Origin of the sequence: Acidocella sp., from assembly GCF_050253495.1 — a bacterium.
Classification (GTDB): Bacteria; Pseudomonadota; Alphaproteobacteria; order Acetobacterales; family Acetobacteraceae; genus Acidocella.
In genome coordinates, this window is the sequence record NZ_JBFWIX010000001.1 from 395,820 (window position 1) to 446,082 (window position 50,263).

Below are 50,263 nucleotides of genomic sequence, written 5' to 3' on the forward strand. Positions count from 1 at the left end.
CCGCCCACCACCGCCGCGGTGGCGGCCTGCCCCACCGCGCGCGGGCCGCCACTGGCGGTGAGCCCCGCCCGGCAGCCGATGAGCGCGACCGCGGCGGCGAACACCACCCCCTTGGCCAAGCCCTGCAAAAAATCCCCCGGCGCGGTCAGGATGGCGATATGCGATGTGATGGCCGACAATGGATAACCGAATGCCGCCAGGACCGACGCCATGCCCGCCAGCCCCGATGCATCCATCGCCACGGTCAGGGCCGGCATCACCAGCATCGCCGCGGCGATGCGCGGAAGTACCAGCATCACCGTGGGGTTGATGCCCATGGTGACCAGCGCGGAAATTTCATCATTCACCCGCATGGTGCCAAGCTCCGCCGCATAGGCGGAGCCGGTGCGCCCGGCCAGGATCACCGCCACCAAAAGCGGCCCCAGTTCCCGGCATAGCGCGATGGTCACAAGATCCGCGACATACAAATCCGCGCCGAACTGACGCATGGGCACGGCGGACTGAAAAGCCAGGATCATGCCGATCAGATAACCAAGCGCCAGAACGAGAAACAGCGCCCGCATCCCGGCACGGTCCGCGATCGCGGCAAAATCCGACCGGCGGAGCAAGCGCAGATTGGCGGGCAACGCGATGAATGACAGCAGGGTTTCACCGAAAAAGGCGATCCGGGTGCGCCAATTCTTTATAAAACCTGGGAGACCAGCCGTTTTCCCACGGGGGGAAACGGGAGAAGGTTCCGGAGGGCGTGCCACCGCGCGTAATTGCGCCAATAACGACCGTGCCGCATCGTCAGCGCCAGCAATGTCCACCTCGCCGCCATGGCGGCGTTCCATTTCCAGCAGCAACGCGGCACCGGAACTGTCCAACCGTTGGACCGCGGACAAATCGAGGATGAGCCGTGCTCCAGCCGCCGCGGCACTGGCCCGAACGGCCCGCTCCCAAAGCGGGCCGAGTTCGCGCGCCGTCAGCGCCCCCCGCATGACGATGCGCCCATCGAAGATATTCAGCTCAGCGGACATGTCGGGGTCAATTTGCCGTATATTCCGCCCCTTGGCCAGAACAAGGATGGTTGACCGCGATGAAGTTTTAATCCGTCAAGACAACCGGAATTTCATCGTAACGTTTCAGCCGGTAAACGGAAACCGAAAAGATCCAGGCCAAAACAAAAATACCGATAATGGCGTAGCCCAGCACGCCGAACACGGAATCGCCGCTGAGCAGGGCCACCTTGTCCCAAAACCAGCCCGAAAGATTATATTGGGCCTGGACCAACCCCAACGCCTCCAACCCACCGACGCAGACAGCCACCAGCACCGAAACAGAGGTGATGACGATATTATAGAATAGCTTGCGCATGGGTTTCATGAACGCCCACCCATAAGCGCCGAGCATGAGGATGGAGTCGGCCGTGTCGATCAACGCCATGCCCGCCGCAAACAATGCCGGAAACAGCATGATGGACCAGACAGGCAGCCCCTTGGTGGCGGCCGTGGCGGAAAGGCCGAGCAAACCGACCTCGGTTGCGGTGTCGAACCCAAGCCCGAACAGAAAACCCACGAAATACATCTGCCAGCTTCGATTGATCATGCCGAACAATCCCCGAAACAAACGGCCAAAAAAGCCACGCCGGGCGAGCAGGAGGTTGAGATCCTCATCCGAATAGGCGCCGCCCGCTTTCACACGCCGGAACGTGGCGATGACGGAACGCAGGATGAGCAAATTCATAACCGCGATGGCCAACAGAAAAAACGCCGAAATGGACGTGCCAATGAGACCGCCCCAGTTTTGCAGAATATTGAACCGCCCCTTGACGGCCCCAGCCACAGCCGCCACCGCTGCCGACAAGCCAAAAACAATGCTGGAATGCCCCAAGGAAAAGAACAACCCCACCCCAATGGGACGCTGCCCTTGCTGCATCAGCTTACGAGTGACATTGTCAATGGCGGCGATATGGTCGGCATCCACGGCATGGCGCAAGCCAAAGCCATAAGCCAAAAGGCAAGTCCCAAGCAGGAGCGGGTGATCACGAAACACCGCCAGCGCCAAGCCCCAGAGAAGGATGTTGAACAACAGAAGCGACGCGCAAAGAGCCATGCCCCTGCGCGCCATGCGACCTGAAAACCCCTGTCGCAGTGTTTTGAACATAAGCGGTTCCCGTCCAACCCCGTGACCTTGATGACGCAACCTAACAACAGGTCAGTATGATGTAAATGTTCATTCTTCATACCGACGCGTTGCCACTGGCCTGACCGGCTGGATCGATCGAACCACCTGTTCTGGGCCGGAGCTTATTTGAAGAGATCAGGGTATGCCAGAAGACGCATGGCGATGCGGCAGCATCGGTGGCCCAGACGATTTAAGTTCAAACCGATTCGCCATTTTCCCGGGCAAGCCTTTGTTCGATGATGCGCTTGGTTTTCCGCAAGGGTGCCAAACAGCGCGCGACTCCCTCCTGAGCGCTAATGGCCCGGGCCATCCAGATTGCATTGATACAACCCAGCAATTTCCCCCCCGCGAAAACAGGCAGCGCGACGGCTCCTGTATGCGGCCAGATCTCACCACCCTGGCGTAGCGCGTAGCCACGCTTGCACGTGGCGGAGATCAATTTCCTGGTCTGGGCCTCGTTTTTGGCCAAGGCATCCTGCGGGTTCTTGGAACGGGCCAGCATGGCCAACAATGTTTCACGTTCCTCCCGCGGCGCGAAAGCGAGATAGGCAAGACCGGACGCGCTGCCGAGCAAGGGTAATTCCTGCCCAATCATGTTGCGGTCGATGGATAATGGTGCCAGCCGATGGGTTGTGTCGTGAATGATCATTTTCAACCCTTCGAGGGTGGAAACATCGCATGGCCAGGAAATGCGTTGAGTCAGGGCCACCAGTTCCGGCCTGGCCACCGCGGCGATCCAATGCTCATCCTCGAAACCTTCCGATAGACCGCGCACCTTCAGGCGCAGATGAAAATGCTCGTCGGCGGTCCGGCGACCGACATACCCGTCATCCAGCAAGGTTTGCAACAGACGGTAGATGCTGGACCGCGGCATGCCGGTTTCACGCGCCAAGGTCAGCACACTGGCATTACCCAGACGATTCAAAGCCGCGAGAACAGCAAGGCCACGGCTGAAGGCACGAATTGATTTGGGTGACATATCGTATGTTCGTTCAGTGGACAGTTTCGAAAACGACTTTGCCTCCAGCCCCTTCAACCCACAAGTTTCACCGCCATGGGGTGCCAGGTGCATCTGGGGGGAAACAAGATGACCGACGATAGAAAGACCTGCCTCTCCTCACTGGAGGCCGATGTGGTGATTGTCGGCTGTGGACCGGTGGGAGCGTTGCTCGGCAATTTGCTGGGGCTGCAAGGAATACGGGTCGTGATTCTCGACCGGGAAGCGGCGGCGTATCATCTGCCGCGCGCCGTGCAGTTCGATGCCGAGGTGATGCGCCTGTTGCAAACAGCGGGGCTGGCCAAGGAAATGGAACCACTTTTGCGCGTCGTGCCAGGAATGCGCTTTATCGATGATGAGGGGCGCCTGCTGCTCGACTGGGCGCGCCCAATAGAGCGCGGCCCCCAGGGCTGGCATGAAAGTTACAGATTTCATCAGCCGGAACTAGAGGCCTTGCTGCGCGCGGGCTTGGCGCGTTTCGCCACGATCACTCAGCGTTATCACGCCGAGGTCTATGCCATTACACAGAGCGAGACAGACGCGACTGTACAATATGAGGATCTGAACAGCGGCAAACTCTTCACCTGCAAGGCTGCTTATGTGGTGGGATGTGACGGTGCCCGCTCACTGGCGCGGCGGCTGATTGGCAAACCGCTGGACGATCTGGGGTTCAATGAACGCTGGCTGGTGGTGGATGTGCTGCTGCTCCACCCATGCCCGGACCTTGGCGAGCATGCCGTACAATTCTGCAGCACCCAGCGGCCGGCAACCTATATTCGCGGTACGGGGGATAGGCGGCGTTGGGAGATCGCGGTGTTGCCAGGCGATGACGAAGCCCGCCTGATACAGCCAAGCACGGTGCTGGATTTGCTGAAGCGCTGGGTCAAGCCTGAAGATGTGCGCATTGAGCGTGCCGCGCTTTATACGTTCCGTTCCGCCGTGGCGGCGCGATGGCGGGATAGACGGTTGCTCATCGCCGGAGACGCCGCGCATCTCACACCGCCTTTTCTTGGCCAGGGCATGTGCGCGGGAATGCGTGACGCGGGCAATCTGGCTTGGAAATTGGGGCGGGTGCTGCATGGGCTGAACGATACGGCCTTGCTCGACAGCTATCAGAGCGAGCGAATACCGCATGTACGTGAATATATCGAGCTCGCGATAAAGCTTGGCGGGCTCATCAACACCACGGCAATGGCCGGAGCAGTCCCCGAAAGCGCCCTGGATGATCGCGAGGTGATGAAGATGCGCTCGATCAAGCCAAAATTGGGAGCGGGCGTGGCGGCGGAATGGCGGATGGGCCCCCTGCGCACCATCGCCCGTCAAACATGTCTGGACGATGGACATTGGCAGGACGATGCCGCGGGATACCGATATGCCGCGTTGCTGACACCGGGCCTGGCAGCACAATTGCCAGCGGCGTTACGCACGCGGCTTGAAGCTCGGGACGTTGCGTTGCTGGAAGGCGAAGATGCACAACCCCAGGCATGGCTGCGAGAGCTGGGAGCGGCGGGTGTGCTGGTACGCCCTGACCGGTACGTCCTCGGCACCGTGAATTCCGTTCAGGACCTGGACGCGCTGAGTACCCTCATCTGACTTGTTCTCATTTTAAAATCAGGAGTGAAACATGAAACTCATCACATTCATGCACGCCGACGGGCTAAGCTATGGTGCCGTCAAGGGACGTCTCGTCGTGGATCTGAAACGCAGGTTCGGCACGAAGTGGCCAACCTTGCGGGACATGCTGGCGGGGAACGGGCTGCACGAAGCCACCCGCGTGGCGCGGGACACTGAACCGGATATCGCACTGGATGAGCTGCAACTGGCCCCCGTGATTCCAAACCCGGACAAGATTATTTGTGTCGGTCTCAATTACCGCGACCATGTGGCCGAGACCGGTCGGAGCGTGACACCGAACCCGGCTCTGTTCGGACGTTTTGCGGGGAGCCAGATCGGCCATCTGCAACCGATGATCAAACCCATCGTTTCAGACAAGCTGGATTACGAGGGGGAACTGGCGGTGGTGATCGGCAAAGAGGGACGACATATTCCAGCGGAGAAGGCTCTGGAATATGTCGCTGGCTATTCATGTTATAATGAAGGAAGCATCCGCGACTGGCAGCTGCACACCAGCCAGTATTTAGCGGGCAAAACCTTCGCGGGGACCGGTGCGTTTGGCCCGTGGCTTGTCACGGCCGACGAAATCCCCGACCCCGCCACGCTGCATCTTACAACCAGGCTGAATGGTGAGACCGTACAGAGCAGTTCAACCGGATTGATGATCACGCCAGTGCCGCAGCTTATCGCCTATATCTCGACCATTTTACCGGTTTTGCCGGGGGATGTGATTGTTTCCGGGACACCAGGCGGGGTGGGGCTGAAACGGACTCCGCCGCTTTTCATGAAACCGGGCGATGTCGTGGAGGTGGAAATCAGTGGAATCGGCGTGCTGCGCAATCAGGTCATGGCCGAGCCGGCCTGAAATAAAAGGAAGCGCGAAATGGAACCGTTCACTGAATTAACCGCTCTGGGATATATCGGGGTCCGCTCATCTCGCCTCGATGAATGGGGGGACTATGCCACCCGGTTACTTGGCATGCAGGCCGTGGACCAAGCGTCAACGATACGCGCGTTTCGCATGGATGACCGAAAACAGCGCCTGATTGTACAACACGGCCCAGAGGAGGGGCTGGGATTCATTGGCTGGGAAACAACAAGCGCGGCCGCACTGGACCGGTTGGCCACGCGCTTGGAGGCGCATGGCATCGCAGTACGCCGCGCACCGCGCGCTCTGGCGGATGAGCGTCACGTCAAGGAACTGATTCAATTTCTAGACCCCGCGGGAAATCCTTTGGAGGTGTTTCATGGCGCGGCCATCGCCGATACGCCCTTCCGGCCAAGCCGCCCAATTTCGGGTTTTCGCACCGGGCCGTTCGGCATGGGGCATGCCGTGCTGAACGTGGAGGATGCCACCGCCTTGCTGCCCTTCTATCGGGATGTGCTGGGGTTTCATGTCAGCGATTACGGACTCACGCCCTATGCACTGTATTTTTTTCATCTCAATGGCCGGCATCATAGCTTTGCCATGGTCGGTTCCGGCAAGCGTGGGGTGCATCATTTCATGGTGGAGTTCTGCCAGCTCGACGATGTGGGCCAAGGTTACGACTTAGCCCTTTTGGAGACAAACCGGCTTGCCTACACGTTGGGGCGGCACACCAACGACCATATGACATCCTACTATACCCATACGCCATCTGGATTTTTCGTCGAGACCGGCTGGGGAGGGCGGACGATAGATCCTCCCACATGGCAACCCCATGAAACATTCGACGGGCCAAGCCTGTGGGGACATGACCGGCTATATATGGAGCCGGAACCGCGCGCCAAGCTGCAAACAATGAGGCTGGACGCGGCGGCACGCGGTATCCGCGCACCGGTCGTACTGCCGGACTGCCCCTGGGCACAAACCATCTTTGCCAGCGCGGAAAAAGGATGATTTCCCCTGGCGTAAAACTTTACGGGACAGTATATATGCAAATATTTAATTAAAATCGATTTTTATAAAGGCAGGAAACAAAATGGCAGGCTTCACCGGCCTTACTTTGCATTCGACCATAACCGAGGAGGGGCAATTGCTGCTTTCCGCCGAGGAAGTCACGGCTCCACCGCCGGGACCGGGGGAAATCATCGTGCGGGTCGAGGCGGCACCGCTCAATCCATCCGACATCGGGCTGTTGCTGGGGCCCGCGGATTTGTCCACATTGCGGAGCATACCCGGGGACAAATTGCCAGGTGCCGCCGCACTTGTGCCCCCCTCCAAGCTCACCAGCCTTGCTTCACGCTTGAACCGGGCCCTGCCTATCGGCAATGAAGGGGCGGGCAGCGTCATGCAGGCTGGCGAAGGCGCTGAACATCTGCTGGGGCGCAAAGTCGCCTTCCTCGCCAATGGCGGCGCTTATGCACAATATAGAACCGTCAAAGCGACGGAATGTCTCGTGCTTCCGGGGACCGTCTCCATCAAGGAGGCTGCCGGGGCCTTCGTCAATCCGCTAACCGCGCTTGGCATGGTCGAGACGATGCGCCGGGAAAATCACCACGCGATCGTGCATACAGCCGCCGCATCGAATCTCGGGCAAATGCTGAACCGGCTCTGCTTGGCCGATGACGTGCCGCTCGTAAACATCGTCCGCAATCCGACTCAAGCGGATTTGCTGCGCGGGCAAGGAGCACGCCATGTCGTGGACAGTTCCTCTGCCGATTTCCAGGCCAGCCTGGTCACGGCACTGGAAGAAACCGGCGCCACCCTTGCCTTCGATGCAATCGGCGGTGGCACCATGGCCTCGGTTATTCTGGCTTCAATGGAACAAGTTCTCAGCAGACGTTTAAGACAGTATAGCCGCTATGGTTCGCCTGTGCCCAAACAGGTTTATATCTACGGCTCGCTGGATACGGGACCCAAAATTTTCGAAGGCCAGTTCGGCATGGCATGGAATGTCGGGGGATGGTTGATGAGCTGGTTTTATGAACGCATCGGCGTCAGCGAGGCCGCGCGGTTGCGCTCACGTGCGATAGATCACCTGACCAATATTTTCGCCAGCCATTACAGCAAGGAAATCACGCTGGCGGAGGCGCTGTCTCCTCCGGTGATTCAAGCCTATGCCCGCCGTGCGACCGGAGAAAAATATCTGCTTTTACCAAATGAACAACTCGCCTGTTAGAACCCAGTGTACAGAATAGGCTATACCAAGAATTTATGGCGATTTTACACTTTATATGAGGCAAGCATATCTCTCCCGTGGCAGATTTTCTCTGAAGAATTTTCATGAGGCTGGTATTGCCCAGGAAGCGGGAGAAAACGGAAATTGCCAATCGTTGTAACTGAAATCGAACGCGCCACCGCTGATGTGGCGGTCGCGTTGGGGCCATTTGGCGTGGCGACGATACATGAAGCGCAAGGGAAAACTGGTTTAATGGCGCCTTATCTGCGCCCAATCTACCGCCCCGCGCAGATTTCCGGCCCAGCCGTGACATGCGAGGTAACACCAGGAGACAATTGGATGATCCACGTCGCTGTGGAACAATGCCAACCAGGCGATATTCTCGTGGTTACCCCGACCAGCCCATGCGAAGACGGTTATTTTGGCGATCTGCTGGCGACCTCGTTAAGGGCCCGCGGTGTGAAAGGACTGGTCATCGACGCAGGTGTACGCGACATCGCGACACTCACGGAAATGGGATTCCCAGTCTGGTCCAAAGCCATTTACGCACAGGGCACGGTGAAGGAAACCATTGCGAATGTAAACATACCCGTGATCTGTGCGGGCACGCTGGTGCATCCTGGTGATGTTATCGTGGCAGATGACGACGGCGTTGTGGTGGTAAAAGCACGGACGGCAAAAGAGGTTCTGGAAAAGGCCCGAGCCCGGGAGGAGAGCGAGGCGGCCAAGCGGGAAAAGTTAGCCAGCGGCATATTGGGCCTGGACCTTTATAAAATGCGTGAGAGCCTGGCAAAGAAAGGGCTGCGCTATGTCAAAAGCGCCCGGGAGGGCTGAACTGTGCAACGCGCGATTCCGGCTATGTTAATGCGGGGGGGAACCTCGAAGGGGCTATATTTCGCGGCATCCGACTTGCCGGCGGACAAGATGATGCGTGATCTGGTTTTGCTCTCGGCAATGGGATCTCCGGATGTACGGCAAATCGACGGGCTGGGTGGCGCACATCCATTGACCAGCAAAGCCGCGCTTCTCTCTCCGCCTACACACCCAGCGGCTGACATCGATTATCTGTTTCTACAAGTTTCGGTCGACACGGCGGAAGTCCGTGACGATCAGAATTGTGGTAATATCCTCGCAGGTGTTGGCCCCTGGGCCGTGGAAAACGGGTTTATACAAGCCCAACCTGACATCACGCCCGTGAGGATCCATATGGTGAATACAGGAACCTTGGCGGTGGCGTATGTCCCCACACCAGGCGGAACCGTTGAATATGACGGTCTCACACGAATTGATGGCGTACCGGGAACAGCAGCCGCCATTCCGATTGATTTTCTGGATATTGCCGGTTCCAGTTGCGGCGCCTTGCTGCCTACGGGCAATGTAACAGATGAGATTGGGGGGGTTGAAGTTACCTGCGTCGATAACGGGATGCCGGTGGTGCTGATCCGCGCAACCGACCTTGGCAAGACAGGACATGAATCCCCCGCTGAACTGGAAGCCGACGACGTATTAAAGCACCGGATCGAACTTATTCGGCTTGCCGCTGGACCGCTCATGAATCTCGGTGACGTGACAAAAAAAACAGTACCTAAAATGACACTACTGGCTCCCGCCAAAAATGGCGGATTCATCTCCACACGCAGTTTTATTCCACATCGCGTGCATGAGGCGATCGGTGTTCTAGGAGCCGTTTCCGTGGCCACGGGCTGTGTGATGCCAGCCTCCATCGCCTCTGGTTTGACGTCGACAAAGCAAATAGAAGAGAGTTCAACCTTGGATATCGAGCATCCGACGGGGGCTTTTTCCGTCTCCATGAAAGTAAACGGAGAGGGGAAAATGCTGAAGGTTGAACGCGCCGCCTTGCTGCGCACCGCACGTAAGTTAATGAAAGGTGAGGTCTATATCAAAGGCGCCATCCGATCAGCCGATATGGTGGAAAACTGGGAACATGTCTAATTCAGAAAAAAAAAGACTGGTTATCGATTGCCATGGTCATTACACCACCGCTCCAGCTCCTCATCAGGAATTCCGCAAACGTCAACTTGACTGGGTAGCGTCGGCCACAGGACCAGCGCCGAAGCCAGGATCAATTAGCGAGGCTGAAATTCGTGAGAGTATCGAACAAAACCAGCTCAGGTTACAGCGAGAACGTCGTGTTGACATAACAATTTTCTCCCCACGCGCCTCGGCCATGGCACCGCACGAAGGCAATGAACGGACTTCACAGGATTGGGCTCGGGCAAACAACGATCTCATCAAACGCGTCATCGATCTCTACCCTCAACACTTCGTTGGCGTTTGCCAACTGCCACAATTTCCTAACGCATCCATGGATGCTTCCATTGCAGAGTTAAAGCGCTGCGTGAATGAGTTGGGGTTTATTGGTTGCAATTTGAATCCAGACCCATCAGGCGGTGCATTCAATGCCCCTCCCTTGACCGATAAAAGCTGGTATCCATTCTATGAAACTTTGGTTGAATTAGATGTGCCGGCGATGATTCATGTATCCGGATCATGCAATGCCTGCATGCATGCAACCGGGGCTTATTACATAGCTGCGGACACCATCGCTTTCATGCAGCTTATTCAAGGAAATTTATTCAAGGATTTTCCATCTCTGCGCTTTATCATTCCTCATGGCGGTGGTGCCGTGCCGTATCATTGGGGACGTTACCGAGGATTGGCTGATATGCTGAAGCGGCCAAACCTACGCGAACATGTGATGAGAAATGTGTTCTTCGACACCTGTGTTTATCACCAACCTGGCGTGGATCTTCTAGCCAGAGTCATCGATATCGAAAATATTCTATTTGGGTCTGAGGTAATCGGTGCCGTACGCGGCATTGACCCTGAGACCGGGCATTACTTTGACGACACCAAACGTTACATAGATGCATTAGCCCTGGACAATACTGACAAAAACAAAATTTTTCAATCGAATGCTCGGCGTGTGTTTCCAAGGCTCGATGCCCTGTTGAAAACACAAGGACGATAGATCTGTATTAAGGTGGGCAACACGCCGAATCACGCGTAAGGTTTAGAAAGTCTGTCTGTAACGAGGTCGGACGCCAGTTTTGACGGATGGTGAGGCCAATGGGCCTGGCAGAACCTGGAACTGGTGGCCCGATGCGGGTCAAAACACCATGTTTTTCTTCCAGCTCAAACTGATACGGGGACATTAGGGTCAACCAGTCGCCATTACACATCAGATTTCTTGCCAACAAGACCGAACCCGTTTCAATACTCTGTACCGGCAATGCCAGACCCTCTGCTTGAAAAAACGCCTCCCAAACATGCCGTGAGGGCGAATTGGCGCTAGCCACAACCCAAGGATACCGAGCCAATATGCTGGGTGACGGACATATATTGGCCGCGGGATGATTAGAACGACCAACAACAAAAAGCTCATCCGTAAACAGTTTTGTTTGCTCGATATTAGGATCAAGACCACCCGTCCGGAGAGCACCAAATATAAAATCAATATCTCCGCGCCTCAATTGGCTAAGTAATTCAGTATATAATCCTTCCGCCACAGTGATTGCTGCTTTTGGAAACCTATCGCTGAATCGTGCAAGCAGTCCTGGCAGTAAAGCCGAATGAGCCAAGGGGAGAGAGCCGATGGCGATACGCCCAATACCAGGATCTTGTAAGGTAGAAAGTTCATCTAACCCCGACAGGATACATGCCAAGGCAAGCTGAATTTGTTCAGCGAACTGCCAAACAAATGAACCTACCAGCAAACCATCACGGTTCGACAAAAAAAGCGGTATTTCAAGAAACTGGCCAAGATCTCTGACAGACCGATATATGGAAGGTTGCGACAAACCCAGCTTACGCGCAGCACCACTATAGCTTCCAGCTTCCAAAACGGCCAGAAAAGCATGTAACTGAGAATAGCTGACATAGCGCTCCGGAAACAGGAAAGGTTTCAGCTTGTTGTTTTGCCGCAGAGTTTGGATGGCGGTTGCAATCCGATTTAATCCATCCTGAACATAGGGAAAGAATAATTCACCCGCAGCTGTTGGTTTCATACCCTGATTATAGCGTTCGTAAAATTTATGACCCAACTGCTTTTCCAATTTACGAAGCGCATGGGTAATAGCAGGCTGGGAAAGATGAAGCACCTTAGAACAAGCGCTAATACTACCAACATCGCAAATGGTAACTGCAGCCAACAGATGACGGAGGTTCAACTCATCTAAACTCTGCATAACAGTGCCAATAGAAATAATTTATGGGGCGATCAAGTTTTGATTAGCCATTCGTGATCATTTGGCTTTTAAAGTGTTGCGCTTCTGGCACCATCGATCAGACGCTCACACCGCAGGAAAATAGAGGGGAACATGGCTAGAATAATTGGTGCAATCGCAACGTCTCATACTCCCACGATAGGTTATGCGTTAGATACAAACAAGCAGAATGAGGTTGACTGGTCACCTATTTTCACGGCCTATGAACCGTTGAAGACATGGTTGGCCGATAAACAACCGGATGCGGCGATCATCATTTATAATGATCATATCACTTCTTTCTTTTTTGATCATTATTCACCCTTCGCATTAGGAATAGACGAACTTTATCATGTTGCGGATGAAGGAGGTGGCAAACGGAATCTGCCACCAATCACAGGACATGCTGAATTGTCACGGCACATCGCGTACTCTCTTTCAGCAGACGATTTCGATATATCATTATTTAGAGACAAACCCCTCGATCATGGATGTTTTTCACCTATTTCCGTATTAATGCCTCACGCTGTACATGGCTGGCCCTTGAAAATCGTGCCCTTACAGGTTGGTGTTCTACAATTTCCATTACCTAGTGCTCGGCGCTGCTATAAATTGGGGCAAGCATTGCGTCGTGCCGTGGAAAGTTACCCTGAAAATTTGAAGGTCGTGATCTTTGCAACGGGAGGTTTGTCGCATCAGGTTCATGGTGAACGCTGTGGATTCAACAACACTGAATGGGATTCTCGTTTCATGGATCTTATCGAGAATGATCCAGAAATATTAGCCGACATGACACTGGCGGAGTATGCAACGCTAGGCGGCATGGAGGGTGCAGAGGTGATTATGTGGCTAATCATGCGGGGAGCGCTATCAGCCAAAATCAACTGTACAAGCCGTAATTACTATCTTCCTTCCATGACGGGTATTGCCACTGCGATCTATGAAAATCACGCGGATATCCAAAATGACGTATCCATTGCACGCCATTATGCGAAAATGACAGAGCAACTCGCCGGTATCGAAGTGCTACCAGGCACTTACCCCTACGATCTGGAACGCAGCGCAAAAGGCTACCGCGTAAATAAATTTCTACATAGCCTAACGAATGAAGATGTCCGAAGAGATTTTTTGGATAACGAGGCCGATATATTGGCAAAAGCAGATTTAACCGATGAAGAGCGCCGCTTAGTCGCGACACGAGACTGGCGTGGCTTAATCCATCATGGTGCCATCTTTTTTGTTCTTGAAAAACTCGGTGCTGTTTCAGGTATTAGCAACCTACATATCTATGCCGCCATGAAAAATTTAGCTCTAGAGGAGTTTCTAAAAACCCGCAATGCACCCGTGCTATACTCCGTAAGCGGAAAGTAGGGTTGGACCCAAGCCAATTCAAATTTCTTACCCTGCCCAGCTCGGCAATCTGAAACAATTTTATATTATGACAAAATCGTCAACTTGACTTTTTTGTTTATATGTACTGTTCTAATTTCAAGAGAACAGAAGCTTAAACCTTTGTCAGAGACTGAGGGAGAGAAAATGGGAATTACGATTCAGGATATCGTATATGTACGATACCAGGCACCGGACTTAGATATAATGCAGTCCTTTTTGGAAGATTTTGGCCTGAAGTTAAGCGCAAGAACAGAGCGTGCGCTTTATATGCGGGGCACAAGCTCAACACCACATATCCATATCACCGAATTGGGAACCAAACCAACGGCTCTTGGATTAGGTTTACTGGCTCCTTCATATGCGGCACTTGAGGATTTAGCTTCTGAAACCGGTGCAAAAATAGAAGAAACCGGTGAGCCGGGAGGGGGCGTATGCATCCGCTTGACTGATCCTGCCGGCATGCGAGTTGAAGTGCTTTTCGGGCAAGATAAATTGCAGGAACTGACGCATCGCGCCGCACTGACCATGAACCCCGCCATGCCCCGGGCACGATTTGGTGATGTTCAACGTCCAATGGCTGGTCCATCGCATGTTGTACGGTTGGGACATACAGTCATTCACACACCGCATTTTCGCGAGACAATGGATTATTATCAGAAAATGTTTGGCATGCGTCCTTCCGATACATATTATGCCGGGCAGAAGGAAAACATGATAGGAGCATTCCTGCATTGCGGGTTGGACAAAACGTATACGGACCATCATACTATTGCCATCCTGGCTGGTGAACCAACAGGATTTGATCATTGTGCCTTTGAGGTCGTAGATTTTGATGATTTGATGCTAGGCAACCAATATCTGTTGGAAAAGAACCATTCCCATTCATGGGGAGTCGGCCGACATGTGGCAGGCAGTCAAATATTCGACTACTGGCGCGATCCATTCGACAATAAAATTGAGCACTGGACGGATGGAGATCTAGTCAATGATGATTATGAGCCGGTTCATACCGAGGTTGGTCCTAGCACTCTGGCACAATGGGGGCCGCCGCTTGAATTTGAGAGTTTTGCAAAGCTTTCACGCTTCTCCTACGAAGACTAACATTCCATTTCATGGTTCCTTAGTGATTTAATCTAAGAACCATGATTTTTGTTCGCTGTTTTAGGACAATTTTCTTTATTTAACCGCCTTGCGTTGCCGGAAAATCTCCAGCGCCTGTTCTACCTTTGTTGAAGATGCCCCTAAGGCACGCATGGCGGTCCGCACGACCTCATCTAGATGCCAACCACATGTTTTTTTTACAGCCATTCTCGCAAAACTGCGCATCATCAAGCCATTGACGACGTCATAAGCTATAGAAGAAGAAAGCTTTGCAAACAGACCATCTTTTTGCCCCTGGCGCAAATCAAGAGTAAAGCGACGCTCTGCGGCGGAGCCGGCACCATGTTCCAACCGGGCCATAAAGCCACTCCAGGCCATATCCTGACGGCCTGTTTCCAAATAAAAACGCAATGCACAGGCAAAACGTTCCACGGGATCACTCAAGCCAACAAGCTTAGCTTCCACTTGTTGGTTTAATATATTTAATTGCCATTGCTCCGCGGCTTCATGAAGCTCTTCCACTGTCCGAAAATAATTATAAAAAGTGCCACGTGAAACGTTAGCCACCCGAACGAAATCCTCGATCACCAAAACCTCTCCGCCTTGCGCGAAGAGTGGAATAGCAGCCTCGATGATTCGCTTTCTTGTATCCGCACGGCGGCGTTGGCCTGTTAAAGTCCTGTGGTCGGACATTTCTGCTCGCTCCCGCAAAAATAACCCCATTGCTGGGGTTATTTTTTAAGCTGTGAGAGCAGTCCCATGCAAGGCGTACCTGAGATCAGACCTCCGGTTCAAAACAATTTTCAATATGACCAAGACGACTTACTTCCACACGAACCACATCTCCCGGTTTCATGAAAGTGCCTGTCTGGATACCTACATTCGCGGGAGTGCCTGTAATCAGAAGGTCTCCCGGCTCCAATGTCATGACTTGGCTTAAATACGCAATTTGCTCGTAAATGTCATAGATCATATCCCCGGTGGAGGTTTTCTGTCTTGGTTCACCATTCAACGACAAGGTTAGCTCTAATGCATGCGGATCTGGAATTTCATCGGCCGTGGTAATCCAGGGTCCAATCGGACCATGTGTATCAAACGATTTGCCTAAAGTGAAAGTCGGAGACCTGAATTGCCAGTCTCGCGCGGTGACATCATTGGCAACGAAATAACCCGCGATGACACCAAGCGCTTCTTCCCGCTTCACATGGCGGCAACGTTGGCCAATGACGACCCCCATCTCCGCCTCATAATCAACCTTATATGGTGCCGCCCTGGGAATCTGTACGTGGCCATAGGGGCCAGTTATGCAACTAACCTGTTTGTTAAACCAAAGCTGTGAGGTCGGTACCGGTACACCCGCCGCAGCGGCTTCCTCGGCATGGGCTTTGTAGTTCATACCAATAGCAAGGAATTTTTGAGGATCCGCGATCGGCGCTTCCAGCACTACGTCAGACAAGGCATAGGAAGGCGCCGTGACATTTTCCAGAATGGCCCGCTGGTGCGGGAATACCGTCAACAACGCACGCATGGAATGGCCACAAGCAGGCATGGCGGCGGTAAGATCAATGATCCGTCCGTTCTCGATCTTACCGAGACAGGTTATGCCATCTTTTGAAAATCTGGCTAATTTCATGAATTTTCCTTGTAGAATAAGAAGTGGATGGTCAAATGGCACATGAGAGATTGATGGGCTTGAATAAAGACCGTTCTATGCCTCTTCTCTCAGGCCGTTACTGTTTGGCCGACGGATACTGTCTTTTTTTCACGAATGAAAATAGCGGCAACGACGACAAGTAAGATTGCCACAGCCCCCATCTGCAATGGAAAAGCCAGACCAAATTTCGGAATCAATGCACCCGCCACGATGGGAGATAATGTTGAACCAAAAATCTCGCCCACCATATTGCAAAGCCCGACAGCAGTGCCCGCTAAACGCGGCGGTACGGAACTGCTGGGAATCAGCACCACCGCCAAACTAGTGATTGGCTGCCCACCTTGGGTCAAGAATAGGATCGCCGCCAAAAGCCACGGCATATTGTAAAGTGCCGGTGTAAGTAATGCCACGGGCAGAAAGAAGGACAGCGCACCGAACAAGCCCAAAGTACCACGCCGGCTAAAGCGACGAAGCAGGGCCGGCACCAAGGCGACAATGCAAAAACTGCCCAACCCGGCCGCTCCGAGCAGAAACCCTTCTTCGGTTCCTGGCTTACCCATGACCTGCGTGATGTAGAGGGGCGCAAAGGCGTTTTGTAGCATCAACCAAGTGATCATGCCCGTTGAAGCCAAGCAGCAGAGGAGCACGTTCCGGTTTCGCAGCACATCCAATAGATTGCCGCTATGGATATCCTCATCGGGGACATCGCCTTCCACCACGGCGGGCGGCTCCTTCACAAAAGCCCAGGCGATAAATCCTAAAACAAACCCAGGAACGCCAGCAATACAAAACGCAATACGCCAACCATAATGCGCGGCGACCTGTGTGGTCAGAACCGGAGCCAGAGCCAACCCAGCCAATGCGGCGGCACTAACAACGATACTGGTGTTACGGTCGCGCGTCGCCGCACTGGAAGAACGAACGACAATCACACTCAGTACGGACCAACACGGTCCTTCAGCAATGCCCATGATGGCGCGGGTTAGCAAAAGCTGGTGAAAATTTTGCGCTAAGCCGGAAAGACATGACATCGCGGAGAAAATGAAAATCATTGGGATCAACACTTTGCGCCGACCGACTTTATCAGAAACCATACCGAATATGGCTGACGAAATAGCCCACGTAACAGAAATGACAGCTGCTAGCACGCCTATATCTTGATTGGAAAGATGAAGATCGGGCGCAATATAGGGTGCTAAATAAAGCAGGCTCATGCGATCCAGGAACAAGGTTCCCCAAACACAAAACATAAGGGCGACAAGCGCCCACTCATAGCGCTTCTGGTCGGCGGTCAGCATGAAGGCATTTCCCCTTTAATTTCTTGGCTGTTTGATTCAGGCTGCTTGCAAGGCGCTCATAAAGAAGGATCTCAGAGCCAAAACCAGTTGGTCAGCCGCATCCGGCCCACTGGCGGCGCCAAAGACATAGAAATCCGGCCGGACTAACACGGTGTCCACATCAATCTCGTTGAGCCAGGCTGTGTAAGCACCGCCAACGTCACGAATATTGCCACCAGGGCCAAACCCCGCGCCGAGACCGCCAATCCCATCCCAGAACGCGCGTAATTCCGGGTTAAGTGTGAGGCTGGGATTTTTGCCCCGAGAAAGCAAGACAAAGCCCCGCCCAACGGCGCGATCCAGCAGGCCTACGCAACCGTTACTTTCCACGATTCCACCAGCGGAAAGTAACCCACCACCTGACACCACCATACCAGGACCAAGCCTGGCAGGCGGCGGGGGCGGTGGGGCCAAGGACGGGTTTTGCCGTATGGCACATAACGCCTGGTCTCGTATGGCAGCGGCTTGCGGATCTAGCACACAGATCACCTTGCCAAGCTCAATGGCCGTTTTGACCCATATTTCCGCATGCACACGGCGCTCACTGCCATAACTATCGAGAAGCGTTTCAGCGGATTGGCCATGCAATGCAAGATCAAGCCTCCAGGCCAGGGAAGCGGCATCGCGTACACCTGCGCATAACCCCTGCCCGGCAAAAGGCGGCGTGAGATGCGCGGCATCCCCGGCAATGAAAACACGCCCCTGTCGCCATCTATCCGCCACTGCACCGCGGAAACGATACACGGCGTGGCGTTCCAGAACGGCGTTTTCAGGCGTGACCTTCCACGGTGTGAGCAACGCCCAGGCACGCTCCGCGCAATTCAATTCCTCCAGCGTTTCACCGGCCAGGGCCATGAATTCCCAACGCCGCCGCCCCGGCCCACCGGAAACCACCGTTGTAGGACGCGCGGGATCGCAGATTTGCAGCATCACATCATCATCGACGGGCAGCTTTACGCCAGGGCAAGGCCGCACATCCACCACCAGCCAATCGGCGGAGAAACCAAGATCGACAAGATGGCCGCCAATACCAGCGCGAATAAGGCTGTTGGCACCATCCGCTCCCACTAGATAGCGCGCCTGTATATCCAATCCTGACACGGTCCGCAGTGCGATGCCATCTTCATTCTGCGTAAAGCTCGACACTTCCTGCCCACGCAGGATGGTGATCAGCGGATGCTTCAATGCCTCTTCATTGAGAACAGCCTCTAATTCCGGCTGGCTGAATACATAGGAATTTGGAAAACCGCTAAGACCAGGCCCATTCCAAGCTAGTTCAAACAGCAATTCATGGGCGGCATTCCGCCATTGATAAGTTCCCGGCAACCCGACCTTGGAGGACATGGCGCCACTCACACCGACGGCATCGAGTATACGCGCGACTTCATGGTCATAAGCGATAGCCCGCGGCAAAGGATACGGGGCTGTATGACGCTCCAGAATCACAACCCGGTGCCCTTTGCCAGCCAATAACAGCCCAAGCACGAGTCCAGTGGGACCACACCCGACAATCGCGGCGTCGTGGAGCATCTGCCCGTCAGCTTCCATCATCACGTTTCCTGTCTTTTAATTTTGCGCCTCCGAGGCGTAGCAGCACAAAGGCCAGGAACACGATTAAGGAAATAAAATCCATTCGTCAATAAAAATGCATTTTATTATGATATGAGTTTTCTGTGGATTTCATGCATTATTCTGGTTAATCGAAGCATATGAGCCGTTTATCCTCCCCAAGCATCACCCAGGGCGCTTATGAGCGCTTGCGGGCCGACCTTCTCCACGGCGCCCTGGTGCCAGGGCAAAAGTTGAAACTAAACGAACTTTGCGAGACCATGGGGATCAATCTCAGCGCAATGCGGGAGGCTCTATCGCGTCTTTCGGCGGAGGGACTTGTAACCGCCGAGCCACAGCGGGGCTTTCGCGCCGCCCCCCTACAAGCGGAGGAATTACGCGACCTGGCGGAAGCCAGGGTCGAAATCGAGGTTTCATGTCTACGCCGCTCCATCTCGGCGGGAGATCTCGAATGGGAGAGCCGGCTGGTGGCGGCGACGCATCGGTTACTGCATTTACCAACGGAAGCGGAACGGCCCACACACGACCTTTCAGAAGCCTGGAGACAGGCCCATGCCGATTTTCACGCCGCATTATGCGCGGCTTGCCCCAATCGTTGGCTATTGCGCCTGCGCGAACAACTCTTTGTTCAAAGTGAACGCTACCGGCGGCTTTCCGTGCCGCTTTCGGTTCGAGAGCGGGATATAAATAACGAACATAAAGGATTGCTGGATGCCGCCCTGGCGCGGAATGTGGATTTGGCCTCACAGCTGATGGAAGATCATTTGCGGCGCACGGCGGCAATATTATTAGGCACGCCAGGCTAGCCCCCTACCGAACAAGTTTATGCCAAGCTCAAAACACCGCCATGCGAAACAACGGACCAAACCGGCAAACGCCGATTAAAAATTCACATTATGTGCTCCCTTGAGGCACAGGCGCTCCCGTACCTCATCCGGTGTGGCGATCGTGAAATGCAGTTCCTCCAAGATTCGACGGATTTTCAGCACCTGTTCGGCGTTTGATGAAGCAAGTTGTCCGGGACCAATGGAAAGACTGTCCTCAAGCCCCACACGCACATTCCCCCCCAGCAATGCGTTGTGGGTGCACATTGGAATCTGATACCGCCCGGCGGCTAAGACCGACCATTCCACATCACTCCCAAACAAGCGTTGTGCGGTACGAACCATGTGCAGCAAATGGTCGATTTCACCACCAACCCCTCCCAGAATGCCCAAAATGAACTGCAAGAAAAGCGGACCGTCATATAGTTTTTGGTCCATCATATAGGCAAGATTATAGATATGACCGAGATCGTAACATTCAAACTCGAAACGAGCGCCATGCTCTTGCCCCATGCGCTTCATAATCGCTTCAATGCTCGCAAAAGAGTTTTCAAACATTCCTCTCTTGCCTGATTCCAGGAAAGGGCGTTCCCAATCATATTTATAATTCTTGATACGCCGAGAACCAGCGAACAAACCGTTATTGATCGATCCCATATTGAGAGAGGTCATTTCCGGGCTGGCTCGTTCGGGAGCAGCCAAACGTTCATCAACGCTCATACCTGGCGCCCCGCCGGTTGTCAGATTCAGCACGGCGTTAGTTTGTTGCTTGATGCGCGGCAGGAATTGCATGAACACATCCGGATTAGCCGTGGGACGGCCATCTTGCGGGTCGCGTGCATGCAAATGAATAATGGAGGCCCCAGCCTGCGCCGCCGCCACGGATTCCATCACAATTTCATCCGGTGTGATCGGAAGGTGGGGAGACATTGACGGTGTGTGCAGTGAACCTGTGATGGCGCAAGTCACGATAACGCTTTTCTGTTTCATATTTCCTCCCCCGCCTCAAGGCGGGGGAAAGGGCTTTCCCGCCGCGATGTTCTAAGCTGGTCGTTAGCAGGTAGCATGAAAAAAAATGCATTAAAAGAGTTATATGCATTTTCATTGTGGCTTTAGGCTCAGGATCCGTTGGTTTAGGTTAGCATCTCCGATGCCCAAGCTCCGTTTAGGAACAGGCCGGACCTTTCAGGCCGACCGTTGGCTCAATGATGGAGGGGTAAGATTTACGCGGCGTCTTTGATTGCCGCCGCCTTCACGTCTTCGTCGACATGTTCCGCAAAGCTTTCAAAATTTGCGACGAAGCGCTGCACAAGCTCCTTGGCGGCCTTGTCGTAAGCGGTCTTGTCGGTCCAGGCCTGACGTGGGTCCAGAACTTCGTCCGGCACATCGTTTACATGCACGGGAATGGCGAGGCCAAAGAATGGATCCGTACGATATTGCGCCTTGTCCAGTTCACCCGTGAGGGCGGCGCGCAGCAAGGCGCGGGTGTGGGCGATGGACATGCGCTGGCCCACGCCGTAGGCGCCGCCGGTCCAGCCGGTGTTCACCAGCCAGCAATTGGCGCCGTGCCGACGGATGAGTTTTTGCAGCAGCTTGCCATAAATCTGCGGATGGCGGGGGAGGAAGGGGGAGCCGAAACAGGTGGAGAAAGTGGCTTGAGGCTCGTTGCCGAGCCCTTTCTCCGTGCCCGCTACCCGTGCGGTGTAGCCGGAGAGGAAATGATACATGGCCTGTGCCGGGGTAAGGCGGGAGATGGGCGGTAGCACGCCGAATGCATCGGCGGTGAGCATCACCACGTTTTTAGGTATGCCGCCCTGGCCGGAGAGTTCGACATTCGGGATGAATTCGACCGGATAGCAGGCACGGGTGTTTTCGGTGAAGGTTTTGTCCGTAAGATCAAGCCGACCGCGCGGGTCGGCCACCACGTTTTCAAGAACCGTCCCGAAACGGTGTGAGGCGGCCCAAATTTCCGGTTCGCTCTTCTGGTTGAGGTCGATCACCTTGGCGTAGCAGCCCCCCTCGAAATTGAAAATGCCGTCTGGCCCCCAGCCATGCTCGTCATCGCCGACCAGCCGGCGGGCTGGGTCGGAGGAAAGAGTGGTTTTGCCGGTGCCAGACAGGCCAAAGAACAGCGCGCTGTCCTCGTTGGGGCCGATATTGGCGGAACAATGCATGGGCAGCACATCCTTGGCGGGCAACAGCCAATTCATCACGGTGAAAATAGATTTCTTGATCTCGCCGGCATATTCGGTGCCGGCGATGAGAATAAGCTTTTCCGCGAAGGAGAGGGCGATGGCGGTGGTGGATCGCACCCCATCGATTTCTGGATCGGCCTCGAAATCCGGAGCATGCAGAATCACGTAATCGGGCTTGAACTCGGCCAGTTCGTCTTCCGCCGGGCGAATGAACATGTTGCGGGCAAATAGTGCATGCCAGGCGCCGGTGGTGACCAGCCTCACGCGGATACGGTTTGCGGGGGCGGCGCCGGCGTAAAGATCCTGGGTGAAGAGTTCGCGCCCTTGCAGATAAGCCTGTATCCGGGTTTTCAGCCCATCGAATTTGCCGCGAGGCAGTTTCTGATTGACCTTGCCCCACCAGACCTCACCCGTGGTTTCGGGGTCGTCGGCCACGAATTTGTCCGTGGCGGAGCGGCCAGTATGCATGCCGGTCCGCACGATCAACGCGCCTTCGGCCGAGAGGCGGCCCTCTCCTTTGCGCAATGCGTGCGCCACCAATGCCGGGGCGGTGAGATTGGCATGCAAGGCGGCGGCGGCGCGCACACCAGTGCCCTTTAGCGGGGCGTCGTCGCGGAGGGGGGCATTGTCGGTCATTTTGCTCGGAAGATCCTCTGTTAAACGCAGGCGATGCCATCTTTCATAAGCACCGATTTCCTGGGCTTCAACAGCCGACGCGATGTCGTTGTAGGAAAATTTAATGCTGCAATGCAGAAAATTTTAAAATTCAGTCTTCTTGAAACCGCCCGTAGGGTCTGAGTTTGAAACGGTTGGTTTCCAGAACTTGGCAGCCCTAAAGTCTATGTAACTTATGGCATAAGGATGAAATTTCTGAAAGATTTCGCGCTGCCTTTGTCCGCCAGAGGCTTCGCCGGTGAAAAGCAGGCTTGCAGGCTGGGTTGGCGCGCAAGGGCCGGATATGCGGGGATAGTCCTGAAAACAGCAAGGGGTGGGGTCGTATTCAAGTGCCGGAGACGGAGAGCGTGGCGTGAGACATGCCATCCTGCGTTGTGGCCAGGATGGCGTGGTGGGAGCTTTCGTGTCAGCGACGAGGCTTTGCTCAGCTTTTGCTCTTGATTTGCTGCCATAATCCGGTCACTCCCTGGCGTCAGAAAGGCCATGAATGCAATGATTGGGTCTGCACTATGAAACAAACGATCGCCCTGGTCGACGACGACCGCAATATTCTGGAATCCGTGCAGATGACGCTGGAGGCTGAGGGATTCATGGTCCGTACCTATACGGATGGGGAATCCGCCTTGCAGGCACTGCTGGCCAAACCGGTGGATCTGGCGGTGCTGGACATCAAGATGCCCCGCATGGACGGCATGGAGCTGCTACAGAAATTGCGGGCGCGTTCCGCGTTGCCGGTGATCTTTCTGACCTCCAAGGATGACGAACTGGACGAGTTGATGGGGCTACGGCTGGGCGCGGACGACTACATCACCAAGCCCTTCTCCCAGCGTCTGCTGCTGGAGCGCATCCGGGCCTTGTTACGCCGCAATGAATCCACCCGCGCGGAAGCCAGCGGGGCCGCTCCGGCCAGTGTGCTGACCCGCGGCGACCTGACGCTGGACGAAACCAAGCATCAATGCCTCTGGAAGGGCAAGGACATCCAGCTGACCGTGACCGAGTTTCTGCTGGTGAAGGCGTTGGCGCAGAGGCCCGGCATGGTGAAGTCCCGCGACCAGCTGATCGATGCCGCCTATGGTGAGAATGTGTATGTGGATGACCGCACGATCGACAGCCACGTCAAGCGCCTGCGTAAGAAGTTCCGTAATATCGATGGCGAGTTTGACCAGATCGAGACGCTGTATGGCATCGGTTACCGCTATAAGGACGCTTGATCCTGGCTCAGAAACCTCGCTTGTCGCGCCTGCTGCGCGACATCCTGCTCGTGAATCTGCTGCCGCTGGTGCTGATTTTCGCGGCCTTGCTCTATCTGGATCAGTATCAGCAAGGGCTGCTCACCGCTGAGGTTTCCGCGCTGCGCGAGCAGGCGCGGATTTATGCCGGGGCCATTGCCGAGACAGCGGTGCAAGACAATAACGGGCAGCAAACACTGAATCCCGATCTGGCGCAGCCGCTGCTCTATTCCCTGACTGAACCGACCCCCAATGCCCAGGCGTTGATCTATGGGCCGGATGGTGAGTTGATTGCCAATTCCCGTGTGCATCCTGGGGTTGGCGGCGTCATTGTGACCGAGCCGCTGGCAGCGCCTCCGCCGCCGGGGCTGTTTTCCCGGATCATTGGCTTTATTTACGACCATCTCTCAGGTTCGGTGACGGGGAACGGCGATGAATCCGGTGTGATTGGCTCGGGGGCGGGCCAGAACCCGAATACGCTGGGGTGGCAGCCCGATGCGCGCACGGTACTGCAGATGACATCCACCGGCCAGGGGCAGGAGGCGCCGCCATTCGTGCGGCGAGACCCAGGAGGTGTGCTGCTGGTGACGGTGGCCGAGCCGATCGAGCATGGGCAGCAGATGGTGGGCACGGTGCTGCTGACGCGCGAGGCCTCCGAGGTGGACGCGGCGGTGCTGGCGGTGCGGATTTCCATCCTGATCCTGTTTGCGCTGGCGTTGGCGCTGACCGTCATCGTCTCTTTCTATCTGTCGCGCACCATTGCCAGCCCGATCTCGCGTCTGGCGGCGGCGGCGCAGCGCATGCGCGAGGGCCGGGCTGGCGCGCAGACATTGCCAAAGGCCGTGACGGGCCGCAACGATGAGATCGGCATGCTGGCCCGCACGCTGGAAGGCACGTCTCAGGCCTTGTGGTCGCGTATGGACGCGATCGAGAAATTCGCCGCGGACGTGGCGCATGAGATCAAGAACCCGCTTTCCTCCATTCGCTCGGCGGTGGAGACGTTGTCGAGGGTGGAGGATCCGGCCCGGGCATCGCGGTTGCTGGCGATCGTAACCCAGGACGTGGCGCGGCTGGACCGGCTGATCACCGATATTTCTGACAGCTCGCGGCTTGATTCCGAATTGTCTCGAAGCCGATATGAGATCGTCGACATGGCCCGCATGCTCGCCACGCTGGTGGAGATTCACGATGCCACGCGCAAGGAGGGCAGCCCCTTCATGGCATTTGACGCGCCCGCCGCTGGATTGCTGGTGCGAGGGTCCGAAACGCGGCTCGTGCAGGTTTTGCGCAACCTGATTGGCAACGCGATCTCCTTCAGCCCGGAGGCGGGCAAGATCTTCCTGCGCGGGCGGGAGACGGGCGGGATGATCGAGCTTGCGGTGGAGGATGAGGGGCCGGGTATTCCAGATGCAAAGCTCGATTCCATTTTCGACCGTTTTTATTCCGAGCGGCCGCAAAGCGAGCAGTTTGGCAGCCATTCAGGGTTGGGGCTGTCCATCTCCCGGCAGATCGTGGAAGCGCATCAGGGCCGGATTTCAGCCGAGAACCGCCGGGATGAGAACGGGCGCGTGGTTGGCGCCCGCTTCGTCATCAGATTACCGAAAGCAGGAGAATAACATAGCATGCTCACCGTCATCGATCATCCTTTGGTGCAACATAAGCTGACATTGCTGCGCAGGAAGGAAACGACGACAGGTGGGTTCCGCCGTCTGGCGCGGGAGATTTCGCTGCTGCTGGCCTATGAGGTGTTTCGTGACTTGCCGTTGGAGCCCATTACCATCGAAACGCCGATGGAGGAGATGGAGGCGGTGCAGGTGCAAGGCAAAAAGCTGTGCTTCGTCTCGATCCTGCGCGCGGGCTCGGGCATTCTGGACGGTATGCTGGACCTGGTGCCCGCCGCGCGGGTGGGCCATGTGGGCATGTACCGCGACCAGACAACCCATGAGCCGGTGGAATATTATTTCAAGGTGCCGGAGTTGCTGGAAGAACGGCTCTGTGTGGTGGTGGACCCGATGCTGGCCACCGGCCATTCCGCGGCCGCGGCCGTCAGCAAGCTGAAGGAGGCTGGCGCCTCACGGTTGAAATTCGTTTGTCTGCTGGCGGCGCCCGAAGGGGTGAAAACATTTGAGGCGGCGCATGCCGACGTGCCGATTTATACAGCCGCGCTAGATCGGCAATTAGACGAAAACGCCTATATTTTGCCTGGGTTGGGGGATGCCGGGGACAGGCTGTTCGGTACGAAATGACAGCCAAGCCGGGCGAAATCGCACCTTCGAAACCCATGAAGAAGGCGGATGTGCCGTTGTTTCTCACGGCCATTGCGGCGGGAAACGAGGATCCGCGCACGGAACTGCATTACAGCACGCCCTTCCAGCTTCTGGTGGCTGTGGTGCTTTCCGCCCAGACAACGGATGTGGCGGTGAACAAGGTCACGCCAGCTTTGTTCGCCGTGGCGCCGGATCCAGCGGGCATGGTGGCGCTGGGGGGGGCGGGGATCGGTGAGAAGATCCGTACCATTGGGCTCTGGCAGGCAAAGGCCAAGAATGTGGCGGCGCTGGCGCGGCAATTGTTGGAACGCCATGGCGGAGAGGTACCCGGCACCCGGGAGACGCTGGAAGCCTTGCCCGGTGTGGGACGTAAGACCGCCAATGTTGTGTTGAATGAGATTTTCGGCCAGCCCACCATGGCGGTGGACACGCATATTTTTCGGCTGGGCAACCGCACCGGCATTGCCCCCGGCGCCACGCCGCGCGCCGTGGAAGATGCGTTGGTGAAGCGTATTCCGCGGGAGATGCTGAAACCCGCGCATCTCTGGTTGATCTTGCACGGGCGCTATGTGTGCAAGGCCCGTAGGCCGGAATGCTGGCGTTGCGCCGGCGCGAAATGGTGCACCTACAAGGATAAACCACCACATCCATGAAGAGGGGATGGGTAAGGGCGCGCATAGCCTGGGTGGGGGCCGCTGGTTGGGCATCGGGAATCTCGATGTTGCCAATTCAGAACTATTGATTTGTTGATCTATGATACCGGCTGCCATAAGTTTGGCAGCTCATTTGGGCGCGGCTGACATGGTTGGTAAACCTGTCCGCGCGCTTGGCCGGCGCGGTGGAGAGAACTAGCTGGCGACTGCGGAAGGAAAGGCGGGCACCGGTCTTGGACAGGGAACTCACGGCCAAAACGGCCGTTGACGACGCCGCACGTGATGGTCCACCCCTGACAGGGCTCGGGTTCGGTAGAACGGCGCTGGCTTTTGCGTTTGTGTTTCTGCTCGCCTGGTTGAGCATGATCGGTCGCAATGGTGTGGTCGGTGTGCCGACGATTTTACCAGCGAATGGTTTGTTGCTGGCACTGATGCTGCGTACCCCCACACGCCTGCATGTGATTTATATGCTATGTGGCGTTGCCGCCTATGTCAGCGCGGCGATGTTCATGGGGCTGACAGTTGATAGCTGTCTGCGGATCGCCACGGTCGACTTCGCCGAGCTGCTCATCGCACGCAGTCTATTATGGCGCTATATGGGGCGGCGCATAGAATTATCCGAACCTGAGACTCTATGGCGTTTCGCGCTCTATGTCGCCATTCTCACACCCGCCGCCGCGACGGCATTGAGCGCCGTGATCAGGCTGGTTCTGGGCCAGCACTTGTCCTTGTCCCTCTTGGTCAGCTTGTTTCTGGCGCATGGGCTTGGGTTTATTAGTTTTGCCCCGTTGGGGTTGTCGATCTGGAGTGGAGACCGTCAAGGCGTCAGAGCCGTGCGTTCGGGCTGGCGGGTGATTTCAGCGGCGGTGCTGGTTGGTGTGTCTGTTTTTGTATTCTGGCAGTCCAGCTATCCGCTACTGTTTCTGGTGCTGCCCCCCCTGGCGGGCATGGTGGTGGTGGGCGGCTTCGCCGGCGGGGCGCTCGGGTTGTTTCTGATCACCATCATCGCCAATATTTTTACATTATATGGGCTTGGGCCGGCGCAGCTTGTCAGCAGCGCCGATTTGACGCCGAAGATCATTGTGGTCCAGATTTTCGCCGCGACCGCCGCCTTGCTGGCCCTGGTGCTGTCCGTTGTGCTGGCCGAGCGCGACCGTGCCGAGAAAGCGCTGCTGTCTGTTCAGCATGGGTTGGAAAAGCTGGCAACCTTGGACAGTTTGACCGGGCTTGCCAATCGCCGCCGGCTCGATGAATGCCTGGATCAGGAATGCCGCCGCGCTCAGCGTGAGGGTGTGCCGTTGTGCGTGTTGCTCATCGATGTCGATTTGTTCAAGTCGTTCAATGATCAGTATGGGCATCAGGCGGGAGATGCTTGCCTGCGCCGGATCGCCGATGTCTTGCGTGGCTTTTGCCGGCGCGGAGGGGATCTGGCCGCGCGTTATGGCGGTGAGGAGTTTGCCGTGGTTTTGGCCACTGACCTGAAAGGCGCCGTGTTCCTGGCGGAAAGCATAAGGTCGGGGATTGCGCGATTAGGCATTCCCCACGCGGAGAACACTGCGCATGGTAAGGTGGTGACCGTGAGTATCGGCGTTGCGAGCCTGACGACCGATGCCAGCCGAGGCACCCCATCCGATCTGCTGCGGGAGGCCGATATGAGGCTTTACGAGGCTAAGCGTCATGGCCGAGACCAAGTGCAAGCCCCGCCGTTGCGGCCGACCGCACCCGTGCCGCCGTTTTTGGCGCGCGAGCCACGGGGGTGAGCGTATCCGCCAGAACAGTCCTGTAGGGCCGGTGGCGATTCATCATAAGGTAAGATCTTAAAGCCATGTTGTTTGTCCCACATCCAGGGTAAAGAAGCGCTCTGGTGGGATATTGGCTTGTGCCAGGGCCAGCTCCAGCTCCATCTCTGGCGCGTCGATCGGCTCGCTGGTGAGTTGGAAGGTGCCGAAATGCATGCCGATGGCCCGCTGGGCATGCAGGTCCTGAAAAGCGCGCACGGCTTCGACCGGGTCCATATGGACGCTGGCCATCATCTCACGTGGGGCATAGGCCCCGATGGGTAGCAGCGCCAAGTCTGGCGCGCCAAGACGGTAATGGATTTCGCCGAAGAATTTTGTATAGCCGCTATCTCCGGCGAAATAGAGTTTCCGGCCGCGATAATTCAGCATGAACCCGGCCCAGAGCGTCTTGTTTCTGTCCCATAAAGTGCGGGCGGCGAAATGCCGTGCCGGTGTCGCGGTGACATGGATGCCATGCACGGTGACATGGTCCCACCAATCCAGCTCCACGGCGCCGGGCAGGCGCTGGCGTTTCAGGAAGGATGCGTTGCCAAGGCTTGTGACGATCCGTGCCATGGGAAAGCGTCGGTGGATGTGCCGCAAGGAGAGAATGTCCATATGGTCGTAGTGATTATGAGAGAGGAGGATCAAGTCGATCCGGGGCAGAGCGTCGATGCTCAGGCCTGGATCGCGCACACGTTTTGGCCCGGCGAAGCGAACAGGGGAGCAGCGTTCCGAAAAAACCGGATCGGTCAGCACGTTCAGCCCCTCCAGGCAAAGCAGAAACGAGCTGTGGCCGATCCAGGTGATGCTGGGCTGGGCTGGGTCCGGCGGTGGGTAGGGCGTGTTTTCCACATGGCTAGGCCATCTGGCCCAGTTGGCCTGATCCCGGCTCATGCGGGCCTTGAGCAGCCGGAGCATGCCTCCCCGGCGGCGTGTGCCGAGGTGGTGTGCGGGTTCGGGGTTGAAAAAGGAAGAGCCGTTAAAATGATCTGTTTCAGGATAGCCCATGGCCATGATATTGGCGCTATGCGGTCAGAATAAATGGTGGAACCCGCTTTTTACAGGCCGTTATGCCTGTTTGCGGCCCTGGTCAGGGGGGCTGTCTCTTGTAACGGCGCCTACTCAACGGATATGTAATCCCAGTATAAGGATTATGGACCGATCATCGATGGCTGAGGTGAAGAAGACCCGGGTTCTGATCATTGGCGCCGGCCCGGCGGGTTACACGGCGGCGATTTACGCCGCGCGCGCCAATCTGGCGCCTGTGCTGGTGGCTGGCCTCCAGCCCGGCGGGCAATTGACCATCACCACCGAGGTCGAGAATTACCCCGGCTTTGCCGAACCGATCCAGGGCCCCTGGCTGATGGAGCAGATGGCCAAGCAGGCCGAGCATGTGGGCACCGAGATTCTGTATGATTTGATCTCCCGGGTGGATTTCTCCGAACGCCCGTTCAGGGCCTGGACGGATGGTGGCATTGCACTCGAGGTGGAGGCGGTGATCGTCGCTACCGGGGCGCAGGCACGCTGGCTGGGTTTGCCTTCCGAGCAGAAATATCAGGGAGCCGGGGTTTCCGCCTGCGCTACCTGCGATGGGTTTTTCTATCGCGGCAAGAAGGTCGCGGTGGTGGGCGGCGGTAATACGGCGGTGGAAGAAGCGCTGTATCTCACGCATCATGCCAGCCATGTCACGCTGATTCATCGTCGGGACACCCTGCGGGCGGAGCGTATTTTGCAGCAGCGTCTGTTCGAGAACCCGAAGGTTTCGGTCATTTGGGACCATGCGGTGGACGAAATTCTAGGGAGCGGGACGCCGGAGGTGGTTTCCGCTCTCAGGCTGAAGCATGTGAAAACCGGCGAAACACAAACGCTGGATGTCGACGGCGTGTTCATCGCCATCGGCCATTCTCCCACGACCGCCTTGTTCGACGGGCAGCTCCAGACGGATGAGGGCGGTTATATCGTCACCCAGCCGGGTACAACGCAAACCTCCGTGCCGGGTGTGTTCGCCGCGGGGGATGTGCAGGACAAGATCTTCCGGCAAGCGGTGACGGCGGCGGGGACCGGCTGTATGGCCGCGTTGGAAGTGGAAAAATTTCTGGGTAACATTCCCCAGCATGTCAGCGAGGCCGCATAAATGACCGGACAGAAAATGGATTGGGATAAGCTCCGCGTTTTTCATGCGGTTGCCGAGGCCGGTAGTTTTACCCATGCGGGTGATACGTTGAATCTCAGCCAGTCCGCCGTATCGCGACAGATTTCGGCGTTAGAGGAAGCCTTGGCGGTTCCCTTGTTTCATCGCCATGCGCGAGGGTTGATTCTTACCGAGCAGGGTGAGGCGCTGAATCGCACCGTGCGCGAAGTCTTCGCCAAGCTGGCCATGACCGAGGCGTTGCTGGCCGAAAGCAAGGAAAAACCAGCTGGCCGGTTGAAGGTGACAACCACGCATAGTTTTGGCGTGACTTGGCTGGCGCCCCGGTTGAAGAGCTTTTTGGCGCAGCATCCCGATGTGACGGTGTCTCTGTTGCTGGATGACACCGATCTCGATCTCGCCATGCGTGAGGCAGATGTGGCGATCCGTATGCACCCGCCCCGTCAGCCTGACCTCGTGCAGCGGCATTTGGCGGAGATCCGCAGCCAGATCTGGGCTTCACCTGAATATCTGAAGGCTAATGGCACACCGGAGACGGCGGATGATTTGGATCATCATAAGCTGATCTTGTTCGGGGATCGGAAGCCGCCGGTGCCGGATGTGAACTGGCTGGGCGAGCTGGGCCGTAAGGACGGAACATCCCGGAGAGGTGTGCTGGAAGTGAATTCCTTGCAGGCGATGCTGGCATGTATCCGTGCCGGGATCGGTATCGGCGCGGTACCGGATTATCTGGTGGGCGATGCCACGGGGCTGGTTCCCATCTTGCTGGATGTGAAGACACCACCGGTGGATATGTATTTCGTTTATCCGGAAGAGCTGCGGAACTCGAAGCGCGTGTCGGTTTTTCGTGACTTTCTGGTGAATTCTATTGCGGAACGCAACGGCGTGAAGGGGTGATGTCAGGCGTTCCCTGGGAGTATGGGGGCGGCTGGAACATGTTGTTACATAAAATCAACTACGTTACGATTTTCACACTTAAAAAAGTCGGCTTGTGGCTTATATACAACATATCCGGTGCGAGCCGGATGTTGTCCTCCCTCGCGAGAGGGGGGATTGGGACTTCGGTCCCAACGTCTCCCAGACGTGAAGCCTCCCTGTTGACTTGACCCGCTGGCCATTGGCTGGCGGGTTTTTTTCATGGAGGAGGCATGACGGGCACGGCGAAATTCTGGGAAGACACACCGGCGGGGGTGAGCTTGGCGGTGAAGGCTCAGCCGGGGGCTAAGCGTGTGGCGATTGGACCGGTGCTGGAGGCGGTTCCCGTGCCGGGTTGGCCGCCGGCCCGGCTGAAGATTGCCGTGGCGGTGCCGCCGGAAGAAGGCAAAGCGAACGCGGCGATCATCAAGGCGCTGGCCGGGTGGCTAGGAGTGAAGTCCAGCGCGATCACGTTGGTGGCCGGGCAGACCAGCCGGGAGAAGCGGTTTCTGATCATGGCGCCGGTGAGGATTCCGGCAATTTAGAATAATACCAGATCGTCGCGGTGGATTGCCTCGTCGCGCCCGCGAAACCCCAGCAATACCTCGAAATCCTCCGAGCGGTGGCCGGCCAGCAAGGCCGCGTCCTCACTGGAATAGGCGGTGAGACCACGGGCGATGCGGGTACCGTCCAGCGTCAGAACATCCACCGGGTCGCCGCGCTCAAAGCTGCCGCTCACGGCGCGGATGCCAGCCGGTAGCAGCGAGGAGCCCTTCGCCAGCGCCCGTGCCGCGCCGTCGTCGATGCTCAGAGTGCCAGCCGGGGCGAGATGCCCGGCGATCCAGTTCTTGCGGGCGGAGCGTCCTTCCGGTGCAGGCAGAAACCATGTGCATTTGGCTCCTGCCGCCACGGCGGCGATGGGGTTATCGCGGTTGCCGATGGCGATGGCCATGGCGCAGCCCGCCTGGGTGGCGATCTGGGCGGCCACTAGCTTGGTGCGCATGCCGCCGGAGGAGTAGCCGGGCGGCGGTTCACCGCCCATGGCCATGATTTCTGGAGTCAGGGTTTCGACCACCGGTATATGAGCGGCGTCTGGATCCTTGCGCGGGTCCGCAGTGTAGAGACCGTCAATATCCGAGAGCAGCAGCAGCGCGTCCGCGTGCATCATCTCCGCCACGCGCGCGGCCAGGCGATCATTGTCGCCATAGCGGATTTCGGCGGTGGCGACGGAATCATTTTCGTTGATGACCGGCACGCAGCCCAGCGAGAGCAGGGTGGAAAGCGTGGCGCGGGCATTGAGGTAGTGACGGCGGTTTTCCGTGTCGCTCAGCGTGATGAGCAGCTGCGCGGCGGTGCGGCCCTGCTCCGCCAGGGTCTGGGCCCAGGCTTGGGCCAGGCGTATCTGCCCTACGGCGGCGGCGGCCTGCTTCTCATCCAGCCGCAATTTCGCGCCGCCGAGGCCAAGTTGGCGGCGGGCCAGCGCGATGGCGCCGGACGAGACGACAATGATCTCCGCGCCGTGGGCAATGAGTTCCGCGATGTCTTGAGTCACGCCGCGCAGCCAAGCTTCGCGCGGGGCGGCGCTCTCGGGGTCGACAATGAGGGCAGACCCGATTTTGATGACGATGCGCTTGGCGGATTTCAGCGAGGGGATCATGCGCTCTCGCGCTCCGCCTTGGCTTCGTTAATCACGTCCTGCAGGGCGCGGAGCACCTCCTTCATACCTTCGCCGGTGACGGCGCAGATGCTCATCACCTTGGCGCCGGAGGTTTTGGCCAGGGCAGATTTACGGGAAGACAGCTCGCGCGGGGTCATGGCGTCGGTCTTGTTCAGCACGATGATCTCGGGCTTGTCCGCCAAGCCGCCGCCATAAGCTTCCAACTCGGTGCGGATGGTGCGCCAAGCATCCACCACATGGCCAGCGGCGCCGTCGATCAAATGCAGCAGCACCGCACAACGCTCGACATGGCCGAGGAAGCGGTCGCCCAGGCCGGTGCCTTCATGGGCACCCTCGATGAGGCCGGGAATGTCCGCCAGCACGAACTCCTCGGACATGTTGAGGCGCACCACGCCCAGCTGTGGGTGCAGGGTGGTGAAGGGATAATCCGCGATTTTGGGATTGGCGCCGGAAACAGCCTTCAGGAAGGTGGATTTGCCGGCATTCGGCAACCCGACCAGCCCGGCATCGGCGATGAGCTTCAGCCGCAGCCAGACCCAGCGCTCCTCGCCCGGCCAGCCTTTATCCGAGCGACGGGGAGCGCGGTTGGTGGAGGTTTTATAACGGGCATTGCCAAAGCCGCCATCGCCGCCTTTCAGCAGCACGATACGCATGCCCGGCTTGTCCAGATCCGCCAGCATGCTCTCGCGTTCATCGTCGAAAATCTGGGTGCCGACCGGTACCTTGATGATTAGAGGAGCCGCTCCCGCGCCGGTTTTGTCCGATCCCGCGCCGTTACCGCCTTTCTTGGCCTTGAAATGCTGGGTGTAGCGGAAATCGATGAGAGTGTTCAGATTGTCCACGGATTCGAAAATAATGTCCCCGCCGCGGCCGCCATCGCCACCATCGGGCCCGCCGAATTCGATGTATTTTTCGCGCCGGAAGGCGGTGACGCCATCTCCGCCATCGCCGGATTTAAGGAAGATTTTCGCTTGGTCGAGGAACTTCATCAGAAAACTCGCAATAAAAAAGCCGGCTCGCGCCGGCTTTTAACGGTGGGCGCGTGCCCGGTTCATCATTCAGCGGCGAGCGCCACGGGCTCCACGGAGACATGCACGCGGTCATCGGCCTTGCGCTGGAAAACCACCTTGCCATCCACCAGCGCAAAAAGGGTATGGTCGCGGCCGACGCCCACATTCGCGCCTGGCTTCACCTTGGTGCCGCGCTGACGAACGAGGATATTGCCTGCAATGACGGCCTGCCCGCCAGCTTTCTTGAGGCCGAGGCGCCGGCCTTCGGTATCGCGGCCGTTGCGGGACGAACCGCCTGCTTTTTTGTGTGCCATGGGTAGGTTGCTCCTTTAGGCCGCGTTGATGGCGGAAACACGCAGCACGGTAACATGCTGGCGGTGGCCGTTTTTACGGCGGCTATTCTGCCGGCGGCGCTTCTTGAAGATCAGGACCTTATCCAAGCGGTCCTGGGCGATGACGGTGGCGGTGACCGAAGCGCCGGCGACCACGGGGGCGCCGAGTTTCAGGCTGCCTTCGCCGCCGACAGCGAGGACATCAGTGAAGGTAACCGTGCTGCCGGCTTCCGCCTCCAGCTTCTCAACCTTCAGCACCGCGTCTGACGTGACGCGGTATTGTTTGCCGCCGGTGCGGATGACTGCGAACATGGTATAATCCAATCAGGTGTCGACACATAACTGAGGCGCGGCCAAGCGAACCCGGCCACGACGAGTGGCGCGTTATAGCCTTGTCAAGGGCCGTGTCAATGCTGATTCTGCGCCAGCTTGGTCCGGGATTTTGCAAGCCTGTTGCCGAGGTAGACAGGCTTGCCTATAAGCCCGGCATCGTCGATCCCCGGAGAGGTGCCAGAGTGGCCGATTGGGGCAGTCTCGAAAACTGTTGTGCGTGCAAGCGTACCGTGGGTTCGAATCCCACCCTCTCCGCCACGAGCTGGTTAAGCGACTGAGTTGATTAAATTATCCTGATTTCCTAGGGCTTTTGACTTCCGACTGTAGCACCGAACTGTTACACCAGGGGTCATGGAAGAGATGCCGAAACACCCGCATCTGACGCGCCGAGGAGGTGTGTTTTGGCTACGCCGCAAGGTGCCTACGGACCTGCGGGACCACTACGCTCCCAAGAGCCACATCACGTTCAGTTTGAAGACCTCCGACCCCAAAGAAGCTCAGCGTTTGGTCCGCAAGGAGAGCGTGAAGCTGGATGAGGCGTTTGAGCATATCCGGAATTTCCGGGTGGCCCCCGTTCAGGAAGAGCTACCCGACTCAGAGATTAAGCGTCTAGCCGCCCTTTACCTGCACCTGAGGCTGGATGAGGACGACGAGATACGCCGAGACGGATTGTGGTTCAGAGACGGCCTTGGACCGCATGAGGGGATGAATGAACGGGATTTCGCGGACGTGGGCGCGGGGCTGGACGAATGGCTTCCGGCTATGCGCCGCTCGTTGGCGCGGGCAGACATTTCAATCATCAAAGCAGAGCTAGACGTGCTTTTGGAGGATGAGGGCATAAAGCTGTCCCCGACCTCCGAGGCGTACCGGAAGGTTGGGCTGGCCATCCTCCGGGCTGACGTGCAGGCCCTAGAGGTAAGGCGTCAGCGGCACCAAGGGGACCCCGTAGAAACGCCCCCGATGCCCGCCCGACCGAACAGGCTCCCGGTCGTACCAGCCCCGGCCTCCGGCGATATTACCTTCCGCGACCTGTGGGACCGTTACCGCCTGGAGAGGAAGCTGGCACCCAAAACGGAAGCGGACTTCGCCACCAGCGTACGGCGCTTTGAGGAACTGCATGGGAACCTGCCGGTTACTGCGGTTACCAAGGCCCATGCCAGGGCGTTCAAGGACGCCATGCTCCGCATCCCTGCTCGCCTAGGTGGCGCAGACCGGCACCTCACAGTCCCAGAGATTCTGAAACGCTTCGAGGGAAAGGACCTGGAGCGCCTTACGCCGAGGACCGTGAATGAGAAGTCACTCGCGGCGATCCGGGCGGTTTTTGGCTATGCTACGGCCAATGGGTTCCGGGACGATAACCCGCTCGCGAACATCAAGGCGGCGGGTGAAGCCAGCCAGGAGCCGTCCCGTTTGCCTTACTCACCGGCAGAACTCCGAACCATCTTCGGGTCGCCTGTTTTCACGGAGGGCAAGCGCTACGAGGGTGGAGGCGGTGAGGCTTCTAAATGGCTCCCTCTGCTCGGGCTGTTGACGGGAGGACGCCTGGAGGAACTGGGCAGGCTGGAGGTGGCCGATATCGGGACCGAACAGGGCGTCCATTACCTGTTCATACGTCCTGGTGAAGGTACGCGGCGTGTCAAAAACCTGCGCTCCCGCCGTAAAGTGCCCCTGCATCCGGAACTGATCCGGCTGGGCTTCCTGGAATACGTGCAGGCCCGCCGGGACGCGAAGGACCGACAACTGTTTCCAGCGTTGAAGTCTGAACGGGACCAGAGGACCGCCGCATTCTCACAGTGGTGGAAGCGCTACACAGACGGGCTGGGCATCACCGATAAGAAGAAGGTCTTTCATTCGTTCCGTCATGGTGTGAAGCGGGCGCTGCGGGACGCCCAGGTGGATGAAGCGCTGGCGAAGGCGCTCATGGGCCATGCGGATAAAGAGGTGGCGGGGCGCTATGGGCTTGATGAGGAGGGGCTAGGGTTTTCCTTGCCGACCTTGAGGGACGCGCTAGCCCGGCTGGTTTATCCGGGGCTGGAAACAGTTTTTAGTTCTATGTCGTAACTAATTGTGGGGCTGGGGCACCGCCCCGGAGGCCCCGAGGGGAGCCAGAAAACACCCACCCGGTCATTTCCAGGAACCGTCCACCCCACCCCCCCGGCCCCCGGTATGGGACCCTATGGCACCAAAAATTCTACAGCGCGTTCACTGCTCGCTTCAACCGAACAACAACAACAACGAGGGCTTTAACGGAATTTTTGAAATCCTTTTTGGAACTCTCGCCGGGCGGCTTAGGGACCGTTTGGCGCGTTTTTATTTTCCGAACGCGCCGCGCGGTTCCGTTCAGGTCAACTGAATTGAACGAGTGACGCCAGCCAGCGCAAGCCAAACCCAGCGGCAACCAGCAGACCGGCAATCATCAGCAAGTTGACCGCTGCTGACGTGATCCCGTTCTTGATGGCTGTTTCCAGGTCCAGCTTATCGGCCCGTAGCTTGTTCATGCCCCTGACCATGCCAAAGGCGATTGCGTCCGTGACGGTCATCTCCAGGTCACGCATGGCACACGGCTCCATGCGCTTAATCTCCGAGAAGCCGGAAGCAATCCCGGCCCCTATGGCAATCGCCATATCGTGACCGTTGAGGTTGACCGCGACGGACCTATGGGAACGCGGCAGACCTTGGGGGCTGTCAGGCATGGGCTGAATCCTCTGTCATGTAATGGGGAGCCCTAGCTGTACCAACACACAGGCGGCACAAGTTATGCGTTTTGCGAATCGTAGGGATTCCTAATCGACTCGGCTAGTTTCCGTGGACGTGCCGTATGTTCACCGACAACGGACATTCACGGTGGACATACACATGAGCCAGCAGCCATTCATCTCCTATTTTCGAGTCAGCACGGAGAAACAGGGAAGGTCCGGCCTGGGCCTTGAGGCGCAACAGGAAGCCGTGACCGCCTACCTGTCAGCCCATCCGGGGCGCGTGGTTGCCTCGTTTGTTGAGATTGAGTCCGGCAAGCGCAATGACCGCCCAGAACTGGCCAAGGCCCTGGCGGCCTGCAAGCTGAAAGGTGCTACCCTGATCGTGGCCAAGCTGGACCGGCTGGCCCGCAATGCCCGCTTCCTACTCTCTATAGTAGAAGGCACAGGGGACGGTGGCGTGGTATTCTGCGATATGCCTCAGATACCGCCCGGCCCTGTAGGAAAATTCCTGGTGACCCAGATGGCCGCTGTTGGCGAGCTAGAGGCCGGACTGATTAGCGCCAGGACCAAAGCGGCCCTTGCGGCTGCCAAGGCCAGGGGCAAGGTGCTGGGCGGCTACCGTGGAGGGCCAAAGGCTGATGCTACGCTGGCGGCTGAGGCGCGGTCTCGTCAGGCCGATGCCTTTGCGGCCCGTGTGCGGCCCCTGGTGGATGACCTCAAGGGCCAGGGGTTGTCCTTACGGCAGATTGCGGAACGGCTGGGGGCCGAGGGGGTGGAAACGGCACGGGGAGGGGCCTGGACGGCTGACGCGGTGCGGAGGGTTATGCTACGGACCATTTAACCGCTAAAACTCCATCCGGTGCCTGTGTGTTTGTGACCAGCCTAATCTGTAGCCAGCGGCACAAGTTTTGCACTTGAGGCGAACCCTTCTTGCTGCACATACGCCTCTATATCTTTATAACTCAAAGACATGGCCGCCATTTCTCCGTCCGCAAGAGACTTTGGAAGTTGTGTATCTGGCATGGCGTCACGAAAAGGCATGTAGGACACAAGCTTTCGACCGTTTGGCGCTTGCAAAGCAAGTTCTGAAATTGTCACCGGACGCTGGCCAACGTTAATCGCCTCAATCTTGACCATTCTCGGGCCAAAAGCCCCATTTGTATATGTGGCCATATAGCTGGTCAGCCGCACATGGATTGAGCGCTTATCCTTAGCCGCAGCGCTCCTCCAGTTAATGGTCGATAACACCGCGCCGTACAGTGCCACAAGCGGCGTGATTACGCTTGGTATAGTAGCCCATGGAATCCAAGGCGGCATAGCGTCTTCCCCAGCAGAGTCGGTTTCTCCAAACTACATCAGAGCGATTCGGAAACCGCATAGCACCGATTCATTTCTGCATGGGTTCGAATCTTTTTATGCTCTCCGCCACTATTTTCGCCAGTCCCCTACATGGCCCTTCCTGACTCATACAGACTCGCAGGAGTCGACAGGCGCCCTTCGGCTAGGGATGGTGCGGCAAGGTACCCAAGCGGCTTCCTTGAGTCCCTGGAGGGCCGCGTGAGGGCGTGAAGGATACACCGGGGCAGCGTCTGGCCGTTCGGCGGCCTTGGTGCATGACTTGGTATAAATTTGGTACAATGTTTTGCTACCCGGAGTAGTTCACAATAATGAACTAATTTGAAGGTATTTACAGCAGAATCACAAAATGCTCTCCGTGTCCCGTACGGTGTCCAGCGCACTTAAGGCACCACTCCAAACAACCCGGAGGCCCTTTCTTGTACACTTACATGGACCATTTTGAGTTTCGTAAACCACGCATGCCCCAAATTCCCGAATGGGCCTGCACGGCTTGGTGGTATCTTAAAACTGCCTGTACTCGCCCATGGCGGCTACTGAATATTTCCTGTGTTGTTCCCTGCACTAATTTAGAGATTTGGCTGCACTGGGGTAATTCTGCATACTGCTATGGCTGGTGGCTTGAAGAACACCCGGAATCCGCTGATCGGTGGCGATTGAAGGCAGGAAACCTAACGCTAACATGGAACTTCGCTGCGGCAGAGATCGCCAGCCAGCCAGAGGACGCGGAAGAAATGGAGGAAGCCGAGGAAACGGCGGTGCAGGAACCAGACGGAGACCTACAAGGGCAAAGATACCGGCAAGTACACGATCAAGCTTGTGCTGACCGGCAAAGCCCTTGAGGAAATGAAAGAGAAGATCAATGACGCGCTAGTGGACGCCTACGGCCCCAAGAAGGCCGCGAAGGTGTGGGAAGAGAAGAAACCCATTAAGACCACCAAGGACGGCGAAAAGAGCTTCATCAAGTTCAGCGCCAACTCCACCACCAAGGACGGCAAGCCGCGTGTGGTTGCCCTGTTCGACAGCAAGGGTAATCCGGTTAAGCGCGAGGTGAATTTGGGCTCCGGCTCGATCATTCGCGTAAACTGCTCGATTACCCTATTTCCGGCAGATGATCCTGGCGTAGGTTTCTATATGAACTCCGTTCAGATCATCAAATATGTGGAGTATGTGCCGGGTGGTGGCTTTGAGGCTGACGACGAGGACGGTGACGGCTTTGTGGCCGACGAGTTCGATGGTCCGAAACCCTCGTTTGAGTTCGTCTAGTCGGCAAGTTCGTTCCGTGCAGGCTCCCGGCAGGCCCCCAGCCACGTAAGGAACCCCTCGGCTCTCTCGGCTGCATTGCCACCCCTCAGCGCCTTCTGTTCCGGTCTGGGCTTGGTGTATTTCAGAACCAGCCGCGCGGCGGCCAGCCGGTCATTCAAGGTGTAAGCGTATTTGCCGGTCTCGGCATCGCGGGCCACCACGAAACTGATAGCAACCTGGAGGGCCAAGCGGGCCGCCATGTCCTCGTTCAGCTTACCGTCGGCGCCAACCAGGGCCGTGTGGCGGTCTGGCAGGTCAATGGCGCCTTGAGTCACCAGCGCGTCCAGCAGGTCATCCGCCCGCCTATGGGACTGCTCCCGTATCTCGGCCAGCTTGCGGCGGCGCTGCGGCCCTTTCCAGCCATCAGGAACGCCCATGCGTGTTGGTAGCTTGCCGCCTCGCTTGGCCTTGGCGGCTTCGATATTGGCCCGTAGCTGGGCCTTGTTGGCGTCTGACATGTTCCACGCCCGGACCTTATCGGACATGGGGCGCAGCGTTGGGGAGCGCACACGGCGCACCTTGCGCGGCTCTTTGGCCCGCAATTCCACGACGCTCTGCTGAAACAACTCATCAGGCGTGGGCGCGGTCATGCCTTCATCTTTCGGCTTAATGTCCATGTTTCTCCTCATGGGACCGCAAGGCACGTTCAGCGCCTTGGGTCCGTGTGGTTGTCGGTGGTGTCGATTAGGAACGATTGGTCCAATCAGCGCCTGGACGGTTCTGATAGGATATGCGGGCGGCAATCCCGGCCATTACGTCAGGATGCGGGGTTCCGCTGCTGGGCTTCCAGCCGTACTGGGCGAGCGGTCCCAAAGCCTCCTCCAGCCGGGCCTGCTCATTCGGGTCACGCTCCGCGTTGAGCCATCCGGCTAGGGCTTGCTGTCTTCCCTGCGCCGTCTTGATGGTCACCAGCGCGTTCACCTTGTCAGCCATATCCGGGTAACGGCTGCGGATATCATCTGCCATGGCGTCATGCTGGCGAATGGCGGCCCCATAGGATTGCTGGTTCCTCACACCAGACTGATCCATGGTTGCGGTGGACGGTGCGGCATTGCTGCCCGGTCCGATGGCGCGGATGCGGTCCAGCATTTCGCCGTACAGGTCAGCCGGTAACCGGGGGACGCCGTTCAGCCATGTATGCGCCTCGGGTGAGATGCCGCCCGTGTCGTGTAGCCCTTGCAGGTAATCCTGAATGGCCGTGACAGGAACGCCTGTTTCCGCCGAGGCTGCCCGCTGCCAATGGGTGCCCAGAAGCGGGTCAGCGGCGTTCAGGCTTTGGCGGATACCTGCCACCTTGGCCGCCTGCTGATCCGCTTTGACCTGCGCCAGCGCCGTCAGCATGTCCAAGCCGGTGGGCTGGTTCACCGGCCTAGCATTGCCGCCCGTTCCCTGCGGCTGCCACACGGCCAAGGCGTTTGACCGTGCTGTCCGTCCCTGGAGTTTCGCCAGGAATCCTTGATCCTTCACGGCCTGCGCGTTGCCCTTCGCAGCCTGGAGGACCTGGGCGCGGGTGATGGCGTTCTGGCTGGCCTGCTGGGCCTGCTGTGCGGCTTGCTGCTGGGCCATCTGGTCCTGTGCCCCACGAACACCACCAAGGCTGTTGAACTTCGCCATAGCCTGGGCAATCAGGTCAGGACGGCCAAGGCCAGACAGATCCTGCATGGCCTGAAAACCAACCGGGTGCTGGTCGCCCAGGTTACCCAGAGTTGTCGCAAGGGACCGCGCCGCCTGATCCTGACCCTTCTGGACCGGAGTAAGCGGGGGCGGAACCTGCGCGGCCTGCTGGGCCTGATTGTCGGCTGCCTGCTGACGTGCCTGCGCCTGTAGGCTCTGGAGCGGCTGCATATCGCCAGGAGCGCCACCAACCGGCAAACCCATGCGGGCTGCGTAAGCCTGAGAGGCCGGGGCGTTCCTCAAGATTGGCGGGAGGTTGAACCCAAAGCGCTGGTCAGCCGTGGCAAGGGCATTGTTGAGTGCGCCATGCCCGGCCATTTTGGCCAGTCCGTACATACCGCCGATGCCTTCCAGGCCCTCCAGGCCCAGACCAATGCCGCCATGGCCAGAGGCAGCACCCAGCCCGGCACCCATGACCGCACCGGCCAGTGGCACCGCCCACCGGGCAGCGTTCTGGAGCGGCCCGCGAGAGTTCATCTTGACCGAGTTCTGTTGCGCCATGTCCAGCATCTGGAGGTTCAGCAGCAGCGTGTTGCTGGTTGCCTTGTCCAAGGGCAGAGCCGCCACCTGATCCCGCAGCGTGTTGAAATAGGCAGCGTCCTGGCCGCCTTGCGCCGGATTGCGGTTGTTCCGCGCCGCCTCTTTCACGGCAGCGTTCAGCGTGTCGCCTTGGGCGGGCGTGAGGGTGCCATCACCGACGAGGCTAGCCCCGATGTTCTGGATGCTGCTGGAAATATCATCCATTACGCCCTTGAAGGTATTGGCGGGCGTCACTGTGCTGGCAGAACGGCCCATGCCCGCCGTCTCAGCCTGGAGGCGCTTCTGGTAGAGGTCCTGCAACCCCAGTTCAGCCATGCCTGCACGGGCCTGCGGGGTCATGCTGTCATAGGCCGGAGCCTGCACGCCCTGCTGTTGCACCTTGGCCTGTGCGGTTTGCTGGAGGATGGCATCATCCATATTCGGATTAGCCGCCTTGAGGCCCTGCACAGCCTGCTGAACCGCGCTGTTCCATGGCGCAACCGCCTGGGCGTAAGCCTGGACATGCGGGCCAGCTTGCTGGGCCGTGCGGGCCTCCTGGAGGGCCTGCACAGCCCTTCCGGCACCCATGGTCCCGCCAGTTGCCAGAGCGCCCGTACCGGCTCCCTCAACCGCCGCATTGGCCATGCCGGACATGCTGCCCTGGCCGGTCCCTGCGTTGTCCAGCGCGTAGTTAGCGGCACCTGTGGCAGCACCGGCACCAGCCCCAAGACCCACGCGGGCAGCCGCACGGGTAATGGGTGAGGCCATAGCGGCCAGTTCAGGGGCCGCCAGTCGCCCGGCAATACCGCCAAGGACACCATGGGCCATCGGGCCGCCAATCGCGTTTAGGGCCGCCGAGGCACCGCCAGCCACAAGGTCACCCGCAGACGGCGATTGCTCGCCCTGGGCGGCCTCACGGGCCTGGATGGTATTACCGGCCCCAGAGGTGGCCAGGAGAGCCGCCCCAGCAGCCGGGTCAAGCGCAGCGGTGGCCGCGTAGGGCGCTGCGGATGCGAGGGCACCAACGGCATCGTAAGCAGCACCGCCAAGGTTGCCGTGGGACAGGTCTGAACCCAGACGGTGGATGGACTGGCCGTCATACTGCTGGGGACCGGAGATGGCCTGTCCGGCAGAGTCCAGCAGGTTACCGGCGGTGTCCGCCCAGGTCTGGAGGCCGTTGCCTACCAGCGTTCCCCCAGCGTACTTGTTGGCCAACTGGCCTATGGTTTTGTCTGCGTTGCCCAGGCCGGACACAATGGAACCGGCGGAATTGCGCAGGGCCGTGACGGGCGAGGTGGACGGCTGCGCCTGGGATAGGTGCTGGATGATCTCGTTGTCCGAATAGCCAGCCTTGCGGGCACCCGACACGTCAAACCCAGAGTTGGGCTGCGAGGCCATGTAATTGGCGATCTCGGTAGGCGAGTAACCCGCCGCGAGGGCGCCCTGGACGTCAAATTGCGGCAATCATTTACTCCAGAAGCTGGAAAGGCTCGGGCGGGGTTCGGCTGGCCCGTCTGATCCGCCTGGGCTGGCGGGCCTTTCTGTTGCCCCATCTATACCTTGAGGTTCCTTAAGGGCGTGAAGGTCACAGGCGGGGTCTTCCGTGCCCGCCGTGCTGTACGGTTCTTGATTGTGATCCATGATGATAAATCCTTGAAGGTTTACTAAAGGGCCTGAACGGCACCTTTCAGGTGGCAAGACACACCTTAGGCCGCTTCCGTTCTGGTCGTCCTGAACGTTACTAAAGGCGGCCTATTAGTTTGTGATATGTTGTCTTGAATAATAAAAACCTGAGGTACGAGAGGGAAACGCTTGGTTCCTTACGGCCCCTAGAAGCTGAAAATAACCGCCATCTTCTCTAGGATACTATAAGGGTAAATGGCGGCTATCGGTGAATGTCACCACACGGTCCTTATGCGGCTTCATCCAGTTCATCATCTGCATCACTCTCAGCCGTGAAGATGCGTTCCAGTCCTCGCGGGCGTCTCGGCCTGTCGGGTTGCCAGCCGGTTTCCATTAACGCCTCTTTCCATAGCTGTTGATTTGTTACCTCTCTGGCGAAATGATCGGACTTAACGCCTGCGTGGTCTTGTATTTCCTGGTAGCTGATTGCTTGCGCTCCGGCTTCCGTACGGTCCCTTAAGTAGCCGATGGCTGCATCCAGTTTCTTTCCTGGCCGTTTGGGAACCTCTCGCCACGCGAAAACCTCACAACCTGGGAATATCTCTGGCAACATGTTCTTGATGCCCGAGTGCTCCGAAGCGATGACATAAGCCGTCATGGCCCCGCAGCGTTCTTCCTCAAGCTGGCGCACTCGCCCCCTGCACAGGGCTTGCAGGACGTGGTGACGGATTTCCCCGTTATAGGTGGTCTTGATCTCAGCCTTGGGGCGGAACCCGGCGGCAACCTTACGGCCCTGCGCGAGATGCGTGAGGGCAATAGCGGCACTGTCTCGCATGAATAAGGTTCCGGCCAGGATGACGTTGGGAAACTCCCTGTAGTGATTCACCGCCATGTGCTGCCCCCAGGTGATGACACGCACAACGGGTCCCGTGCGGTCTCCACTCATGTTCCCGGCTAGAACCGCCCTGTTTGGCAAAAGGTCTGCCAGCGCCTTCACAAAAGGCACGACACCAGACTTATCCTTATGCGTCACCACCAGCCAAGATTCATCCGGCTTGGTTGTGATCGTTTCGGCTATGCCCTCCAGCAACGGCAAGCGGGTTTTGGCATCATGGAACAAACCCTTGCGCCCAGACCGGCTCCATACGCCCACCTTGAGGGGCCTATAATCCTTTGCGGCCCGTGGCATGTACTCCAGGCACCGGCGGACCTTCTCGGCATAGGCATAGGTTTCCCGGACACGCCCGGAAGCATCCAAGACCAGCAGAGGGGCCATCTCTACCGTGCCCGTGTCCGCGTAGGAAACCAAGGATTCTCCCAGGCGCCCATCATGGCCGGTGCGCACCGTCTCACCGCTCAGACGCAGCAATTTCCTAAGCAGGTCATACATGGACTGGCTTTTCTCCAAGCCTGACTCTTCCAGGATAGACAAGGCAGATTCACCACCAAGCGCCTCAAAGTCCGGCATGTCCACTATGGTGCCCCGCTCGGCCCCGCGCAGATCGGTTAGCAGGGTCTCCAGCGCGTCCACCAGCTTTGGAAACCGCCCCTGCAATGGAGCAGTAAGCGCCAACAGTTCCCGCCGCCCCAGCGTCACCGGCTCACCCGGCAGCCACGCTTCATCCCACACGCGGACCTCACGCGGCCCACCAGCATAATGAAACTCGGCCAGCGCCTTGAAAGACCCGCCGCGCCTTATGCGCCTCTCAATCATCTGCTGGGTAGTAATCAGCACCTGGGCCTTGCCGGGCTCAGTGCCGCTATGCGCTGCATTCACCGCCTTATCCGAGACGTAAACCGCCAGGGAACCCTTAACGTCCCGCAAGGCGCCCGCCAGTTCCTCGGCCTCATGAACGCGGCCCACCAGGATCATCATACCCACCTCTCGGCAGTCCTGGGCGGCAACCAGAGCGCGGGCGAAGTGGATGACGGCCTGGGTCTTGCCCACGCCAGGGTCCAGGGAACTCAAGAACACCTTGGCCGCCGCGCGTCCCCTGGCCATGTCCTCCATGGTATCTAAGGCGGCACGTATCGCCTTGGTGTGTTGCGGGCCTGGGCGGTGCCCATGTTTGGCGTTCGCCTCCGTCCATCGGTCAAAAGCAGCCAGGGCCAACCCAGCACCGGGCGGCCCCTCTCGTTCCTCTATGGTCATGTCCGGCTTTCGTTCAGGCGCTGGCCGGTGACTGTGTGGCTTCCGGCGGGGGCTCAAAGGCCAAAGCAAGGGGTACAACGGCGCAGCGTAAGGTGGCCGCCCGTTCCCGCAGGCGGATGGCGAGTTCACCGGGCGGGCACAGGTTGGCATCCGCCACAAGACGGCGGGCCACCTCTCGGATGGCATCTAGGGATTGATTCATGGTGCTCCTGTTTTGGTTGTCAGATCGTGTTCACGCGAAGGTTCCGCGAGTGCGCCCTGAACGTCAAATTGCGGCAATCATTTACTCCAGAAACTTGAGAGGGACGGCTGGCCGCCCCCGTTGCTGGGGCCGGAATTGCCAGATGCTGCTGAACCTTCCTGGCCCATGAGGTCAGGTGCGTTCTGCTGAATATAACCCTTCACGTAATCGGTCAGGGGGTTCTGCTTCTCGTAATTGTAGGACCACCTGCGGAAACCCTGCGCCCGGTCTTGATCGGAGGCATTGTTCCAGGCGTCATACTCATCTGTCGAATAATTTCCCTGCGCTACCTTCCAGGCCAATATGGCCTTAAGTGCTGTCGGGTTCTGCATGATATTCGCACCAGACTTTAGGGCATTGTTGACCTCGGGCAAGTCAAGCTTACCCAGACCACGCATGGCCTGTAACTGGCTACCTTGTAGACTGGTCAGCAGCGTGCTGAGGGTTTGCTGAGCGTCAACGCCGGTTTTGCCGGTCAACTGTGTGATGTTCCGGCTCAGCACGTCACCAAGGCTTGAGCCCGTACTAACCTGGGGCAGAACCTGATTGATAAGGGCCGCATCCATATCCGTTTGCTTGGCTCCTTGGGCCTGCGTGAACAATGCCTGTTCCGCGTTGGCGTCGTCAGTTTGTCCAATCTTGCTGCCAGGGTCCTGCGCACGGACCGCGCCTGCCGGTAGGGTTGGAGATACCTGCCCGGTGGAGTTATTGTAGAACACGGGAGGCCCATATTGCCGGTTTTCCTGCGTGTACGAAACACCATTTACCATCCAAGTGTCGCCAGCCGAAACCTTGCCCAGTCCCTTCGGACCCTTGGCTAACGCCTGCGCAACCTGCTGCTGCGACATACCACCAGAGGCCGCCTGCATGGCCAAGTTAGGGTCAAATCCCATCTGCGCCAAGGCAGCGGCGGACTGTATCACGTCCAGCTTATTCTTCTGCTGCGCCAGACCAAGCATTCCTTGCCGGTACGCATCTTGCTGGTTGAGTTGCCGCTGGTTCTGCTGGGCAGTAACGCCCTTCATCTGGTTGGCGTAATCCGCCTGTTGGCCATCCGTCAGGGCACCTGCGGCTCCGGCTAGGCCACCCAGGAACGAACTTCCGCCACCCGCCGCGCCCGCAGCCATCCGTAAAAGTGTGGTTTGCCACGGAGAAAACCTGCTGCCCACCTGCGGCTGCGGCATCTGGCCACCGCCGGGCATCGACAGTCCTTGCGCCCCTGGCGGCGGTCCTCCGGCCCCAGGCGGCGTCTGGGCATTAGGCATTTCGGGGCTGGGCTGCTGCCCCGCCAGGGTCTGTCCGGTGCCCGCATATGATCCTCCGAGTGACGGAGGCAACATGGCGGTGTCCCCACGCCCTGCGGGCATATGTGCGTCAACCGCAGCGCCCGCTTGTCCCACCGTGATATTCGGGTTGTTTCCGAACAGGTCCTTGTTGGCCGCATACACGGAATCAAATTCAGAGCCTAGAGCATCCTTTAGGGGGACGTTAGGTCCTCCTGCGTTTACCAGTTTCTGGAACTGCGGGACTCCCCAGAAGTGAACCTGTTCAATATCGTCTGGGCTGGGATTGGTGATGCCAGCAGACTGGAGGGCTGGCAGATATTCGTTCTGGGCGATTAGCTGCGCTGCAATTCTCTGCTGCTTGGGGTCGCTCTTGCCGGACGCCGTCAGGCCGTATTGTTTGCCATATTGGTTCACAAGGCCATCCCAGGTCCCGTCCGTGAACTGATACAAGCCAGAGGCGCTGGAGCCTGGGTTCTGGGCCGTGGCACTGTTACCACTCTCCATCTGCGCTGCCGGACCCATCCAAGCCATAACGGACGGGCTGGTGCCGGGGAGGAAGCTGGAGTCAACGGGTGTGGATGCGGTGATGTTGTTCGAAAGGCTACCGGAGTTTGTAAAAGCATTTGCGAGATTCATAGAATTCCATTTGTTCTTCTTGGTATTAAAAAGGGGGGATACTGCCCGCTGGTTACGCCTGGGGCAGATACCGCAGGAACGTATCCATTTCCTCAACCGCCATATTTAGCGCGGCGCGGATGATTCCTGAGCGGTTCGGATAGTTAACGCCAGCGGCCCGCGCGGCATCCGCCAATTTGAGCAGGCGGGCATCTTCGGTGGGGCTGGTGCGAATGGTGATGTTATCGCCGTATGACTTGCGGCGCATGGTTTGCTTCTCCGTGGTTGCGGTCGTGCAAAATTTTTAGTGGTGAAGGCCGAGAGGTGCCGGGAGGGCCGAAAGGGTCCTTGAGGGACTGGCCGCCTCCTTCTCTCTTAAGGGCATGCTACCCCCCGATATTTGGTAGATCCCCTGGGTTTACCTACAGGTTTGCGAACTGGCCGAAAGGGTCCAAAGAGGACCCAGAATGTGGTATCCGGTTACTCAGAATAGGCCGGTAGGGACCGAACGCGAGCAGTTTAGCGCAAGTCCTCGCGGTGGTTGTCTCTTAGGTATGAGTTACCCCCCACTTTTTCGATAAAATCTAGCAGGGAACAGCATGTTTCTAAATGTGTAGGCAAGGCGCTTACAGGCCCCCAGACGGACGCAAGGCACCTAGCGGATTACGCCCGGCGCCGCCCGATGGCATCCAGATGCTGGGAAATGGTATTGGGCTGGAGGGTCCGGGAGGGCGATGGAAGGGCCCTATGGTGACCTGGGGGCGGGATGTTCTCTCTATGGGGGGTGCTATCCCCCCTTAACCCTTGCAGTCATTTGATTTAAAACGAAAATTTCATATGATGCGTTTTGTACCAAACGCCCTTATTTCAGGCCGCCACGTTTGACAGGCTGACCCTCACGCGTCACCTTGCGGCGGACGGCACGTTTACCCGCGAACAGGCGGAACGGCTGGCGGAAGGGATGCAAGATATGGTCATGAACACCGCAGCAACCCGGCAGGACCTTGAGGTTGCCAAGGCTGACAACCGGGCCGAACACGAGACCACACGCGGCATGATCTGGAAGGCTAATCTTGCCCTTGCCATCTGGATTACAGGCGTTGTCCTGGCCCTGCGGTTCATCCATTAGACCGCACGGCTGATTAGCAAGCAGGTCCTCCAGGGCTTCTTTCAGGGCGCCTGCCGTGTCTGGCCACTACGTGGAGGCCATGGCGGTGGCGAGCGGGGTCCATGAGGTGGTCTTAAGGACCTCGCGGACCATGAGGTAACGGTGGTTGTCTCTTAGGGGCATGCTACCCCCCACTTTTTCGATATAAAGCTCTGATTTAACTGATGATTTAGCCTCCCAAAGGTGAACAGTTTCCCGGCTGGACATAGTAGGTTCATGGCTGGCCGGGGCGGTGTTGAATGGGGACGGCGGGATGGCGATTAGGTAAAGCGTGGGCCACAAGGCTCTTGGCCTAACCATCCAGACATGTATCATTCCGGCATGCCACCGTCCTACCAAATTCCCGGCTTAGCCGTCCTGGCACTTATCATCGCCGTCTTGGCGGTGATTACCATAGCGCCCCTGTTCAAACGCTCGGCCCGAACGA

46 protein-coding genes and 1 tRNA gene (1 of these 47 running past the window's edge) are annotated in these 50,263 nt (G+C 57.8%); 23 read left to right on the forward strand and 24 right to left on the reverse strand.

From position 1 onward, the window contains the following. From AB7D48_RS01900 to AB7D48_RS01910, 3 genes are all read right to left on the reverse strand, one after another. On the reverse strand, positions 1–1,019 hold the 5' portion of the coding sequence (locus AB7D48_RS01900; RefSeq protein ID WP_427975588.1) for an ABC transporter permease. 64 nt of this gene lie to the left of the window's left edge; only the first 1,019 of its 1,083 coding nucleotides appear in the window; the start codon lies at positions 1,017–1,019; the stop codon falls past the left edge of the window. A 67-nt stretch (positions 1,020–1,086) separates the two neighbouring features. Further along, positions 1,087–2,109, reverse strand: coding sequence for a HoxN/HupN/NixA family nickel/cobalt transporter (locus AB7D48_RS01905; RefSeq protein ID WP_427975590.1), 1,023 nt, complete (start codon positions 2,107–2,109; stop codon positions 1,087–1,089). Between the two features lie 253 nt (positions 2,110–2,362). Continuing rightward, a complete protein-coding gene (locus tag AB7D48_RS01910) occupies positions 2,363–3,145 on the reverse strand; it encodes a helix-turn-helix domain-containing protein (protein ID WP_427975591.1) in 783 nt (260 codons plus the stop codon). A gap of 108 nt (positions 3,146–3,253) precedes the next feature. On the opposite strand from AB7D48_RS01910, the gene AB7D48_RS01915 reads away from it, so the two are divergent. The 7 genes from AB7D48_RS01915 (at position 3,254) to AB7D48_RS01945 (ending at position 10,870) form a co-directional block, all read left to right on the forward strand. Beyond that, entirely contained in the window at positions 3,254–4,756 is a 1,503-nt protein-coding gene (locus AB7D48_RS01915; RefSeq protein ID WP_427975593.1) for a bifunctional 3-(3-hydroxy-phenyl)propionate/3-hydroxycinnamic acid hydroxylase, read from the forward strand. 31 nt (positions 4,757–4,787) lie between these two features. Beyond that, the gene (locus AB7D48_RS01920; protein ID WP_427975595.1) at positions 4,788–5,642 is read left to right on the forward strand and encodes a fumarylacetoacetate hydrolase family protein; all 855 of its coding nucleotides are present in this window, start codon (positions 4,788–4,790) and stop codon (positions 5,640–5,642) included. A gap of 18 nt (positions 5,643–5,660) precedes the next feature. Next, a complete protein-coding gene (locus AB7D48_RS01925; protein WP_427975597.1) occupies positions 5,661–6,656 on the forward strand; it encodes a VOC family protein in 996 nt (331 codons plus the stop codon). 82 nt (positions 6,657–6,738) lie between these two features. Next, positions 6,739–7,878, forward strand: a complete 1,140-nt coding sequence (locus AB7D48_RS01930; protein ID WP_427975599.1) for a zinc-binding dehydrogenase — start codon at positions 6,739–6,741, stop codon at positions 7,876–7,878. 144 nt (positions 7,879–8,022) lie between these two features. Next, the gene (locus tag AB7D48_RS01935) at positions 8,023–8,712 is read left to right on the forward strand and encodes a 4-carboxy-4-hydroxy-2-oxoadipate aldolase/oxaloacetate decarboxylase (protein ID WP_427975601.1); all 690 of its coding nucleotides are present in this window, start codon (positions 8,023–8,025) and stop codon (positions 8,710–8,712) included. Between the two features lie 24 nt (positions 8,713–8,736). After that, on the forward strand, positions 8,737–9,831 hold the full coding sequence (locus AB7D48_RS01940; protein ID WP_427975663.1) for a 4-oxalomesaconate tautomerase: 1,095 nt from the start codon (positions 8,737–8,739) through the stop codon (positions 9,829–9,831). Next, entirely contained in the window at positions 9,824–10,870 is a 1,047-nt protein-coding gene (locus tag AB7D48_RS01945; RefSeq protein ID WP_427975603.1) for an amidohydrolase family protein, read from the forward strand. Before AB7D48_RS01940 ends, AB7D48_RS01945 begins: the two co-directional genes overlap by 8 nt. Before the next feature lie 7 nt (positions 10,871–10,877). On the opposite strand, the gene AB7D48_RS01950 is transcribed toward AB7D48_RS01945, so the two are convergent. After that, on the reverse strand, positions 10,878–12,086 hold the full coding sequence (locus AB7D48_RS01950; protein ID WP_427975605.1) for a LysR substrate-binding domain-containing protein: 1,209 nt from the start codon (positions 12,084–12,086) through the stop codon (positions 10,878–10,880). 132 nt (positions 12,087–12,218) lie between these two features. Here AB7D48_RS01950 and AB7D48_RS01955 point away from each other — a divergent pair, with 132 nt between their 5' ends. After that, positions 12,219–13,475, forward strand: a complete 1,257-nt coding sequence (locus tag AB7D48_RS01955) for a gallate dioxygenase (RefSeq protein ID WP_427975607.1) — start codon at positions 12,219–12,221, stop codon at positions 13,473–13,475. Positions 13,476–13,640: 165 nt separating this feature from the next. Then, the gene (locus tag AB7D48_RS01960; protein WP_427975609.1) at positions 13,641–14,597 is read left to right on the forward strand and encodes a VOC family protein; all 957 of its coding nucleotides are present in this window, start codon (positions 13,641–13,643) and stop codon (positions 14,595–14,597) included. 75 nt (positions 14,598–14,672) lie between these two features. On the opposite strand, the gene AB7D48_RS01965 is transcribed toward AB7D48_RS01960, so the two are convergent. The 4 genes from AB7D48_RS01965 to AB7D48_RS01980 form a co-directional block, all read right to left on the reverse strand. After that, positions 14,673–15,290 (reverse strand): TetR/AcrR family transcriptional regulator, encoded by a 618-nt coding sequence (locus tag AB7D48_RS01965; protein ID WP_427975611.1) that lies wholly within the window; start codon positions 15,288–15,290, stop codon positions 14,673–14,675. Positions 15,291–15,375: 85 nt separating this feature from the next. Further along, positions 15,376–16,230, reverse strand: coding sequence for a fumarylacetoacetate hydrolase family protein (locus AB7D48_RS01970; RefSeq protein WP_427975613.1), 855 nt, complete (start codon positions 16,228–16,230; stop codon positions 15,376–15,378). Between the two features lie 89 nt (positions 16,231–16,319). Continuing rightward, on the reverse strand, positions 16,320–17,549 hold the full coding sequence (locus AB7D48_RS01975) for an MFS transporter (protein ID WP_427975614.1): 1,230 nt from the start codon (positions 17,547–17,549) through the stop codon (positions 16,320–16,322). A gap of 36 nt (positions 17,550–17,585) precedes the next feature. After that, positions 17,586–19,139 carry a bifunctional 3-(3-hydroxy-phenyl)propionate/3-hydroxycinnamic acid hydroxylase gene (locus AB7D48_RS01980; protein WP_427975616.1) on the reverse strand — a complete coding sequence of 518 codons (1,554 nt, stop codon included), beginning with the start codon at positions 19,137–19,139 and terminating at the stop codon, positions 17,586–17,588. Between the two features lie 158 nt (positions 19,140–19,297). Between AB7D48_RS01980 and AB7D48_RS01985 the strand changes: the two genes are divergently transcribed. After that, a complete protein-coding gene (locus AB7D48_RS01985; RefSeq protein ID WP_427975617.1) occupies positions 19,298–19,963 on the forward strand; it encodes a GntR family transcriptional regulator in 666 nt (221 codons plus the stop codon). A 75-nt stretch (positions 19,964–20,038) separates the two neighbouring features. Here AB7D48_RS01985 and AB7D48_RS01990 read toward each other — a convergent pair whose 3' ends face one another. Continuing rightward, complete coding sequence (locus tag AB7D48_RS01990; RefSeq protein ID WP_427975619.1) at positions 20,039–20,971, reverse strand: 3-keto-5-aminohexanoate cleavage protein; 933 nt, start codon at positions 20,969–20,971, stop codon at positions 20,039–20,041. A 233-nt stretch (positions 20,972–21,204) separates the two neighbouring features. Continuing rightward, positions 21,205–22,812 (reverse strand): phosphoenolpyruvate carboxykinase, encoded by a 1,608-nt coding sequence (locus AB7D48_RS01995; RefSeq protein WP_427975620.1) that lies wholly within the window; start codon positions 22,810–22,812, stop codon positions 21,205–21,207. A 548-nt stretch (positions 22,813–23,360) separates the two neighbouring features. On the opposite strand from AB7D48_RS01995, the gene AB7D48_RS02000 reads away from it, so the two are divergent. From AB7D48_RS02000 to AB7D48_RS02020, 5 genes are all read left to right on the forward strand, one after another. Beyond that, on the forward strand, positions 23,361–24,062 hold the full coding sequence (locus tag AB7D48_RS02000; RefSeq protein ID WP_427975621.1) for a response regulator transcription factor: 702 nt from the start codon (positions 23,361–23,363) through the stop codon (positions 24,060–24,062). 29 nt (positions 24,063–24,091) lie between these two features. After that, a complete protein-coding gene (locus tag AB7D48_RS02005) occupies positions 24,092–25,696 on the forward strand; it encodes an ATP-binding protein (protein ID WP_427975664.1) in 1,605 nt (534 codons plus the stop codon). Positions 25,697–25,702: 6 nt separating this feature from the next. Beyond that, the gene (upp, locus tag AB7D48_RS02010; protein WP_427975622.1) at positions 25,703–26,326 is read left to right on the forward strand and encodes a uracil phosphoribosyltransferase; all 624 of its coding nucleotides are present in this window, start codon (positions 25,703–25,705) and stop codon (positions 26,324–26,326) included. Next, entirely contained in the window at positions 26,323–27,000 is a 678-nt protein-coding gene (nth, locus tag AB7D48_RS02015) for an endonuclease III (RefSeq protein WP_427975623.1), read from the forward strand. Before upp ends, nth begins: the two co-directional genes overlap by 4 nt. Positions 27,001–27,362: 362 nt before the next feature. After that, entirely contained in the window at positions 27,363–28,760 is a 1,398-nt protein-coding gene (locus tag AB7D48_RS02020; RefSeq protein WP_427975624.1) for a GGDEF domain-containing protein, read from the forward strand. 57 nt (positions 28,761–28,817) lie between these two features. On the opposite strand, the gene AB7D48_RS02025 is transcribed toward AB7D48_RS02020, so the two are convergent. Further along, the gene (locus tag AB7D48_RS02025) at positions 28,818–29,699 is read right to left on the reverse strand and encodes an MBL fold metallo-hydrolase (protein WP_427975626.1); all 882 of its coding nucleotides are present in this window, start codon (positions 29,697–29,699) and stop codon (positions 28,818–28,820) included. A gap of 250 nt (positions 29,700–29,949) precedes the next feature. Here AB7D48_RS02025 and trxB point away from each other — a divergent pair, with 250 nt between their 5' ends. From trxB to AB7D48_RS02040, 3 genes are all read left to right on the forward strand, one after another. Then, the gene (trxB, locus tag AB7D48_RS02030) at positions 29,950–30,915 is read left to right on the forward strand and encodes a thioredoxin-disulfide reductase (protein ID WP_427975627.1); all 966 of its coding nucleotides are present in this window, start codon (positions 29,950–29,952) and stop codon (positions 30,913–30,915) included. Between the two features lie 15 nt (positions 30,916–30,930). Further along, positions 30,931–31,827, forward strand: coding sequence for a LysR family transcriptional regulator (locus tag AB7D48_RS02035; RefSeq protein ID WP_427975665.1), 897 nt, complete (start codon positions 30,931–30,933; stop codon positions 31,825–31,827). 251 nt (positions 31,828–32,078) lie between these two features. Beyond that, the gene (locus AB7D48_RS02040) at positions 32,079–32,390 is read left to right on the forward strand and encodes a DUF167 domain-containing protein (protein WP_427975628.1); all 312 of its coding nucleotides are present in this window, start codon (positions 32,079–32,081) and stop codon (positions 32,388–32,390) included. Here AB7D48_RS02040 and proB read toward each other — a convergent pair. The 4 genes from proB to rplU all read right to left on the reverse strand — a co-directional run bounded on the left by proB (position 32,387) and on the right by rplU (position 35,177). Continuing rightward, positions 32,387–33,502 (reverse strand): glutamate 5-kinase, encoded by a 1,116-nt coding sequence (gene proB, locus AB7D48_RS02045; RefSeq protein ID WP_427975629.1) that lies wholly within the window; start codon positions 33,500–33,502, stop codon positions 32,387–32,389. The two genes, AB7D48_RS02040 and proB, sit on opposite strands and share 4 nt — an antisense overlap. After that, complete coding sequence (gene obgE, locus AB7D48_RS02050) at positions 33,499–34,512, reverse strand: GTPase ObgE (RefSeq protein WP_427975630.1); 1,014 nt, start codon at positions 34,510–34,512, stop codon at positions 33,499–33,501. The genes proB and obgE overlap by 4 nt, the downstream gene beginning before the upstream one ends. 65 nt (positions 34,513–34,577) lie before the next feature. Further along, entirely contained in the window at positions 34,578–34,847 is a 270-nt protein-coding gene (rpmA, locus tag AB7D48_RS02055) for a 50S ribosomal protein L27 (protein ID WP_048877079.1), read from the reverse strand. A 15-nt stretch (positions 34,848–34,862) separates the two neighbouring features. Beyond that, positions 34,863–35,177 (reverse strand): 50S ribosomal protein L21, encoded by a 315-nt coding sequence (rplU, locus tag AB7D48_RS02060; RefSeq protein ID WP_427975631.1) that lies wholly within the window; start codon positions 35,175–35,177, stop codon positions 34,863–34,865. 189 nt (positions 35,178–35,366) lie between these two features. Between rplU and AB7D48_RS02065 the strand changes: the two genes are divergently transcribed. Together AB7D48_RS02065 and AB7D48_RS02070 are read left to right on the forward strand one after the other, a co-directional pair. After that, positions 35,367–35,456 (forward strand) — tRNA-Ser (locus AB7D48_RS02065). Between the two features lie 93 nt (positions 35,457–35,549). Continuing rightward, positions 35,550–37,259 carry a DUF6538 domain-containing protein gene (locus AB7D48_RS02070; protein WP_427975633.1) on the forward strand — a complete coding sequence of 570 codons (1,710 nt, stop codon included), beginning with the start codon at positions 35,550–35,552 and terminating at the stop codon, positions 37,257–37,259. A 284-nt stretch (positions 37,260–37,543) separates the two neighbouring features. Here the strand turns inward: AB7D48_RS02070 and AB7D48_RS02075 are convergent, their stop codons facing one another. Continuing rightward, a complete protein-coding gene (locus AB7D48_RS02075; protein ID WP_427975634.1) occupies positions 37,544–37,891 on the reverse strand; it encodes a hypothetical protein in 348 nt (115 codons plus the stop codon). A gap of 163 nt (positions 37,892–38,054) precedes the next feature. On the opposite strand from AB7D48_RS02075, the gene AB7D48_RS02080 reads away from it, so the two are divergent. Next, a complete protein-coding gene (locus tag AB7D48_RS02080; RefSeq protein ID WP_427975635.1) occupies positions 38,055–38,738 on the forward strand; it encodes a recombinase family protein in 684 nt (227 codons plus the stop codon). A 41-nt stretch (positions 38,739–38,779) separates the two neighbouring features. On the opposite strand, the gene AB7D48_RS02085 is transcribed toward AB7D48_RS02080, so the two are convergent. Continuing rightward, the gene (locus AB7D48_RS02085) at positions 38,780–39,034 is read right to left on the reverse strand and encodes a hypothetical protein (protein ID WP_427975636.1); all 255 of its coding nucleotides are present in this window, start codon (positions 39,032–39,034) and stop codon (positions 38,780–38,782) included. Between the two features lie 650 nt (positions 39,035–39,684). Between AB7D48_RS02085 and AB7D48_RS02090 the strand changes: the two genes are divergently transcribed. Together AB7D48_RS02090 and AB7D48_RS02095 are read left to right on the forward strand one after the other, a co-directional pair. Then, positions 39,685–40,095: a hypothetical protein gene (locus tag AB7D48_RS02090; protein ID WP_427975638.1), complete on the forward strand. Its 411-nt coding sequence runs from the start codon at positions 39,685–39,687 to the stop codon at positions 40,093–40,095. A 4-nt stretch (positions 40,096–40,099) separates the two neighbouring features. Then, positions 40,100–40,519 (forward strand): hypothetical protein, encoded by a 420-nt coding sequence (locus tag AB7D48_RS02095; protein ID WP_427975640.1) that lies wholly within the window; start codon positions 40,100–40,102, stop codon positions 40,517–40,519. Here AB7D48_RS02095 and AB7D48_RS02100 read toward each other — a convergent pair. The 7 genes from AB7D48_RS02100 to AB7D48_RS02130 form a co-directional block, all read right to left on the reverse strand. After that, entirely contained in the window at positions 40,516–41,175 is a 660-nt protein-coding gene (locus tag AB7D48_RS02100) for a hypothetical protein (protein ID WP_427975642.1), read from the reverse strand. The two genes, AB7D48_RS02095 and AB7D48_RS02100, sit on opposite strands and share 4 nt — an antisense overlap. Before the next feature lie 67 nt (positions 41,176–41,242). Further along, positions 41,243–44,215 (reverse strand): hypothetical protein, encoded by a 2,973-nt coding sequence (locus tag AB7D48_RS02105; protein WP_427975643.1) that lies wholly within the window; start codon positions 44,213–44,215, stop codon positions 41,243–41,245. Positions 44,216–44,663: 448 nt separating this feature from the next. Further along, a complete protein-coding gene (locus tag AB7D48_RS02110; RefSeq protein WP_427975644.1) occupies positions 44,664–46,385 on the reverse strand; it encodes a hypothetical protein in 1,722 nt (573 codons plus the stop codon). A 154-nt stretch (positions 46,386–46,539) separates the two neighbouring features. Continuing rightward, entirely contained in the window at positions 46,540–46,728 is a 189-nt protein-coding gene (locus AB7D48_RS02115) for a hypothetical protein (RefSeq protein ID WP_427975646.1), read from the reverse strand. 77 nt (positions 46,729–46,805) lie between these two features. After that, entirely contained in the window at positions 46,806–48,689 is a 1,884-nt protein-coding gene (locus AB7D48_RS02120) for a hypothetical protein (protein WP_427975647.1), read from the reverse strand. Positions 48,690–48,741: 52 nt separating this feature from the next. Beyond that, positions 48,742–48,936: a hypothetical protein gene (locus AB7D48_RS02125; RefSeq protein ID WP_427975649.1), complete on the reverse strand. Its 195-nt coding sequence runs from the start codon at positions 48,934–48,936 to the stop codon at positions 48,742–48,744. 594 nt (positions 48,937–49,530) lie between these two features. Next, positions 49,531–49,794 (reverse strand): hypothetical protein, encoded by a 264-nt coding sequence (locus AB7D48_RS02130; RefSeq protein ID WP_427975651.1) that lies wholly within the window; start codon positions 49,792–49,794, stop codon positions 49,531–49,533. Positions 49,795–50,263: the final 469 nt, after the last annotated feature.

What these genes read in the sequence shown, in the direction of transcription:
- AB7D48_RS02125 (WP_427975649.1), bottom strand. Translation starts at nt 48,936, where the DNA reads ATGCGCCGCAAGTCATACGGCGATAACATCACCATTCGCACCAGCCCC.
- AB7D48_RS01980 (WP_427975616.1), bottom strand. Translation starts at nt 19,139, where the DNA reads ATGATGGAAGCTGACGGGCAGATGCTCCACGACGCCGCGATTGTCGGG.
- AB7D48_RS01920 (WP_427975595.1), top strand. Translation starts at nt 4,788, where the DNA reads ATGAAACTCATCACATTCATGCACGCCGACGGGCTAAGCTATGGTGCC.
- AB7D48_RS01925 (WP_427975597.1), top strand. Translation starts at nt 5,661, where the DNA reads ATGGAACCGTTCACTGAATTAACCGCTCTGGGATATATCGGGGTCCGC.
- AB7D48_RS02110 (WP_427975644.1), bottom strand. Translation starts at nt 46,385, where the DNA reads ATGGAGGACATGGCCAGGGGACGCGCGGCGGCCAAGGTGTTCTTGAGT.
- AB7D48_RS01905 (WP_427975590.1), bottom strand. Translation starts at nt 2,109, where the DNA reads ATGGCGCGCAGGGGCATGGCTCTTTGCGCGTCGCTTCTGTTGTTCAAC.
- AB7D48_RS01985 (WP_427975617.1), top strand. Translation starts at nt 19,298, where the DNA reads ATGAGCCGTTTATCCTCCCCAAGCATCACCCAGGGCGCTTATGAGCGC.
- AB7D48_RS01910 (WP_427975591.1), bottom strand. Translation starts at nt 3,145, where the DNA reads ATGTCACCCAAATCAATTCGTGCCTTCAGCCGTGGCCTTGCTGTTCTC.
- proB (WP_427975629.1), bottom strand. Translation starts at nt 33,502, where the DNA reads ATGATCCCCTCGCTGAAATCCGCCAAGCGCATCGTCATCAAAATCGGG.
- AB7D48_RS02020 (WP_427975624.1), top strand. Translation starts at nt 27,363, where the DNA reads ATGATCGGTCGCAATGGTGTGGTCGGTGTGCCGACGATTTTACCAGCG.
- AB7D48_RS01950 (WP_427975605.1), bottom strand. Translation starts at nt 12,086, where the DNA reads ATGCAGAGTTTAGATGAGTTGAACCTCCGTCATCTGTTGGCTGCAGTT.
- AB7D48_RS01960 (WP_427975609.1), top strand. Translation starts at nt 13,641, where the DNA reads ATGGGAATTACGATTCAGGATATCGTATATGTACGATACCAGGCACCG.
- AB7D48_RS01995 (WP_427975620.1), bottom strand. Translation starts at nt 22,812, where the DNA reads ATGACCGACAATGCCCCCCTCCGCGACGACGCCCCGCTAAAGGGCACT.
- AB7D48_RS01945 (WP_427975603.1), top strand. Translation starts at nt 9,824, where the DNA reads ATGTCTAATTCAGAAAAAAAAAGACTGGTTATCGATTGCCATGGTCAT.
- obgE (WP_427975630.1), bottom strand. Translation starts at nt 34,512, where the DNA reads ATGAAGTTCCTCGACCAAGCGAAAATCTTCCTTAAATCCGGCGATGGC.
- AB7D48_RS02115 (WP_427975646.1), bottom strand. Translation starts at nt 46,728, where the DNA reads ATGAATCAATCCCTAGATGCCATCCGAGAGGTGGCCCGCCGTCTTGTG.
- AB7D48_RS02085 (WP_427975636.1), bottom strand. Translation starts at nt 39,034, where the DNA reads ATGGTCAAGATTGAGGCGATTAACGTTGGCCAGCGTCCGGTGACAATT.
- rplU (WP_427975631.1), bottom strand. Translation starts at nt 35,177, where the DNA reads ATGTTCGCAGTCATCCGCACCGGCGGCAAACAATACCGCGTCACGTCA.
- AB7D48_RS02130 (WP_427975651.1), bottom strand. Translation starts at nt 49,794, where the DNA reads ATGGATGAACCGCAGGGCCAGGACAACGCCTGTAATCCAGATGGCAAG.
- AB7D48_RS02120 (WP_427975647.1), bottom strand. Translation starts at nt 48,689, where the DNA reads ATGAATCTCGCAAATGCTTTTACAAACTCCGGTAGCCTTTCGAACAAC.
- AB7D48_RS02100 (WP_427975642.1), bottom strand. Translation starts at nt 41,175, where the DNA reads ATGGACATTAAGCCGAAAGATGAAGGCATGACCGCGCCCACGCCTGAT.
- AB7D48_RS01930 (WP_427975599.1), top strand. Translation starts at nt 6,739, where the DNA reads ATGGCAGGCTTCACCGGCCTTACTTTGCATTCGACCATAACCGAGGAG.
- AB7D48_RS02075 (WP_427975634.1), bottom strand. Translation starts at nt 37,891, where the DNA reads ATGCCTGACAGCCCCCAAGGTCTGCCGCGTTCCCATAGGTCCGTCGCG.
- AB7D48_RS01955 (WP_427975607.1), top strand. Translation starts at nt 12,219, where the DNA reads ATGGCTAGAATAATTGGTGCAATCGCAACGTCTCATACTCCCACGATA.
- trxB (WP_427975627.1), top strand. Translation starts at nt 29,950, where the DNA reads ATGGCTGAGGTGAAGAAGACCCGGGTTCTGATCATTGGCGCCGGCCCG.
- AB7D48_RS02040 (WP_427975628.1), top strand. Translation starts at nt 32,079, where the DNA reads ATGACGGGCACGGCGAAATTCTGGGAAGACACACCGGCGGGGGTGAGC.
- AB7D48_RS02025 (WP_427975626.1), bottom strand. Translation starts at nt 29,699, where the DNA reads ATGCTCCGGCTGCTCAAGGCCCGCATGAGCCGGGATCAGGCCAACTGG.
- nth (WP_427975623.1), top strand. Translation starts at nt 26,323, where the DNA reads ATGACAGCCAAGCCGGGCGAAATCGCACCTTCGAAACCCATGAAGAAG.
- AB7D48_RS02090 (WP_427975638.1), top strand. Translation starts at nt 39,685, where the DNA reads ATGGACCATTTTGAGTTTCGTAAACCACGCATGCCCCAAATTCCCGAA.
- AB7D48_RS01990 (WP_427975619.1), bottom strand. Translation starts at nt 20,971, where the DNA reads ATGAAACAGAAAAGCGTTATCGTGACTTGCGCCATCACAGGTTCACTG.
- upp (WP_427975622.1), top strand. Translation starts at nt 25,703, where the DNA reads ATGCTCACCGTCATCGATCATCCTTTGGTGCAACATAAGCTGACATTG.
- AB7D48_RS02080 (WP_427975635.1), top strand. Translation starts at nt 38,055, where the DNA reads ATGAGCCAGCAGCCATTCATCTCCTATTTTCGAGTCAGCACGGAGAAA.
- AB7D48_RS01970 (WP_427975613.1), bottom strand. Translation starts at nt 16,230, where the DNA reads ATGAAATTAGCCAGATTTTCAAAAGATGGCATAACCTGTCTCGGTAAG.
- rpmA (WP_048877079.1), bottom strand. Translation starts at nt 34,847, where the DNA reads ATGGCACACAAAAAAGCAGGCGGTTCGTCCCGCAACGGCCGCGATACC.
- AB7D48_RS01940 (WP_427975663.1), top strand. Translation starts at nt 8,737, where the DNA reads ATGTTAATGCGGGGGGGAACCTCGAAGGGGCTATATTTCGCGGCATCC.
- AB7D48_RS01915 (WP_427975593.1), top strand. Translation starts at nt 3,254, where the DNA reads ATGACCGACGATAGAAAGACCTGCCTCTCCTCACTGGAGGCCGATGTG.
- AB7D48_RS02095 (WP_427975640.1), top strand. Translation starts at nt 40,100, where the DNA reads ATGAAAGAGAAGATCAATGACGCGCTAGTGGACGCCTACGGCCCCAAG.
- AB7D48_RS02035 (WP_427975665.1), top strand. Translation starts at nt 30,931, where the DNA reads ATGGATTGGGATAAGCTCCGCGTTTTTCATGCGGTTGCCGAGGCCGGT.
- AB7D48_RS01965 (WP_427975611.1), bottom strand. Translation starts at nt 15,290, where the DNA reads ATGTCCGACCACAGGACTTTAACAGGCCAACGCCGCCGTGCGGATACA.
- AB7D48_RS02000 (WP_427975621.1), top strand. Translation starts at nt 23,361, where the DNA reads ATGAAACAAACGATCGCCCTGGTCGACGACGACCGCAATATTCTGGAA.
- AB7D48_RS01975 (WP_427975614.1), bottom strand. Translation starts at nt 17,549, where the DNA reads ATGCTGACCGCCGACCAGAAGCGCTATGAGTGGGCGCTTGTCGCCCTT.
- AB7D48_RS02070 (WP_427975633.1), top strand. Translation starts at nt 35,550, where the DNA reads ATGGAAGAGATGCCGAAACACCCGCATCTGACGCGCCGAGGAGGTGTG.